61 protein-coding genes, 2 tRNA genes and 1 pseudogene (1 of these 64 running past the window's edge) are annotated in these 54716 nt (G+C 59.7%); 15 read left to right on the plus strand and 49 right to left on the minus strand.

Features of this window, described 5'->3' with window-relative positions:
* The coding region (gene dinB / locus D8U60_RS27080) for a DNA polymerase IV (protein WP_130901371.1) at positions 1 to 1012 on the minus strand (1012 nt) is incomplete at its 3' end.
* A 279-nt stretch (positions 1013 to 1291) separates the two neighbouring features.
* Between dinB and D8U60_RS27085 the strand changes: the two genes are divergently transcribed.
* From D8U60_RS27085 to D8U60_RS27100, 4 genes are all read left to right on the plus strand, one after another.
* Positions 1292 to 1368 (plus strand) — tRNA-Met (locus D8U60_RS27085).
* Positions 1369 to 1585: 217 nt separating this feature from the next.
* Positions 1586 to 1662, plus strand: a tRNA-Met gene (locus D8U60_RS27090).
* Between the two features lie 279 nt (positions 1663 to 1941).
* Positions 1942 to 4581 carry a bifunctional lysylphosphatidylglycerol flippase/synthetase MprF gene (gene mprF, locus D8U60_RS27095; RefSeq protein ID WP_130901372.1) on the plus strand — a complete coding sequence of 880 codons (2640 nt, stop codon included), beginning with the start codon at positions 1942 to 1944 and terminating at the stop codon, positions 4579 to 4581.
* Positions 4581 to 5876 carry an AcvB/VirJ family lysyl-phosphatidylglycerol hydrolase gene (locus D8U60_RS27100; protein WP_122610668.1) on the plus strand — a complete coding sequence of 432 codons (1296 nt, stop codon included), beginning with the start codon at positions 4581 to 4583 and terminating at the stop codon, positions 5874 to 5876. The genes mprF and D8U60_RS27100 overlap by 1 nt, the downstream gene beginning before the upstream one ends.
* A gap of 877 nt (positions 5877 to 6753) precedes the next feature.
* On the opposite strand, the gene D8U60_RS27115 is transcribed toward D8U60_RS27100, so the two are convergent.
* Both D8U60_RS27115 and D8U60_RS27120 read right to left on the minus strand, forming a co-directional pair.
* The gene (locus D8U60_RS27115) at positions 6754 to 7452 is read right to left on the minus strand and encodes a hypothetical protein (RefSeq protein WP_123442998.1); all 699 of its coding nucleotides are present in this window, start codon (positions 7450 to 7452) and stop codon (positions 6754 to 6756) included.
* Position 7453: 1 nt separating this feature from the next.
* Positions 7454 to 8221: a MarR family transcriptional regulator gene (locus D8U60_RS27120; RefSeq protein WP_076566213.1), complete on the minus strand. Its 768-nt coding sequence runs from the start codon at positions 8219 to 8221 to the stop codon at positions 7454 to 7456.
* 604 nt (positions 8222 to 8825) lie between these two features.
* On the opposite strand from D8U60_RS27120, the gene D8U60_RS27130 reads away from it, so the two are divergent.
* Positions 8826 to 9152 (plus strand): DUF3077 domain-containing protein, encoded by a 327-nt coding sequence (locus D8U60_RS27130; RefSeq protein ID WP_130901374.1) that lies wholly within the window; start codon positions 8826 to 8828, stop codon positions 9150 to 9152.
* Positions 9153 to 9348: 196 nt separating this feature from the next.
* Here D8U60_RS27130 and D8U60_RS27135 read toward each other — a convergent pair whose 3' ends face one another.
* Positions 9349 to 11250: a potassium transporter Kup gene (locus D8U60_RS27135; protein WP_024011888.1), complete on the minus strand. Its 1902-nt coding sequence runs from the start codon at positions 11248 to 11250 to the stop codon at positions 9349 to 9351.
* A 289-nt stretch (positions 11251 to 11539) separates the two neighbouring features.
* Here D8U60_RS27135 and rimO point away from each other — a divergent pair, with 289 nt between their 5' ends.
* The 6 genes from rimO to tsaA all read left to right on the plus strand — a co-directional run bounded on the left by rimO (position 11540) and on the right by tsaA (position 16796).
* Complete coding sequence (gene rimO, locus D8U60_RS27140; RefSeq protein ID WP_024011887.1) at positions 11540 to 12877, plus strand: 30S ribosomal protein S12 methylthiotransferase RimO; 1338 nt, start codon at positions 11540 to 11542, stop codon at positions 12875 to 12877.
* A gap of 218 nt (positions 12878 to 13095) precedes the next feature.
* The gene (locus tag D8U60_RS27150; protein ID WP_073475936.1) at positions 13096 to 13569 is read left to right on the plus strand and encodes a GNAT family N-acetyltransferase; all 474 of its coding nucleotides are present in this window, start codon (positions 13096 to 13098) and stop codon (positions 13567 to 13569) included.
* A gap of 190 nt (positions 13570 to 13759) precedes the next feature.
* A complete protein-coding gene (locus tag D8U60_RS27160; RefSeq protein ID WP_130901375.1) occupies positions 13760 to 14470 on the plus strand; it encodes an rRNA pseudouridine synthase in 711 nt (236 codons plus the stop codon).
* A 70-nt stretch (positions 14471 to 14540) separates the two neighbouring features.
* Positions 14541 to 15008: a DUF1456 family protein gene (locus D8U60_RS27165; RefSeq protein WP_016771408.1), complete on the plus strand. Its 468-nt coding sequence runs from the start codon at positions 14541 to 14543 to the stop codon at positions 15006 to 15008.
* A gap of 136 nt (positions 15009 to 15144) precedes the next feature.
* Positions 15145 to 15915, plus strand: coding sequence for an SDR family oxidoreductase (locus D8U60_RS27170; protein ID WP_130901376.1), 771 nt, complete (start codon positions 15145 to 15147; stop codon positions 15913 to 15915).
* 182 nt (positions 15916 to 16097) lie between these two features.
* Entirely contained in the window at positions 16098 to 16796 is a 699-nt protein-coding gene (tsaA, locus tag D8U60_RS27175; RefSeq protein WP_130901377.1) for a tRNA (N6-threonylcarbamoyladenosine(37)-N6)-methyltransferase TrmO, read from the plus strand.
* Positions 16797 to 16974: 178 nt separating this feature from the next.
* Here tsaA and fpr read toward each other — a convergent pair whose 3' ends face one another.
* The gene (gene fpr / locus D8U60_RS27185) at positions 16975 to 17754 is read right to left on the minus strand and encodes a ferredoxin-NADP reductase (protein ID WP_007908723.1); all 780 of its coding nucleotides are present in this window, start codon (positions 17752 to 17754) and stop codon (positions 16975 to 16977) included.
* Between the two features lie 132 nt (positions 17755 to 17886).
* On the opposite strand from fpr, the gene D8U60_RS27190 reads away from it, so the two are divergent.
* On the plus strand, positions 17887 to 18813 hold the full coding sequence (locus D8U60_RS27190; protein ID WP_024011881.1) for a LysR family transcriptional regulator: 927 nt from the start codon (positions 17887 to 17889) through the stop codon (positions 18811 to 18813).
* Here D8U60_RS27190 and D8U60_RS27195 read toward each other — a convergent pair.
* The 3 genes from D8U60_RS27195 to D8U60_RS27205 all read right to left on the minus strand — a co-directional run bounded on the left by D8U60_RS27195 (position 18810) and on the right by D8U60_RS27205 (position 20867).
* The gene (locus D8U60_RS27195) at positions 18810 to 19172 is read right to left on the minus strand and encodes a diacylglycerol kinase (protein ID WP_016771411.1); all 363 of its coding nucleotides are present in this window, start codon (positions 19170 to 19172) and stop codon (positions 18810 to 18812) included. The genes D8U60_RS27190 and D8U60_RS27195 overlap by 4 nt on opposite strands.
* A 74-nt stretch (positions 19173 to 19246) precedes the next feature.
* The gene (gene erdR / locus D8U60_RS27200; RefSeq protein ID WP_016771412.1) at positions 19247 to 19897 is read right to left on the minus strand and encodes a response regulator transcription factor ErdR; all 651 of its coding nucleotides are present in this window, start codon (positions 19895 to 19897) and stop codon (positions 19247 to 19249) included.
* A gap of 223 nt (positions 19898 to 20120) precedes the next feature.
* Entirely contained in the window at positions 20121 to 20867 is a 747-nt protein-coding gene (locus D8U60_RS27205; RefSeq protein ID WP_071174575.1) for a tRNA-uridine aminocarboxypropyltransferase, read from the minus strand.
* 189 nt (positions 20868 to 21056) lie between these two features.
* On the opposite strand from D8U60_RS27205, the gene D8U60_RS27210 reads away from it, so the two are divergent.
* The gene (locus tag D8U60_RS27210; protein WP_007908738.1) at positions 21057 to 21482 is read left to right on the plus strand and encodes a PA3611 family quorum-sensing-regulated virulence factor; all 426 of its coding nucleotides are present in this window, start codon (positions 21057 to 21059) and stop codon (positions 21480 to 21482) included.
* On the opposite strand, the gene D8U60_RS27215 is transcribed toward D8U60_RS27210, so the two are convergent.
* Positions 21483 to 21680, minus strand: coding sequence for a hypothetical protein (locus tag D8U60_RS27215; RefSeq protein ID WP_016770569.1), 198 nt, complete (start codon positions 21678 to 21680; stop codon positions 21483 to 21485).
* A 341-nt stretch (positions 21681 to 22021) separates the two neighbouring features.
* Between D8U60_RS27215 and D8U60_RS27220 the strand changes: the two genes are divergently transcribed.
* Entirely contained in the window at positions 22022 to 23137 is a 1116-nt protein-coding gene (locus D8U60_RS27220) for a TIGR00730 family Rossman fold protein (protein ID WP_130901378.1), read from the plus strand.
* Between the two features lie 58 nt (positions 23138 to 23195).
* Here the strand turns inward: D8U60_RS27220 and recX are convergent, their stop codons facing one another.
* From recX to D8U60_RS27335, 23 genes are all read right to left on the minus strand, one after another.
* Entirely contained in the window at positions 23196 to 23666 is a 471-nt protein-coding gene (gene recX, locus D8U60_RS27225) for a recombination regulator RecX (RefSeq protein WP_016770567.1), read from the minus strand.
* Positions 23667 to 23674: 8 nt separating this feature from the next.
* Positions 23675 to 24733: a recombinase RecA gene (gene recA, locus D8U60_RS27230; RefSeq protein WP_024011876.1), complete on the minus strand. Its 1059-nt coding sequence runs from the start codon at positions 24731 to 24733 to the stop codon at positions 23675 to 23677.
* A gap of 83 nt (positions 24734 to 24816) precedes the next feature.
* Positions 24817 to 25317 carry a CinA family protein gene (locus tag D8U60_RS27235; RefSeq protein ID WP_038861108.1) on the minus strand — a complete coding sequence of 167 codons (501 nt, stop codon included), beginning with the start codon at positions 25315 to 25317 and terminating at the stop codon, positions 24817 to 24819.
* Between the two features lie 67 nt (positions 25318 to 25384).
* Complete coding sequence (locus D8U60_RS27240; RefSeq protein ID WP_130901379.1) at positions 25385 to 25903, minus strand: lysis system i-spanin subunit Rz; 519 nt, start codon at positions 25901 to 25903, stop codon at positions 25385 to 25387.
* Positions 25882 to 26448, minus strand: coding sequence for a glycoside hydrolase family 19 protein (locus tag D8U60_RS27245; RefSeq protein WP_130901380.1), 567 nt, complete (start codon positions 26446 to 26448; stop codon positions 25882 to 25884). The genes D8U60_RS27240 and D8U60_RS27245 overlap by 22 nt, the downstream gene beginning before the upstream one ends.
* 36 nt (positions 26449 to 26484) lie before the next feature.
* Entirely contained in the window at positions 26485 to 26700 is a 216-nt protein-coding gene (locus tag D8U60_RS27250) for a hypothetical protein (RefSeq protein ID WP_122505730.1), read from the minus strand.
* 9 nt (positions 26701 to 26709) lie between these two features.
* Complete coding sequence (locus D8U60_RS27255; protein ID WP_130901381.1) at positions 26710 to 27912, minus strand: carbohydrate-binding protein CenC; 1203 nt, start codon at positions 27910 to 27912, stop codon at positions 26710 to 26712.
* Positions 27913 to 27964: 52 nt separating this feature from the next.
* A complete protein-coding gene (locus D8U60_RS27260; RefSeq protein ID WP_130901382.1) occupies positions 27965 to 28396 on the minus strand; it encodes a phage tail assembly chaperone in 432 nt (143 codons plus the stop codon).
* Between the two features lie 2 nt (positions 28397 to 28398).
* Complete coding sequence (locus tag D8U60_RS27265) at positions 28399 to 29139, minus strand: hypothetical protein (RefSeq protein ID WP_130901383.1); 741 nt, start codon at positions 29137 to 29139, stop codon at positions 28399 to 28401.
* Positions 29140 to 29168: 29 nt separating this feature from the next.
* Positions 29169 to 29720 (minus strand): tail fiber assembly protein, encoded by a 552-nt coding sequence (locus tag D8U60_RS27270; protein ID WP_076566168.1) that lies wholly within the window; start codon positions 29718 to 29720, stop codon positions 29169 to 29171.
* A gap of 7 nt (positions 29721 to 29727) precedes the next feature.
* Positions 29728 to 30825 (minus strand): phage tail protein, encoded by a 1098-nt coding sequence (locus D8U60_RS27275; protein WP_130901384.1) that lies wholly within the window; start codon positions 30823 to 30825, stop codon positions 29728 to 29730.
* A gap of 13 nt (positions 30826 to 30838) precedes the next feature.
* A complete protein-coding gene (locus D8U60_RS27280; protein WP_042607028.1) occupies positions 30839 to 31438 on the minus strand; it encodes a putative phage tail protein in 600 nt (199 codons plus the stop codon).
* Complete coding sequence (locus D8U60_RS27285; RefSeq protein WP_130901385.1) at positions 31426 to 32472, minus strand: baseplate J/gp47 family protein; 1047 nt, start codon at positions 32470 to 32472, stop codon at positions 31426 to 31428. Before D8U60_RS27285 ends, D8U60_RS27280 begins: the two co-directional genes overlap by 13 nt.
* Positions 32462 to 32860 (minus strand): phage GP46 family protein, encoded by a 399-nt coding sequence (locus tag D8U60_RS27290; protein WP_071174563.1) that lies wholly within the window; start codon positions 32858 to 32860, stop codon positions 32462 to 32464. The genes D8U60_RS27285 and D8U60_RS27290 overlap by 11 nt, the downstream gene beginning before the upstream one ends.
* Positions 32860 to 33369 carry a phage baseplate assembly protein gene (locus D8U60_RS27295; protein WP_110645920.1) on the minus strand — a complete coding sequence of 170 codons (510 nt, stop codon included), beginning with the start codon at positions 33367 to 33369 and terminating at the stop codon, positions 32860 to 32862. The genes D8U60_RS27290 and D8U60_RS27295 overlap by 1 nt, the downstream gene beginning before the upstream one ends.
* Positions 33370 to 33483: 114 nt before the next feature.
* Positions 33484 to 34530 (minus strand): phage baseplate assembly protein, encoded by a 1047-nt coding sequence (locus tag D8U60_RS27300; RefSeq protein ID WP_130901386.1) that lies wholly within the window; start codon positions 34528 to 34530, stop codon positions 33484 to 33486.
* Between the two features lie 4 nt (positions 34531 to 34534).
* A complete protein-coding gene (locus D8U60_RS27305) occupies positions 34535 to 35770 on the minus strand; it encodes a DNA circularization N-terminal domain-containing protein (RefSeq protein WP_130901387.1) in 1236 nt (411 codons plus the stop codon).
* A complete protein-coding gene (locus D8U60_RS27310; protein WP_130901388.1) occupies positions 35767 to 37533 on the minus strand; it encodes a phage tail protein in 1767 nt (588 codons plus the stop codon). The genes D8U60_RS27305 and D8U60_RS27310 overlap by 4 nt, the downstream gene beginning before the upstream one ends.
* 130 nt (positions 37534 to 37663) lie before the next feature.
* Positions 37664 to 37960: a phage tail assembly protein gene (locus D8U60_RS27315; RefSeq protein WP_024011858.1), complete on the minus strand. Its 297-nt coding sequence runs from the start codon at positions 37958 to 37960 to the stop codon at positions 37664 to 37666.
* Positions 37957 to 38304, minus strand: a complete 348-nt coding sequence (locus tag D8U60_RS27320) for a phage tail tube protein (protein WP_007908779.1) — start codon at positions 38302 to 38304, stop codon at positions 37957 to 37959. The genes D8U60_RS27315 and D8U60_RS27320 overlap by 4 nt, the downstream gene beginning before the upstream one ends.
* A gap of 67 nt (positions 38305 to 38371) precedes the next feature.
* Entirely contained in the window at positions 38372 to 39868 is a 1497-nt protein-coding gene (locus tag D8U60_RS27325) for a phage tail sheath subtilisin-like domain-containing protein (RefSeq protein ID WP_071174557.1), read from the minus strand.
* On the minus strand, positions 39868 to 40050 hold the full coding sequence (locus D8U60_RS27330) for a DUF2635 domain-containing protein (protein ID WP_016771429.1): 183 nt from the start codon (positions 40048 to 40050) through the stop codon (positions 39868 to 39870). The genes D8U60_RS27325 and D8U60_RS27330 overlap by 1 nt, the downstream gene beginning before the upstream one ends.
* Complete coding sequence (locus tag D8U60_RS27335) at positions 40047 to 40631, minus strand: hypothetical protein (protein WP_130901389.1); 585 nt, start codon at positions 40629 to 40631, stop codon at positions 40047 to 40049. The genes D8U60_RS27330 and D8U60_RS27335 overlap by 4 nt, the downstream gene beginning before the upstream one ends.
* A 41-nt stretch (positions 40632 to 40672) precedes the next feature.
* On the opposite strand from D8U60_RS27335, the pseudogene D8U60_RS27965 reads away from it, so the two are divergent.
* Positions 40673 to 40777: pseudogene (locus D8U60_RS27965) on the plus strand (metal ABC transporter ATP-binding protein); the annotation flags it as partial.
* Between the two features lie 27 nt (positions 40778 to 40804).
* Here the strand turns inward: D8U60_RS27965 and D8U60_RS27345 are convergent.
* From D8U60_RS27345 to D8U60_RS27425, 17 genes are all read right to left on the minus strand, one after another.
* Positions 40805 to 41833 carry a phage late control D family protein gene (locus tag D8U60_RS27345; protein ID WP_130901390.1) on the minus strand — a complete coding sequence of 343 codons (1029 nt, stop codon included), beginning with the start codon at positions 41831 to 41833 and terminating at the stop codon, positions 40805 to 40807.
* Positions 41834 to 41842: 9 nt separating this feature from the next.
* On the minus strand, positions 41843 to 42055 hold the full coding sequence (locus D8U60_RS27350; protein ID WP_024011853.1) for a tail protein X: 213 nt from the start codon (positions 42053 to 42055) through the stop codon (positions 41843 to 41845).
* The gene (locus D8U60_RS27355) at positions 42048 to 42431 is read right to left on the minus strand and encodes a phage tail protein (protein ID WP_130901391.1); all 384 of its coding nucleotides are present in this window, start codon (positions 42429 to 42431) and stop codon (positions 42048 to 42050) included. Before D8U60_RS27355 ends, D8U60_RS27350 begins: the two co-directional genes overlap by 8 nt.
* A complete protein-coding gene (locus D8U60_RS27360; protein ID WP_130901392.1) occupies positions 42431 to 44629 on the minus strand; it encodes a phage tail tape measure protein in 2199 nt (732 codons plus the stop codon). The genes D8U60_RS27355 and D8U60_RS27360 overlap by 1 nt, the downstream gene beginning before the upstream one ends.
* Positions 44630 to 44758: 129 nt before the next feature.
* A complete protein-coding gene (locus D8U60_RS27365) occupies positions 44759 to 45340 on the minus strand; it encodes a phage tail assembly protein (RefSeq protein ID WP_130901393.1) in 582 nt (193 codons plus the stop codon).
* A 162-nt stretch (positions 45341 to 45502) separates the two neighbouring features.
* Positions 45503 to 46009, minus strand: a complete 507-nt coding sequence (locus D8U60_RS27370; protein WP_039762530.1) for a phage major tail tube protein — start codon at positions 46007 to 46009, stop codon at positions 45503 to 45505.
* Positions 46009 to 47175 (minus strand): phage tail protein, encoded by a 1167-nt coding sequence (locus D8U60_RS27375; RefSeq protein WP_130901394.1) that lies wholly within the window; start codon positions 47173 to 47175, stop codon positions 46009 to 46011. The genes D8U60_RS27370 and D8U60_RS27375 overlap by 1 nt, the downstream gene beginning before the upstream one ends.
* A gap of 2 nt (positions 47176 to 47177) precedes the next feature.
* Positions 47178 to 47363 (minus strand): hypothetical protein, encoded by a 186-nt coding sequence (locus tag D8U60_RS27380; protein WP_130901395.1) that lies wholly within the window; start codon positions 47361 to 47363, stop codon positions 47178 to 47180.
* A 101-nt stretch (positions 47364 to 47464) separates the two neighbouring features.
* Positions 47465 to 48010 (minus strand): DUF4376 domain-containing protein, encoded by a 546-nt coding sequence (locus D8U60_RS27385; protein WP_130901396.1) that lies wholly within the window; start codon positions 48008 to 48010, stop codon positions 47465 to 47467.
* 9 nt (positions 48011 to 48019) lie between these two features.
* Complete coding sequence (locus D8U60_RS27390; protein ID WP_130901397.1) at positions 48020 to 50443, minus strand: phage tail protein; 2424 nt, start codon at positions 50441 to 50443, stop codon at positions 48020 to 48022.
* On the minus strand, positions 50444 to 51079 hold the full coding sequence (locus D8U60_RS27395) for a phage tail protein I (protein WP_130901398.1): 636 nt from the start codon (positions 51077 to 51079) through the stop codon (positions 50444 to 50446).
* Positions 51076 to 52071 carry a baseplate J/gp47 family protein gene (locus D8U60_RS27400; RefSeq protein ID WP_130901399.1) on the minus strand — a complete coding sequence of 332 codons (996 nt, stop codon included), beginning with the start codon at positions 52069 to 52071 and terminating at the stop codon, positions 51076 to 51078. Before D8U60_RS27400 ends, D8U60_RS27395 begins: the two co-directional genes overlap by 4 nt.
* Positions 52068 to 52400 carry a phage baseplate protein gene (locus D8U60_RS27405; protein ID WP_125925200.1) on the minus strand — a complete coding sequence of 111 codons (333 nt, stop codon included), beginning with the start codon at positions 52398 to 52400 and terminating at the stop codon, positions 52068 to 52070. The genes D8U60_RS27400 and D8U60_RS27405 overlap by 4 nt, the downstream gene beginning before the upstream one ends.
* 14 nt (positions 52401 to 52414) lie before the next feature.
* Entirely contained in the window at positions 52415 to 53023 is a 609-nt protein-coding gene (locus D8U60_RS27410) for a phage baseplate assembly protein V (protein ID WP_130901400.1), read from the minus strand.
* A 3-nt stretch (positions 53024 to 53026) separates the two neighbouring features.
* Entirely contained in the window at positions 53027 to 53548 is a 522-nt protein-coding gene (locus D8U60_RS27415; RefSeq protein WP_130901401.1) for a hypothetical protein, read from the minus strand.
* Positions 53549 to 53619: 71 nt separating this feature from the next.
* A complete protein-coding gene (locus D8U60_RS27420; RefSeq protein WP_024011844.1) occupies positions 53620 to 53958 on the minus strand; it encodes a phage holin family protein in 339 nt (112 codons plus the stop codon).
* 527 nt (positions 53959 to 54485) lie between these two features.
* Positions 54486 to 54716: the 3' end of an XRE family transcriptional regulator gene (locus D8U60_RS27425; protein ID WP_122610694.1), read on the minus strand. Its footprint extends 513 nt past the window's final position; only the last 231 of its 744 coding nucleotides appear in the window; the start codon falls outside the window, past its right edge — the gene reads right to left on this strand; the stop codon is at positions 54486 to 54488.

Genomic DNA, 54716 nt, shown 5'->3' on the forward strand with positions numbered 1-54716 from the left:
GCCTCACCCCCCCCCCCAACAACCGCACCGGTTTGCCGCCGCGATTGAACGCCTGCGTCAGCATCAACTGGTAACTGCCCAGGTCACGCCCTGCCCCGGCCTGTTCCAGCGTGGTCTGGGTGAAATCATGAAATTTGACTTTGACGAACGGCTTGCCCGGTCGATAACTGCTGTCGATCCGCGCCATGCGGGTTTTCAGGGTATCGAGCAACTCGGGCAATTTTTCCAGGCAACTGCGCAAGTCCGGCAGATCAACGTCGTAGGTGTTTTCCACGCTGATCGACTGACGCCGGCTGTCGTTGTGCACCAGCCGGTCATCGATTCCACGGGCGAGATTCCACAAGCGCTCGCCGAAACTGCCGAATTCGCGCACCAGCGCCAGCCTGCCCCACTCGCGCAGATGCTGGCAGTCAACGATGCCAAGCTTGCCGAGCTTGTCGGCGGTGACCTTGCCGACGCCGTGCAGTTTGCTTACCGGCAGACCATTGACGAACTCCTCGACCTGATCCGGGGTGATCACGAACAAACCGTTGGGTTTTTTCCAGTCGCTGGCGATCTTCGCCAGAAACTTGTTCGGCGCAACGCCTGCGGAAACGGTGATGTGCAACTGATTGGAGACCCGGCGACGAATGTCCTGAGCGATGCGCGTGGCGCTGCCGCCGAAGTGCGCGCTGTCCGACACATCGAGGTAGGCCTCGTCCAGCGACAGGGGCTCGATCAGGTCGGTGTAATCGGCGAAGATCGTATGAATTTCTTTCGAAGCTTCGCGATAAGCCTCCATGCGCGGCTTGACGATGGTCAGGTCCGGGCACAATTTCAACGCGTGACCGGAAGCCATGGCCGAGCGCACACCATAGGCGCGCGCTTCATAGTTGCAGGTGGCGATCACCCCGCGCCGATCCGCCGAACCACCCACCGCCAACGGCTTGCCGGCCAGACGCGGATCATCGCGCATCTCGATGGCGGCGTAGAAACAGTCACAGTCGATGTGGATGATTTTTCGCTGGGTCATGTCGGAAAAAGACAACGTGGCAAGCCGGAGCGGCAGTATCTCATTGGCACCTGTATATAGCACCAGTGGTTGAATGTTCTTTTCCGACCGTAGGAGATTTCCGCTGAATTTATTTTTTCAATCACAGATCAAGGTGCAATAGAGCTGAAAGCCTTGCGCTACCTGCCCTGCGCGCCGGCCAACCGCCGCGAAAAGACGCTAAGCGCTTGAACCTCAACAGATTTATCCAGATCGACGGTTGACACACTCGCGAACCTCTGTAGAATGCCGCCACACAGACGCGGGATGGAGCAGTCTGGTAGCTCGTCGGGCTCATAACCCGAAGGTCGTCGGTTCAAATCCGGCTCCCGCAACCAAACATCAAAAAAGGCTACTCGAAAGAGTGGCCTTTTTTGTGCGCGTCTGTTTTGCAAACGGAAGCCCTGCTCAATCGCTAGCGAAACGGCAATTCGTTGCATTTCCGAAACTTACGCACCACCCGCGACCGTTTGCCGCGATTTCGCAGTTATTTGGCCCATTCCGGGATTAGCGGTTGACACCTCGTCGTTCGCCTGTAGAATGCCGCCACACAGACGCGGGATGGAGCAGTCTGGTAGCTCGTCGGGCTCATAACCCGAAGGTCGTCGGTTCAAATCCGGCTCCCGCAACCAAACATCAAAAAAGGCTACTCGAAAGAGTGGCCTTTTTTGTATCTGTTGAAAAAGTCCTTTCGCAACAATGATCTGTCACTGTGCAGTGAACCGCTGGGGATCATCAGAACCACTGACTTGCGACTATGCTTGAGTCGCAGACAGGGCTTCTGCAATCCAGGAACTGCCCTCGCCGATGCCCGACGAGAGGCGTAGTATTTTGTGATTATTTTTTTCTACAGGGATTGGTAACTTGGCTGGATACCTCCATCCTGTCGCGCACAATCCAAGAGGTGATTGATGCGCGCCAACTCGTCTGATCCACAAGACACCGTTACAGCAGAACAACCGATCAAACCCGAGCGTTTGCGCTGGCTGGATCGATTAAGCAAATACCGTCAGCCGATCGGTCTGGCCGTCACGTTGCTGCTGTTTGCCATTGCCCTGATTGCCTGCCGCCATCTGCTCGCCGAGCTTGATCTCGACGCGCTGCATGACTCGATTCTCGACGTGCCGAAACCGGCCCTGCTCGGCGCCATTGGCGCGACCGTGGTCGGTTTCATCATTCTGCTCGGCTATGAATGGTCGGCCAGCCGCTACGCTGGCGTAAAACTGCCGCCGCGCACCCTCGCGCTCGGCGGTTTCACCGCTTTTGCGATCGGCAATGCGATCGGCCTGTCGCTGCTGTCCGGCGGCTCGGTTCGTTATCGTTTATATGCGCGACTGGGCGTCGGTGCGTCGGAAGTCGCGCACATGACGCTATTTGCCAGCCTCTCGCTGGGCTGCGCATTGCCGCCACTGGCAGCGCTGGCCACGCTGAGCAACCTGCCCGCCGCCTCGCAAGCGCTGGGATTGTCCGAAGTCTTGCTCGGCTCGGTCGCCGCTGCCGTACTGATCCTCGGTGCAGTGCTGGCGATAGGCATCTATCGCCGTCGTCTGCCGGAACAACCCTACCCCGACAATCTGCTGGTTCGTGCCGGGCGGCGGACATTGCGCCTGCCGGGTCGACGCCTGACCTTGCTGCAACTGGTAATCACCGCCCTCGATGTCGCGGCTGCCGCCACCGTTCTGTATTTGTTGCTGCCGGAAGCGCCGCCGTTTGCGCCGTTCCTGCTGGTGTATCTGCTGGCACTGGCAGCGGGCGTGCTCAGTCACGTTCCGGGCGGCGTTGGTGTGTTCGAGGCGATTCTGCTCGCCGCGTTTGCCGACAAGCTCGGCGCCGCGCCGCTGGCAGCCGCACTGCTGCTGTATCGCCTGATCTACGTGGTGCTGCCGCTGCTGGTCGCTTGCGTACTGCTGCTGATCAACGAAGGCCAGCGCCTGTTTCAATCCCAGACCATGCGCGCCGCGTCCGGTCTGGCCGCGCCGGTTCTGGCGGTGCTGGTGTTTCTGTCTGGCGTGGTGCTGCTGTTTTCCGGCGCCACACCGGAAATCGACACGCGTCTGGAGCACATCGGCTTTCTGATCCCGCATCGTCTGGTCGATGCCTCGCACTTTGGCGCCAGCCTGATTGGCGTTTTGTGTCTGTTGCTCGCCCAAGGTCTGCGCCGACGCCTGTCGGCGGCGTGGATGCTGACCACCATTCTGCTGCTGGTCGGTGCCCTGCTCTCGCTGCTCAAAGGCTTCGACTGGGAAGAAGCCACGCTGATGACGTTTACGGCCGCGCTGCTCGGCGTGTTCCGCCGCTCCTTCTATCGCCCGAGCCGTTTGACCGAACTGCCGTTTTCGCCGCTGTATCTGGTCGCCAGTCTCTGCGTGCTGGGCGCTTCGGCCTGGTTGCTGCTGTTCGCCTATCAGGACGTACCCTACAGCCATCAGCTGTGGTGGCAGTTCACCCTCGATGCTGACGCGCCGCGTGGTCTGCGCTCGCTGCTCGGCGCGGCGGTGTTGCTGGTGATCATCTCCCTGACCTGGCTGCTGCGCACCGCGCGCCCGGTGATTCATTTGCCGACGCCGGACGAACTGGATCGCGCGGCAAAAATCCTCATGGTCTCGTCACAACCCGACGGCGGCCTCGCGCTGACCGGTGACAAGGCGTTGCTGTTTCATCCCAACGATGAGGCGTTCCTGATGTACGCCCGTCGTGGCCGCAGTCTGGTGGCGCTGTACGACCCGATCGGGCCGAGCCAGCAACGTGCGGAAATGATCTGGCAGTTCCGCGATCTCTGCGACATCCACCACACGCGCCCCGTGTTCTATCAAGTGCGCGCGGAGAACCTGCCGTACTACATGGACATCGGCCTGACTGCGATCAAGCTCGGCGAAGAAGCCCGGGTCGATCTGCTGCGCTTCGATCTGGAAGCCAAGGGCAAGGAGATGAAGGACCTGCGCTACACCTGGAACCGTGGCACCCGCGATGGTCTGTCGCTGGAAATCCATGAGCCGGGGCAGGCGGCGATGGACGAGCTGAAAGTGATTTCCGATGCCTGGCTGGCCGGCAAGAACGTGCGCGAGAAAGGCTTCTCCCTCGGCCGTTTCAGCGACGATTACCTGAAGCATTTCCGCATTGCGGTGATTCGCTTCGAAGGCCGCCCGGTAGCGTTCGCCAATCTGCTCGAGACCTACAGCCACGACCTGGCCAGTCTCGACCTGATGCGCGCGCACCCGGAAGCGCCGAAGCTGACCATGGAATTCATGATGGTCGGCCTGATTCAACACTATAAGAGTCACGGATACGCGCGCTTCAGCCTGGGCATGGTGCCGTTGTCGGGGCTGCAACCCCGGCGCGGCGCACCGCTGACCCAGCGCCTGGGCTCGATGGTTTTCCGCCGTGGTGAGCAGCTGTACAACTTCCAAGGCTTGCGCCGCTTCAAAGACAAGTTCCAGCCCGACTGGGAACCCCGTTATATGGCCGTGCCCGCCGGACTCGATCCGCTCGTGGCACTGGCCGACACTGCTGCCCTGATCGCGGGCGGCTTGACTGGATTGGTGAAACGCTGATGATTCAACGCTCCCTGAAGTACATCCTGGCCGCCCTGCTGGTGCTGGCCGTGATTGCCGGCGGCGGTTACTGGTACCTCAAACGCCCGGCACCGGAACCGACCGTCGAACAACTGAAACCCGCCGATGGCACGGCCATGACCCGCGTGATCCCCGGCAACAAGCCGAAGGCTCAGGTGCTGGTGGCCGTCACCGACGAACAGAAGCTCTCCGAAAAACAACTGACCACCCTCAGCCGCAGCGCCTCGGCGCAGATCGTCCAGGTGATCCTGCCCAAGGACTGCCTGCTGCAAAGCCGCGCCCTGCAATCGGGCCTGCGTGAACTGAATGGCCCGGCCACCCTGGTCAGCGGCATCGGCCCAGGCGCTGTGCTGGCATGGCGCTGGCTGGCGGAACAGAAAGACGACAAGGCCCAGGCCATCTCCGTCGACTTGGCTCTGGAAAAGCCCGGCTGCACCCACCTGCTGCCGAAATCCGCCGCCCACGGCCACTGGCTGGTGGCGTGGAACGATAACCCGGACGACGCCAGCGCAGGTTTCGTACGCGATCAACCAAACGCCGAAACCAGCATCAGCGACTACGACATCAACCTGCCGCAAGTGTTGAACAACGAACTGCGCAAAATCCTCGTCGGCGGCGACAAGGCCAACGGTGGCCTGGCGATTCCGGTCGTGGAAGTGCCGGCCGGTCAGGCCAACGACACCGTGACCCTGTTTCTCTCCGGCGACGGCGGCTGGCGTGACCTCGACCGCGACGTGGCCGGGGAAATGGCCAAGATCGGCTACCCGGTGGTCGGCATCGACACCCTGCGCTACTACTGGCAACACAAGAGCCCGGAGCAAAGCGCGCTCGACCTCACCGAACTGATGCAGCACTACCGGCAGAAATGGGGCACCAAACGCTTCATCCTCACCGGCTATTCGTTCGGCGCTGACGTACTCCCGGCGATCTACAACCGCCTGCCAGAGAACGAACAGCAACGCGTCGACGCCATCATCCTGCTCGCCTTCGCCCGCACCGGCAGCTTCGAAATCGAAGTCGAAGGCTGGCTCGGCAACGCCGGCAAAGAAGCCGCGACCGGCCCGGAAATGGCCAAGCTGCCGGCGGCGAAGGTTGTGTGCATTTATGGTGAAGAAGAGACCGACGAGAGCGGCTGCACCGACAAGACTGCTGTCGGCGAAGCGGTGAAACTGCCCGGCGGGCATCACTTTGATGAAAACTACCCGGCGCTGGCCAAGCGCTTGGTGGATTTGATCCAGAAGCGTCAGAGCAAGGATTCGGTCGCCGAAGAGTGATCTGAAGCGCATCCACAAAAAGCCCCCGCAACTTCGCAGTTACGGGGGCTTTTTACATCCCAACAGCCACCAAAATCCCTGTGGGAGCGAGCCTGCTCGCGAAAGCGGTGGGTCAGTTTACAGATTCGTCGACTGACACTACGCCTTCGCGAGCAGGCTCGCTCCTACAAGGGATGGCGCTGGATTCAGACAGCTCATCAGCCTTGCGGGCCAAGCTGAACATCTATCCACGTGACATCATCGTCGCCAACGCTAAAGTCGCTGTCCGGCGCCGCCAACAAAATGCTTTGCTGGGCTTGCGTCAAGTCCGCCCAGAAGCCATCAGTGACAAATACCAAGCGCTCAACAGCCTCCAGTGCACACCAAACAAAGTCAGGGTTCGGAACCCGATTGATCTTCAAGCATCGTGTTACCGAATTTCGCGCGGGGTCTCGCGCCAACTCACAGTGCGAACGGTCGCGCCGCCAATTGGCCTTGCAGTGAGGTGGCGTAATCCACTCGATGGCTCCCGCCAGTGTTGCAATCCCGCATGAACAGTCACCTTCGTATGCAACGGTGAGTCGGTCATGAGCGACCAAGCCAATCAGGTAACAGATGGCTCCCGTCTGATCAGCAGGCAACGACGCATGAAAATCCGCCAGTATTGAAGCCAATAGACGCTCAACAGTTCCGGGGTCTGCAGGATAGCCCCCCAGCTCCATCCGTGTGGAATGAGCCGCCAACATGCCGCTTACGAAGCTTTCAGCCAGCTGTCCACTGCCGCGCCTGGAAGTGCCATCCGCGACAACAAAAAAACCACCCTCCCCCTCACAGGTCGCTCCGGCATAGTCATTATTTGCCCTGCTGGCTTGCCCAGTGATTGATCGGGAGTGGTATCTCATGCGCTGGCCAGCGCTTTCATACGCCTGTGAATAATCTGCCCTCTGCCTGGATTCGCCTGCACCGAGCCTGAACTTTCGATCACGTAGCCAACCCCATCGAGCGCCATCAGCTTCTGGACTCCCTCTGTAATGAATGCCTTGAGGTCCTTGTCAGCCTGGACCACCTCCTCCAACAGCTCAGGCCGACCATCGATCAAGATGATCATATCCTCGACATCCTTGTGATAAGGATCGCCATTTCCCCGACCGGCGAAAGCTTCCAGTTTCGTCGCGAGAAAATACGCGGGCTGGAATATCTGGATGGCAGTGCCGCTGGGCAGGGTGAATTTATCCGCCCTCGCCAGCCCCTCGACGAACCAGCGGTTGGCATAGCCGAGCACTGCAGGGTCGGAAGGCATGACATCCACGACAACGTCATTGAAGCGAAAACGACAATTCACCTCGTCCTCACCCGTGATCTTGAATCCCTTGGCCGCCAGCCGTTCGGTGAGTTGGTTCCAGGCGCTGATACCGGCCAACTCGATCACTAGATCAACGTCATCAGTGAAACGAATGTCGTCCAGCACGGCTGTATCTGTAACCAGCATGGCGGTTGTGCAACCGCCAACAAAAGCAACTTCGGCGAGAAACGCCTCGCCCAAGCCTCCAGCCACGAACTCAATGAGTTCGTAGTTGTGATCCGCGTTTGACGACATGTTATTTCAGCCCCATCCCTGCCTTCAGAATACTGATTGCCACACCACACTCACGCGGACCACCCAGACGGATTGCATCAGCGAGCGCCAGATAGTGGTAAAGAATCCGGTCTTTTTTCACCGCTTCCGGCACTGTTTTGTAAAGCGGCTCTATCGCTTGGCCTCGCTCGGTTCCCTGAGCATCCGGCCAGACCGGAATCAAACCACCCGCACTCTTGATGCTTTTGGACAGCGCAGGCGCCGCAAAGCCTGTGGGTATGCCACGAACCATCGCGCCAGGCTTGACCGGGAAGAAGTACTTCAGCGCGTACTCGGTAATTTTCAGCAGTTCCCGGCGGTGCACTTTGGCAAGCCCGGTGTCGTAGTCATGGATGAGCAATCCGGATTCCCGGCATCGGGCGAGAGCATTTGAGACTTCGCTTTTGCTCAGTCCGAGAGAGGCAGACAGCGCACGCAGAGAGTACCGATCGCTCCAACTTGTCAGCGGTGGATCAGATGCTGGTTCCGCCCATCCCTCCCAGCCTGGCCCATCAGCGAAAGGCGAATCGAGTTCGCTGCGATGGAAGATTGTGTCTTCCCCATCAGTGGAGTAGGTGACCAATGGCTTCCCCACACTCTCCCCTGCGGTCATTGGGCTGACGACATAAGGCCTGAGCAGCTCTTCGACCCTGTCCGAATTCGATTCGGCCTCCATCTCCCCCAAGAGGTTCTCTTCCTGAGCGTGGAGACTGGCCATCTTGAACAAAAGTAAAATGTCTTGACTCTTCATTTAGCTCAAAACCTCAAGTGTCCACATTCCATAAAACGTGGACACTTGTCTCACTGCCGATGCCGGGTCGTCAAGCCCTTGGGTCGATCACTAATCGCTGCATACCTTGCCCGCATATCGTCATGGCTGATTGCGCGGACCAAATCAAAGATGAGCAATCGTTCACTGGTCTTCTTCTCGATCCGAAGCTCCTCTGGTTCATCCTGTACTTCTTGTTCCGCTGATGCCGTCATACGAACCTGAATGCTGTGCACACGTCGGTTCGTACGTGACGTTTAGTATCGTTTACTTCCAGTCTCGCAATATCAGATGACGCCCACAGACCTTGTAGGCAAACTCCGAAACTCTTGTTGGGGCGCTGTGCCGCTCTATTGCGCTGTTTTTCGACGGGATACTCTCCGGACGTCGCTGACCCATTCAGCGATCGGGTGTGGTAACCCGGAGAAACCATCGCAACAGCGCGCTCCTCAAGTTATGGCGGCTGTGCGTGGGACGCCTTCGGGCGTGCCGGTTTCCTTGGTTCCCGGTTTACCACCCTGCGTACAGTTGCCTCCCTTTCGCGTGGTAACGAAAGTCGCGGCGCTTCGAACTAAGGAGTAACACGATGACCGAACCTGATCTGCACGGACTCGCTAGCGTTAAAACCATCGGCTTCACCCCTTTCCTCTACAACTCGGATCAAGCGTTCTTCAACGTCCGCTCCGGCGTCCCGATCATCAATGCCTTGTCCCAATCCTCCGACCTGCTGTCCCTTGCCAAATCCTTCGCAGAAGACGCTGCTTTCAACAGAGACACCGACCGCCATGCCTGGGCTGCGCATTACCTGACGGTGATGGGCAAAGCCTTGGTTGATGACGTGATCCAAGCGCTGATCCCACGACCTGCGCGGACGAAGACTGAATCTGAAAAAGAATTACCTGATAGCCCCTAACACCGCAGACCCTTGAGGGAGCGAGCCTGCTCGCGAATGCGGTGGTTCAGCCACCACATGCTTCGACTGGCACTAAGCCTTCGCGAGCAGGCTCGCTCCCACAGGGGATATACGATGGATTGAAAGTTTATGTGCAGGCACAAAAAAGCCCCCGCCAGCCACAAGGCTGACGGGGGCTTTTCAATTGCGGCGGGGCTTACATCTCGACCTGCGTCCCCAACTCAATCACTCGGTTCAGCGGTAGATTAAAGAACCTCAAGTTCCCATTGGCATTCTTCAACATGAACGCAAACAGCGCCTCTCGCCATCGCGCCATCCCCTCGAGTTTCGAGGCAATTACCGTCTCGCGACTGAGGAAGTAGGTCGTGCGCATCGGGCTGAAGTCCAGATCATCCAGATGACACAGCTTCAGCGCTTGCGGCACGTCGGGCTCGTCGGTGAAACCGAAATGCAGGATCACCCGGAAGAAACCCTCTCCGTGCGCTTCGACCTCGAAGCGCCGCGATGGCGGCACACGCGGGATGTCTTCGTAGACCACCGTCAGCAACACCACTTGCTCATGCAGCACCTGGTTGTGCAGCAGGTTGTGCAGCAGCGCGTGGGGCACGGCGTCGGAGCGGGCGGTGAGGAACACCGCTGTGCCCTGCACGCGATGCGGCGGTTGCACGCGGATGCTGCTGATGAAGATCGGCAGCGGCAGCGCGCCTTCGTCGAGGCGTTCGACCAGCAGTTGTTTGCCGCGCTTCCAGGTGGTCATCAGCACGAACAGGGCGATACCGGCGATCACCGGGAAGGCGCCGCCCTGAACGATTTTCGGCACGTTGGCGGCGAAGTACAGACCGTCCACCAACAGGAAGCCAAGCAACACCGGCACCGCGAGGATCGGTGGCCACTTCCACAGCAGCAGCATGACCGCCGACACCAGAATGGTGGTCATCAGCATCGTGCCAGTCACTGCCACGCCGTAGGCCGAGGCCAGTGCACCGGAGGATTCGAAGCCCAGCACCAACAGGACCACGCCGACCATCAGCGCCCAGTTCACCGCGCCGATGTAGATCTGGCCCTGCTCGTCGCTGGAGGTGTGCTGGATGTACATGCGCGGGATGTAACCGAGCTGGATCGCCTGACGGGTCAGGGAGAACGCGCCGGAAATCACCGCTTGCGAAGCGATCACCGTGGCCAGGGTGGAAAGGCCGACCAGCGGAATCAGCGCCCAGCTCGGTGCCAGCAGGTAGAACGGGTTACGCGCGGCGTCAGGGTTTTCCAGCAGCAACGCGCCCTGGCCAAAGTAATTCAGCACCAGCGCCGGCAGCACCAGCAGGAACCAGGCGCGAGCGATCGGCTTGCGGCCGAAGTGGCCCATGTCGGCGTACAGCGCTTCGGCGCCGGTCAGCGCCAGCACTACCGCGCCGAGAATTGCGACGCCCATGCCCGGGTGCACGACGAAAAAATTCACCGCCCACATCGGGTTCAGTGCGTGCAGCACTTCCGGGGTGTGGCTGATGCCGTACACACCGAGGGCGCCGAGGACGAGGAACCAGGTGACCATGATCGGCCCGAACAGAATGCCGATCCGCGCGGTACCGTGGCGCTGAATCAGAAACAGCGCGACCAGCACGACCAGCGACAGCGGCACCACCCAGTGATCGATGCCTTCAAACGCCAGGCCGAGGCCTTCGATCGCCGACAGCACCGAAATGGCCGGGGTGATCATGCTGTCGCCGTAGAACAGCGCCGCACCAATCAGCCCGCACACCACCAACAGCGTGCGCAGGCGCTTGCGCCCCGCCGCTGCCCGCCGTGCCAGTGCCGTCAGGGCCATGATGCCGCCCTCGCCCTGGTTGTCGGCGCGCAGGACGAACATCATGTACTTGATCGAGACCACCCAGATCAGCGACCAGAAGATCAACGACAGAATGCCCAGCACGCCGTCGTGATTGACCGGCACACCATAACCGCCGGAAAACACTTCCTTGAGGGTGTACAACGGGCTTGTGCCGATGTCGCCATAAACTACCCCGACTGCCGCGACCAGCATGCTCAGCGGTCTGCTTGCCGAACCCTCGGCGCCCGCCGCATGACTACTTGCCTGACCCATCCAACACTCCTGATCTCGATACCGGCTTCTCTGAGGGAAGCACTATGCTTTGAGTTGCAGCATGCGCTGTTTTACCTGTTGTTACAGACCAATGATTGACTGCACGAAATCGGTAAAGCTCAACGGCGCGAAGCATAGCGCAGCACTCGTCGTATTTCCCCGTATAAAGCTGGTCAAGTGCGTTGCCCGCCGCTAGAATTGCGCACTTTTTGATCAGAGGCGCATCTCAAGCGCCCATCCGTCAGCTGCCGCGCGTGGCCAGCGACGTCACAAAACACCGAGGTTAGACATGTCCACCACTCCTGCGCCGGCCAATCCAAAGGTTGGCTTTGTATCTCTGGGTTGCCCGAAAGCACTGGTCGACTCCGAGCGCATCCTGACCCAGCTGCGCATGGAAGGCTATGACGTGGTGTCCACCTATCAGGACGCCGACGTCGTGGTGGTCAACACCTGCGGCTTCATCGATTCGGCCAAGGCCGAGTCGCTGGAAGTGATCGGTGAAGCGATCAAGGAAAACGGCAAGGTCATCGTCACCGGTTGCATGGGCGTGGAAGAAGGCAATATCCGCGACGTGCACCCGAGCGTGTTGGCCGTGACCGGTCCGCAGCAGTACGAACAAGTGGTCAACGCCGTGCACGAAGTGGTGCCGCCGCGTCAGGATCACAACCCGCTGATCGACCTGGTGCCACCGCAAGGCATCAAGCTGACCCCGCGCCACTACGCGTACCTGAAGATTTCCGAAGGCTGCAACCACAGCTGCTCGTTCTGCATCATCCCGTCGATGCGCGGCAAACTGGTCAGCCGTCCGGTTGGCGATGTGCTCGACGAGGCGCAGCGCCTGGTCAAATCCGGCGTTAAAGAGCTGTTGGTGATCTCGCAAGACACCAGCGCCTACGGCGTCGACGTGAAATACCGCACCGGCTTCTGGAACGGCGCGCCGGTGAAAACCCGCATGACCGAGCTTTGCGAGGCGCTGAGCACCCTGGGCGTCTGGGTCCGCCTGCACTACGTTTATCCGTACCCGCACGTCGACGAGCTGATTCCACTGATGGCCGCCGGCAAGATCCTGCCGTACCTGGACATCCCGTTCCAGCACGCCAGCCCGAAAGTCCTGAAGTCGATGAAACGCCCGGCGTTCGAAGACAAGACCCTGGCACGCATCAAGAACTGGCGCGAAATCTGCCCGGACCTGATCATCCGTTCGACCTTCATCGTCGGCTTCCCGGGCGAAACCGAAGAAGACTTCCAGTACCTGCTCAACTGGCTGACCGAAGCCCAGCTCGACCGCGTCGGCTGCTTCCAGTACTCGCCGGTGGACGGCGCGCCAGCGAATGATCTGGATCTGGAAGTGGTGCCGGACGACGTCAAGCAGGATCGCTGGGAGCGCTTCATGGCGCACCAGCAGGCGATCAGCTCGGCACGCCTGCAAATGCGCATCGGTCGTGAGATTGAAGTGCTGGTGGATGAAGTTGACGAGCAAGGTGCGGTCGGCCGTTGCTTCTTCGACGCCCCGGAAATCGATGGCAACGTGTTTATCGACAATGGCAGCAACCTGAAGCCGGGCGACAAGGTCTGGTGCAAGGTGACTGACGCCGACGAATACGACCTGTGGGCTGAGCAGATCTAAGCACCACAAAATACCTGTGGGAGCGAGCCTGCTCGCGAATGCGCTGGGTCAGTCGCTGCAAATATTGCCTGACACAATGCTTTCGCGAGCAGGCTCGCTCCCACAAGTGAATAGCGCTGTATCCAGAAGCCCCGCTCTTTTACGAGATGCGGGGCTTTTTTGCGGCTATCGTTTAGCGGGGGACGGACTCCCTTGAACCGCACAAGAGGCACACGCACATGCGTCAGCATTCGGTCATTCACACACCGAAAATCAGCGATTACGAAGAACTGACCCGGGTCTGGGAGGCCTCGGTCCGTGCGACTCACCAGTTCCTGCCGGACAGCTACATCGAGCTGCTGCGCAATCTGGTGCTCACCCGCTATCTTGATGCGGTCATGCTGATCTGCACCAAGGATCGCCAGCAGCGCATCACCGGTTTTGCCGGTGTGGCGGCGGGCAAGATTGAAATGTTGTTCATCGATCCTGATCATCGTGGTCAAGGCTTGGGCAAGCAGTTGCTCCGATATGCGATCGAACGGCTCAACGCCGATGAACTCGACGTCAATGAGCAGAACCCGCAAGCCTTGGGCTTTTATGAAAAGCAGGGATTTGAAGTGATCGGCCGCTCCGAGGTCGATGGCATGGGCCAGCCGTATCCGCTGCTGCATATGCGCTTGCGGCAGTCCCAACAGCGCTCAAGTAACGGCTGACACACCATGGAACCCTGTGGGAGCGAGCCTGCTCGCGAATGCGGTGTATCAGTCACTGCACACATAGACTGGCAGGACGCCTTCGCGAGCAGGCTCGCTTCCACATTGAATATAGCGCCTGCAAATGGAACCGGGCTTAACCGCTTCCACACAGGTACAATGCCCACCCCTTTTTTGTTACGGCCCCGTCATGACTGACCCGATTCGCCTCTCCAAACGCCTCATCGAACTGGTCGGTTGCTCACGCCGGGAGGCCGAGCTGTTCATCGAGGGCGGCTGGGTCACCGTGGACGGCGAAGTCATCGATGAGCCGCAATTCAAGGTCGGCGAGCAAAAGGTCGAGCTCGACAAGGACGCCAGGGCCACCGCGCCGGAGCCGGTGACCATCCTGCTTAACGCGCCCGCCGGCATGGATGTCGACAGCGCCATGCAAACGCTCAGCGCCGAAACCCTCAGCGAAGAGCATCGCTACGGCAAGCGTCCGTTGCGCGGGCATTTCCTGCGCCTGACCGCCAGCGCCGACCTGCAGCCCAAGGCCAGCGGCCTGCTGGTGTTCACCCAGGACTGGAAAATCCTGCGCAAGCTCACCGCTGACGCGGCGAAGATCGAGCAGGAATACATCGTCGAAGTCGAAGGTGAGATGGCTGCCCACGGCCTCAACCGTTTACAGCATGGCCTGACCCACAAGGGCAAGGAGCTGCCGCCAGTCAAGGCCAGCTGGCAGAACGAAAACCGTCTGCGCTTCGCCATGAAAAACCCGCAGCCGGGAATCATCGCGCAGTTCTGCGAAGCGGTCGGCCTGAAGGTCATCGGCATCCGCCGCATCCGCATCGGCGGCGTGTCGATCGGCAAGGTCCCGCTCGGCCAATGGCGCTACCTGTCCGGCAAAGAGAAGTTTTAAGACTTCCTCTGCCGCCCCACATTCCGGCAGCGCCCGCGAGCGCTGCCCACAACGCATCAGGAATACCGACATGGTTCATAACGACGTACTGCGCAGCGTGCGCTACATGCTCGACATCAGCGACAAGAAAGTTGTCGAGATCATCAAACTGGGCGGCATGGACGTCACGCTCGCCGATGTCATCACCTGGCTCGACAAGAAAGAAGAAGATGAAGAAGGCTTCGTGCGCTGCCCGGACGAAGTCATCGCGCACTTCCTCGACGGCCTGGTGATCTTCAAGCGCGGCAAGGACGAAAGCCGTCCGCCGCAGCCGATCGAAGTGCCGGTGACCAACAACATCATCCTGAAAAAACTGCGCGTGGCCTTCGAACTGAAAGAAGACGACATGCACGCGATCCTCAAAGCCGCCGAGTTTCCGGTATCCAAGCCTGAACTGAGCGCGCTGTTCCGCAAGGTCGGCCACACCAACTACCGTCCTTGTGGCGACCAGTTGCTGCGTAATTTCCTCAAAGGGCTCACGCTGCGCGTGAGAGCCTGAAAACAGCTGCAAGCTGCAAGCTGCAAGCTACAAGCGGCAAGGCGGGGCACGGTGTTTGACTTGCCGCTTGTAGCTTGCAGCTTGCAGCTGGCCGCATGGCCTAGAGTGTACTGATCCCTAATCTTCAGGACTCGCCATGCATCCCTACTTCTCCCTGCAAGGCCGCACCGCTCTGGTGACTGGCGGTACTCGTGGTATCGGCAAAATGATCGCCAAGGCATTCGTCGAGGCCGGCGCCCATGTCTACGTGTGCTCGCGCGACGTCGAAGCCTGCCAGCAAACCGCTGAAGAACTTGGCGCCATGGGCATCTGCCACGGCGTGGCGGCGAATCTGGCCACTGAAGAAGGCGTGCGGGAACTGGCCGCGCGTCTGGGTGAGCAGATCACTCATCTGGACATTCTGGTGAACAACGCCGGCACCACGTGGGGCGCGCCGCTGGAGAGTTATCCGGTCAAGGGCTGGGAGAAAGTCATGCAGCTCAACGTGACCTCGGTGTTCAGTTGCATTCAGCAGTTCCTGCCGTTGCTGCGCAAGGCTGGTTCGGCGGCAAATCCGGCGCGGATCATCAATATCGGTTCGGTGGCGGGAATTTCTTCGTTTGGCGAGCAGGCTTACGCCTATGGGCCGAGCAAGGCCGCCCTGCATCAGTTGTCGCGCATTCTGGCGCGAGAACTGGTGAGCCAGCACATCAACGTCAACGTGATTGCGCCGGGTCGCTTTCCGAGCAAGATGACCCAGCATATTGGTAATGATGAACAGGCGTTGGCTGAGGATACGGCGCTGATTCCGATGAAGCGCTGGGGGCGTGAGGAAGAGATGGCGGCGCTGGCGATCAGCCTGGCGAGTACGGCGGGGGCTTATATGACCGGGAATATCATTCCGCTGGATGGTGGCTTCAGCCTCTGACATCGGCGGTGTGACTATCGCTGGCAAGCCAGCTCCCACAGGGTTCTTTGGTGTTTGAACAATCCAGGTTCACTCAAAAACCTGTGGGAGCTGGCTTGCCAGCGATGGCGTCCGCCCTGTCACCACCAGACTTGAAGCGAGCCGGGTTATCATGCCCGCCCTACCCGCTTCGATCCCAGACCATGACTTACAGCGTCTCCCCCATCGGCTTCGTGCGCTCCTGCTTCAAGGAGAAGTTCGCCATCCCCCGCCAGCCGCAACTGGCACCGGCCGCCCGTGGCGTGCTGGAACTGGTCGCGCCGTTCGATCAGGGTGACGCCGTGCAGGGCCTGGAACAGGTCAGTCATGTCTGGCTACTGTTTCTGTTCCATCAGGCACTGGAGGAAAAGCCACGCCTGAAAGTCCGTCCGCCGCGCTTGGGTGGCAACAAGTCGATGGGCGTATTCGCCACCCGCGCCACGCACCGCCCCAATGGCATCGGGCAGTCGGTGGTGAAGCTCGACAGGGTCGAAGGCAATCGGCTGTTTATCTCCGGGATCGATCTGCTCGACGGCACACCGGTGCTGGATATCAAACCGTACGTGCCGTACGCCGACATCATTCCCGGGGCAACCAATGACATCGCCAGCGCCGCGCCGCAGTTGATCGACGTGCAGTGGACGGATTCGGCTTTGAAACAGGCGCACGCCCACGCTCAGCGCCTCGATGAGCCGTTGGTTGAGCTGATCGAGCAGTGCCTGGCGCAGGATCCGCGCCCGGCGTATCAGACGCCGGCGCCGGAACGTGAATATGGTGCGCAGTTCTGGGACCTGGACGTGCGCTGGCATTACCCGACGCCCGAACAGATCCGCGTGCTGGAAGTCATCCCGGCCACAGCCTGAAACCGCGCCCAGTGTAGGAGCTGCCGAAGGCTGCGATCTTTTGATCTTGATTTTAAAAAGCAAGATCAAAAGATCGCAGCCTTCGGCAGCTCCTTGGATCGTGGCAGGCATGAAGGAAATGCTTCAGGCATAAAAAAGCCCCCATTGCCTGCAAGGCAATGGGGGCTCTCTGTGGCGCTTACTTCTCGACGAACGCACGCTCGATCAGGTAATCACCCGGCTCGCGCATCCGCGCCGAGATCTTCAGGCCGAAGCTGTCGAGCACTTCGCTGGTCTCGTCGAGCATGCTCGGGCTGCCGCAGATCATCGCGCGGTCGTCCTGCGGGTTGATCGGTGGCAGGCCGATGTCGCTGAACAGCTTGCCGCTGCGCATCAGGTCAGTCAGGCGGCCCTGATTCTCGAACGGCTCGCGGGTCACGGTCGGGTAGTAGATCAGCTTGTCACGCAGCGCCTCGCCAAAGAACTCGTTCTGCGGCAGGTGCTCGGTGATGAACTCGCGGTAGGCGACTTCGTTAACGTAACGTACGCCGTGAACCAGGATCACTTTCTCAAAGCGCTCGTAGGTTTCCGGGTCCTGAATGACGCTCATGAACGGCGCCAGACCGGTGCCGGTGCTCAGCAGGTACAGGTGCTTGCCCGGGTTCAGGTCATCAAGAACCAGCGTGCCGGTAGGCTTCTTCGAGATGATGATCTCATCGCCTTCCTTCAAGTGCTGCAGCTGGGAGGTCAGCGGACCGTCCTGCACTTTGATGCTGAAGAACTCGAGATGCTCTTCCCAGTTCGGGCTGGCGATCGAGTAAGCGCGCATAAGCGGGCGGCCGTTGGGCTGTTGCAGGCCGATCATCACGAACTGACCGTTCTCGAAGCGCAGGCCCGGATCGCGGGTGCACTTGAAGCTGAACAGAGTGTCGTTCCAGTGATGAACACTGAGGACACGCTCGTGGTTCATGTTGCTCATGTACGTTTGACTCCTGGAGATTGGTCTGCGCAGCTCAATAAGGCTCAACGTGCGCAATTGCATCGCATTCTAATAGCGACGACAATATCTGTTAACTGGATTATTAAGATAAGGGTTATCGGTTATATCGATATGCGATTTACTCTCCGTCAACTGCAAGTCTTCGTCGCCGTCGCCCAGCAGGAAAGCGTATCCCGTGCTGCGGGTCTGCTCAACCTCTCGCAATCGGCGGCCAGCACTTCGATCACCGAACTGGAGCGCCAGTCCAGCTGCCAACTGTTCGACCGCGCCGGCAAACGTCTGAGCCTCAACGCCCTCGGCAAACAACTGTTGCCGCAAGCGGTCGCCCTGCTCGACCAGGCCAAGGAAATCGAAGACCTGCTCAATGGCAAATCCGGTTTCGGCTCTTTATCAGTGGGGGCGACGCTGACCATTGGCAACTATCTGGCCACCCTGCTGATCGGCAGCTTCATGCAGCGCCACCCCGAAAGTCAGGTCAAGCTGCACGTGCAGAACACTGCCAATATCGTGCAACAAGTTGCCCACTACGAAATTGATCTGGGTCTGATTGAAGGCGATTGCAGCCACCCTGACATCGAAGTGCAGAGTTGGGTCGAGGATGAGCTGGTGGTGTTCTGCGCGCCGCAGCATCCGTTGGCCAAACGCGGCAGTGCGACAATGGAAGAGCTGACCCATGAGGCATGGATTCTGCGCGAGCAGGGTTCCGGCACGCGGCTGACCTTCGACCAAGCTATGCGTCACCATCGCAGCGCGCTGAACATTCGTCTCGAGCTGGAACACACCGAAGCGATCAAGCGCGCAGTGGAATCAGGGCTGGGGATTGGCTGCATTTCGCGGCTGGCGCTGCGCGATGCCTTCCGGCGCGGCAGTCTGGTGCCGGTGGAGACGCCGGATCTGGACCTGGCCCGGCAGTTCTATTTCATCTGGCACAAACAGAAGTACCAGACCTCGGCAATGCGCGAGTTTCTCGAGCTGTGCCGCGCTTTTACCGCCGGGGTGCAGCGCAGCGACGAGATCGTCTTGCCGACCATCGCTTAAAGCAGAATCACCGCCCACACCAGTCCGATCATGCTCAGCGCCACGAACTGCGCGGCGCTGCCCATGTCCTTGGCGTTCTTCGACAGCGGATGCAATTCCAGCGAGATGCGGTCAATGGCCGCTTCCACCGCCGAATTGAGCAGCTCGACAATCAGCGCCAGCAAGCAAACCGCGATCAACACCGCCTGCTCGACCCGGCTGACATTGAGGAAGAATGTCAGCGGAATCAGCACCACGTTGAGCAGCACCAGTTGGCGGAATGCCGCTTCGCCAGTGAAGGCGGCGCGCAGGCCATCGAGCGAATAGCCGGACGCGTTGAGGATGCGTTTCAGGCCGGTCTGGCCCTTGAAAGGTGACATAAGAAAGAAACCAGCCAAAGAGGTGTGGGGAAGCTAGATCAACGAAAGTCAAAAAAGCGTGAAACCGCCAGCCATCACTGGCTGGGAATTGACTCAAGTTGTTGCAGCAGTAAAGCCGCTTGCGTGCGAGTGCGCACGTTCAATTTGCGAAAGATCGCCGTGACGTGGGCCTTGATGGTCGCTTCCGACACGCTCAGCTCATAAGCGATCTGCTTGTTCAGCAGACCTTCGCAGACCATGGTCAGCACGCGGAACTGTTGCGGCGTCAGGCTGGCAAGGCCATCGCTGGCAGCTTTCGCTTCATCCGACACGCTCACTGCTTCGAACGCTTGCGGCGGCCAGAACACGTCGCCATCGAGCACCTTGCGCACCGCTTCCTGAATTACGCTCAGATCACTGGACTTGGGAATGAAGCCACTGGCGCCGAACTCGCGGGACTTGACCATCACCGAAGCTTCTTCCTGAGCCGAGACCATCACCACCGGAATCTGCGGATACTGCCCGCGCAGCAGCACCAGCCCGGAAAAACCATAGGCGCCGGGCATGTTCAGATCCAGCAGGACCAGATCCCAGTCAGCCTTCTCGGTCAGGCGGGCTTCCAGTTCGGCGATGCTCGCTACTTCCACCAGCCGCACGTCCGGGCCAAGGCCCAGCGTCACCGCTTGGTGCAGGGCGCTGCGAAACAGGGGGTGATCATCGGCAATCAGGATGTCGTATGTGGCCATTTTTCAAATGATCCTGTTTTTGATGGCAGACGCGGTAGATTCCGGTCTGGCCAAAGCAACTCGAGACAGCGCTTTCAAGCGATATCCGCAGGGGCACGTTCAACGCCAATCAACAGCAAACACGGCGTCTCAAACCTTGGCCGCACCCTAATCGGCGCCAAGCATGCCCAGCGCAGCCGGGGTGGTCAAGCAAGATGGCCAGCGCTGTCGACAGTATGGGCCACTATCGGGCCAACTCCGGCTGCGGCTTTCGTATATAGGGCAGCAGCTCGGCGTGAGCGGGCGTTGATTCATTCATGTCCAGTTGCTGCTTGGCACCGAGGTAATGCTGGCTGAACACATCGAAATAGGCGTCCAGCGCCGAGGCGGCATCGCTGTCACCGGCCAATTCCAGGCACAACGCCGCGACTTCGGCGGTGCACAGGTGCTCGCTGCGGGTCGAACGGCGCAGGCGATAGCGCGAGAGCTTGTCGGGCAGCAGGCTGAGGATCGGCAAGCGGTCGAAATATGGACTCTTGCGAAAGATCTTGCGCGCCTCGGTCCAGGTCGCATCCAGCAGTATGAACAGCGGGCGCTTGCTGCTATCGACTGTCACCGTGTTGGTCACCCGCGACGGTTCGACATACTCACCCGGAAACACCAGATACGGCTGCCACTGCGGATCGTTGAGCAGTTCAAGCATCTGCGGGTCGGGCTCGGTGCGTGACCAGATGAACGCATGGTTGTCGCGCACCACATCGGCAATCAGCCAACCGGTGTTGCTTGGCTTGAACACTTCCTTGCCGGTCATGATCAGGCACACGCCGGAACGGGTGTCGACGCTTGGCCGCCACGCGCACAGGCAATGACTGATGATGACCCGGCAATCGCGGCAACGCTCGGAGCGAAAGCCGCGCGCCTGAATCGGCTTGATGCCTTCGTCCTCACGCTGATCGCGCAGGCGGGCCACGGCGTTGGGGGCATGGATCATCGCAGGCAACACCGGCAGACAGGAAAACTCGACACGAACGACACTCGGCAGGGCAATAAAGGCCGGCAGTTTACCAGAGCGACGGCCACAAGCCTGTACCGTCCAGACCGGCTCACCTATAATTCGCCGCCACTGAACGCACCGCCCCGTGACGGGTCGAACCACCAGTCACCGAATCAGGAGAGTTTCATGCTGCGCCTTATCGTTCCCACCGCTGCCATTCTGCTGGCGTCGTCCTTTACCGCTCAGGCTGCGTCCCTGAGTGAGCAGAATCTGAACCGAGAGCTGCGCAACGTCGCCGCCCAAAGCAGCGTCGGCACGCCACGGGCGATCAATGAAGACATTCTTGATCAAGGCTACACCGTCGAAGGCACACAGCTGATCAACCATCTGAGCGTGCAGAAGAGCCACGCCGACAAGATGCGCGCCGATCCCAAGGCTGTGTATTTCCAGTTGGGCGCGTCGGTGTGCAACAACCCGTCGTACCGCAAGCTGATGGCCAAGGGCGCGATCATGCGTTACGACTTCACCGAAGTGAAAACCAACAAAGCGATCGGCTCGGCCAGCTACCAAGAATCCGATTGCCCGAAAGCCGCGCCAGCGAAAAAGAAGTAATCAGCGCGAAGCCTTGGCGCGCCGCTGTTCATCCTCGGCGCGCAGTTCCGCCACCAGCGCCTGCAGATAGCGCGAGCGACGCTCGCCGCCGGCCAATCGTCGGCAGCACTCTTCTTCGAGACTCAATTGATGCGTCTCGGCCGACTCCTGCAACATTCGATACAGCTGCGTATCGATCTCCAGAACCACTCTGACCATGCATCCCGCCTCCTTGCCACCCACGAATCCTTGAATTGCTTTGCCTTGCGCAAACGCAAGGTTGTCTTGCGACGTCTGTATTTGAGTAAATCAGAGTGATGGCCCTTTGCGATACGTTCAGACGAGCGGCGGGGCTTTGGCGCAAATCAGTAAGCGGTTGCCAGGCAAAACGTTACAGCGCACTGTTCAAGTCAGCGCGAATGCGTGCGAGGGTCTAGATTGAGAGTATTCCCGATCATTCGTTAACGGCAGAAATGGAACTGCCGGCCCTGTGTGTTTTTGCAGTGCGACCCGGACGCTGGTTGTCAGGGCTAACCGCTCTGTACAGAAGGAGACGTTGAATGCCTTATCAACCGAATGACCTCTTGAGCCGTCATTTTCAAGAAAGCGGCGACCTCATCAGCCAGGTCGAAGCGCAACTCAACCGTGTTTCCACCGACAGCCCGAACATCCCCATCTACCGCGACATGATCCTGACCGTGCTGCGCATGGCTCAGGAAGACCACAACCGCTGGAACGCCAAGATCACCCTGCAAGCCCTGCGTGAACTGGAGCAGGCGTTCCGCGTGCTCGAACAATTCAAGGGCCGGCGCAAAGTCACCGTTTTCGGTTCGGCACGCACGCCGGTGGAACATCCGCTATACGCGATGGCCCGCGAACTCGGCGCAGCGCTGACGCGTGCGGACATGATGGTCATCACCGGCGCCGGCGGCGGCATCATGGCCGCCGCCCACGAAGGAGCCGGTCGAGATCACAGCTTGGGTTTCAACATCACCCTGCCCTTCGAACAACATGCCAACCCCACCGTCGACGGCACCGACAATCTGTTGCCATTCCACTTTTTCTTCACCCGCAAACTGTTCTTCGTCAAAGAGGCAGACGCGCTGGTACTGTGCCCGGGCGGGTTTGGCACCCTTGATGAAGCGCTGGAAGTGCTGACACTGATTCAGACCGGCAAAAGCCCATTGGTGCCGGTGGTGTTGCTGGATGTTCCGGGCGGTACCTTCTGGCAAGGTGCGCTGGACTTCATCCGCAATCAGCTTGAAGAAAACCGCTATATCCTACCGACCGATATGAAGTTGATGCGCCTGGTTTACAGCGTTGAAGAAGCGGTGGACGAGATCAATCAGTTCTACAGCAACTTCCACTCCAGCCGCTGGCTCAAGCGGCAATTTGTGATTCGCATGAACCACAAGCTCAGCGATCAGGCATTGACGCAGATGCAGGAAGAGTTCGCCGACCTGTGCCTGAGCGACGAGTTTCATCAACACGCCTACAGCGGTGAAGAACACGACGATGCACAGTTCAGCCATCTGGCACGGCTGGCGTTTGCCTTCAATGGCCGTACCCATGGTCGCTTGAGGGAGTTGGTGGACTTTATCAACCTGCCGGAAAACCGGGCCGATTCAAAATCGCCCACAGCACAACACTCACGCGAACCTTTCAACGTGATTTGAAAGCAAAAAAAGGCCCGCTATTTTCTAAAAAATAGCGGGCCTTTTTTGTTGAATCGGTCTAATCGTCCATCCCTCGACCGCTGAACAAGCGGTTGATCATCTCCATCGAGAACCCCCGATACGCCAGAAACCGGCCTTGCTTGGCCCGCTCTTTCGCATCAATCGGTAAATGCCCGGAGAACTTGCGTTGCCACGTATCCTGAAGCTGCGCCTGCCAGTTGATACCGCTTTCGCGCAGGGCGATTTCGATATCGGTACGTTGCAAACCCCGCTGGCTGAGCTCCTCGCGAATTCGCAGGGGGCCATAGCCGGAACGGGCACGGTAGGAAACAAAACTTTCAAGGTAACGGGCTTCGGAAAGCAGCCCCTCTTCCGTCAAACGGTCGAGGGCTGTTTCGATCAGCTCCGCCTCGGCGCCGCGCTGACGCAGCTTACGCGTCAATTCGACTCGACCATGCTCGCGACGTGCGAGCAGGTCCAGGGCGGTTCGCCGCACCGCGACGAGGGTATCCAGTACGGCGGTGGTCATCGCTGGTATCAGAGGTCAGCGTCGGCCAGGTCGTCTTCGGTCTCTTTGACCGCCGAGGCCTTGGAGTCCGCGATCACCGCTGGCGACAGCAGCTTGTCACGCAGCTGCTTCTCGAGCTTCGCGGCGATTTCCGGGTTGTCCGCCAGGAACTTGGCCGAGTTGGCCTTGCCCTGACCGATCTTGGTGCCTTCGTAGGCGTACCAGGCGCCGGACTTCTCGACGAAACCGTGCAGCACACCCAGGTCGATCATCTCGCCGTTGAGGTAGATGCCTTTGCCGTAAAGAATCTGGAACTCGGCCTGACGGAACGGCGAAGCCACCTTGTTCTTCACAACCTTGACGCGGGTTTCGCTGCCGACCACTTCGTCGCCTTCCTTCACCGCGCCGGTACGGCGGATGTCGAGACGAACCGAGGCGTAGAACTTCAGCGCGTTACCACCAGTGGTGGTTTCCGGGCTGCCGAACATCACGCCGATCTTCATACGGATCTGGTTGATGAAGATGACCAGGCAGTTGGCGTTCTTGATGTTACCGGTGATTTTACGCAGCGCCTGAGACATCAGACGTGCTTGCAGGCCGACGTGCATGTCGCCCATTTCACCTTCGATTTCAGCCTTCGGTACCAGTGCCGCCACGGAGTCGACGATGATCACGTCAACGGCGTTGGAGCGCACCAGCATGTCGGTGATTTCCAGGGCCTGTTCGCCGGTGTCCGGCTGGGAAACCAGCAGATCATCGACGTTGACGCCCAGCTTGCCGGCGTACTCTGGATCGAGCGCGTGTTCGGCGTCGACGAATGCGCAGGTCGCGCCGGCTTTCTGCGCCTGGGCGATCACGGACAAGGTCAGTGTGGTTTTACCGGAGGATTCAGGACCGTAGATTTCAACAATACGGCCTTTTGGCAGACCGCCGATGCCGAGTGCGATATCCAGACCCAGAGAGCCAGTAGAGATGGCCGGGATCGCCTGACGGTCCTGATCGCCCATACGCATTACGGCACCCTTGCCGAATTGACGTTCGATCTGACCCAGGGCCGCAGCCAAGGCTTTCTTCTTGTTGTCGTCCATTAAAGTCCTCACGTAATCAATAAGGCCTGACGGCCAACACCTGTATAAGTAGCCAGTATTATTCCACAGCGTTCGAAGATCGCCTACCCCTGATTTTCGATTTCTCGTGCCGCTAGTCGCACAAGCCCCTCTAGCGCGGCCTTCACCGTTTGTCGGCGGACTTCATCACGGTTGCCGGGGAAGTGCTGAACCTCACTGTAAACCTCATCGCCAACACCCCAGGCCAGCCATACCGTGCCGACTGGCTTGTTCGGCGTGCCGCCGTCGGGGCCGGCAACACCGCTGACCGCCACGGCAAAATGCGCCAGGCTGTGCTGCTGCGCACCGCGCACCATGGCCTCGACCACTTCGCGACTGACCGCCCCTACCGTCTCGAACAAATCGCCCGGCACATCCAGCTGCCGGGTCTTCTGCCGATTGGAATACGTCACGTACCCCGCTTCAAACCAGGCCGAACTGCCCGGAATCCGCGTAATCGCTTCGGCGATACCGCCACCGGTACAGGACTCGGCGGTGGTGACATGGGCATTGAGCACTTGCAGACGTCGGCCCAGTTCTGCGGCCAGTTGGGTGGTCTCTTTCACGGCGAGCTCCGGATCGTGTGGAATGTCTTCACCGTACACGAGCCGGACGCGCTTTCAATACACAGAATCATTCAAGATGTTCGGGCGCCAGTGCTCTGACATAGGCCTGACAGGCCTGCAAGGCAATCAATCCACGGTCGCCGGCGTCGGTGATGGCGATAATTCGTTGAGCATGCGCCGGGTCAAGTCGGGCGCGTACGGTTGCAGAATCCACGCCGCTGGTGCCGGCGGTGGCTGGCACCGCACAGCCGTGGGCAACGTCGCCGGCGTCGAGAAGGACCGACAACCGCACATCGGCAGTAGCAAGGCGATCGCGCAGGCGATCCTGATCTCGTTGGGCATCGCTCAGCGCTCGGTAATGGGTTTGTTCACTGGCCGCGAGCCGTTGCTCCAGCGCCAGGCGTTTATCCTGCTCGGCCTGTTGCGCGGTGGCGGCGGTCAGAGTGAGTTGATTTTGCGTTTCGGCGTTTAACCGCGCTTGGTCGGCCAATTGCCGCCCGTAACGCCAGCCCTGAAACTGCCACGCCGCGGCGAAAGCCCCCGCCACCAGCAACAACAGGCCAATCACCCGCCAGGAGCCGGACATAGCACCGCCCTCGCCCGTGCCCAAATTTCCAGGCGATCCTGCAAGCCGTTCAACCCGCCGTTGATCCGCCGGGTGATGGTGTTGAACTGGTCCGCGTCGGCCAGTTCGTTCAAGCCCTTCTGCGCCCAGAACCACGCCGCCGATTCTGCCGCCCATTGCGGTTGCTCGAGCAATTCGGGCAATGCCAACAGACGCTCATCGCCAAACAAGCCGAGACTGCACTGACGATAATTTGCCCGGCCGGTGATCTGAATCAGTCCACGCCCGCGATACTTTTGCCCGTCGCCGTCGGCTTCCGGAGTATTGCCCAGACGCAGCGCCAGCGTGCCGGTGTCGTATTTGCTCAGGTACTGGTTGTTGCCCAGTTCGCGCACGTAGCGCAATTGGCCCGATTCGTGGCCGACCTGTGCCAGAAACGCAGCGATGCGCTTGGGCGTATCGATGCGCTGTTTGGCCATCGCGGTGTTGAGCGGCGAAACAAAAACGCCCGCTTGGGAGCGGGCGTTGGGCATGATGTCAGTAAGGTGTTTTTCAGTTAACTGCATGATGCTTGATCCTCCCTGGATGTTGTCCCGATTGAATCACGGCTGGCGGCTGATGGTTGCCAGCCATTTATTTGCCAGAGTTTTCAGGGGACTGTTCAGAGCAGTTTCAAATGAATCGTTTGCCGGCATTACCTCGCCGCCAGATAAAAGCCAGTCTTGATAATCAAGCCAGTCGCGATTGGTTGGATCTTGCGGGATATAAGCTGCATCGCTCAGCCTTAGTACGCCGCATGTAGTCAATTGATAACTCATTGTTTACTCCTAGAGCTCGGCATCCGCTGTCCATTCAATCTGCAGTATCTGTCCCGGAATACTGTCGACCGGTGTCATTGTGCCAAACGCAAAACTTCGCTCGGTCACACTTTGCACGAATGATCCGTTACATGCCTTCACAAGTGAAAAATTCCAGATTTCACCGCTGGCCTCGCCAGGACAATACATCTTGATCGTAGGCTGAACGCGCTTCTGAACCAGCATGGTTACCGCCATCCCGGATTGAGGTGACTTCGACGCGGCGGCTTGGGTGAACGTGGCGATACAGGTACTTGGGCCGTTGTTTGCCCGGATAGGCAAGCGGTTTGCGAAAGACTTTTCAAAATAGCGCTGACACAGCATCAGTTCTTCCGCAGCTGGTCGATTTTCGAACGGGGTGGAAACTGGCCCTTCTTCCAATTGAATTCTCGCCAGGTCAACCGTTTGCACTAAGTTCAGCGGAAGATCAAAAGCCAGCCTCAGACAATCATTGGCACCGAGCATTTTCCCGGCAATCACTGGTACCTGAAAGGTGGCCGTGTACCTGGCCCAAGCCGTGGTCAATTGAAAGACCTCGACCGCTTTCATCACTGGCTCCGAGCCACCCGTTCCGAAGTACTGGGTGATGAATACCTTCAGCGGCCGCGCAGCATCGGAGCGCGCCCAAAAGGTCACGGTGGCGGTTTTACCGGCCAGGGTTCTGACCGACTCGATATATTGGGAAATTTTGTGCTCAGTGGAACCGACACCGGCTGTTGTCTGCTGCCAACGCAAAAAACAAGCGGGCTCGCCCGACACTTCGGATTGGCCTGGCGCGAAATCCTGGCGAGAGATATTCACCGCAGCATTGCCGTTCCAGTCGCAACGGAAACGATCAGCGACGTAGCCGCCGACATTCGGTGCCTGATTGGTCGTACCGCGTTGCCAGATATCGAATCCGCCGTTGATCAGCAGATTCCTGCGGTAAACCTGCACCGGAAACTGTTGCATTGGATCTGGTTTGGACAATTGCCGGATCGCTTGAGCTAACTGATCAGTTTGCTGTTCGTCCGGGCTCAGCCCCGCTGCGGTAATCGCGCTGAGTATTTCCTGCGTGACACTGTTGCCCCAACTCGCTGGAATCAGCGAGCCGGGTGTACCGGCGATCGCGTCCTCGTCAACGAACTTGCCGTTGACCAGGCCAGCGCCGGGAATGCTTTTCGGGTAATCCACGTGAGTATTCCTTTAAGGTTCTTTATGCGCTGCGCTTACTGAGCCAGACAACTTAGCTATGAGCTCGCATAGCTTTTTCAAGCCAATCGGGTTCCAGCGGACGCGAGCGACTCTGTGGAAAATCCGGATCATCAGGCCAGTCGCGCAGCGCCTGTCGATAAACCAAAAGTTGTCTGTATTCCTCGGTACGCAGTGTCGTGCCCCCGCCCGTTTCCAATTCTTCAATATCGCGAATCACCAACCATTGAGTCAGCTGCAACTGGTTATCCCGCCACACACGCTCAAGAGAGGCAGCAGTCTGTTCGGCCATCAGGACTCTTTCCGGGAGTCCATCTTTATCAAGAGAAAGAACTGTTCCTTTGGGGGCGTTTGATACCAACGCGCAATACTCGCCTTCGCTTAATTCATACGCGTCCGCCGGTATATTCAGGCCATGCAGTTGCGAATGATAAAAGCCGCTGGTTTGCGGAGAAAAATAATACATATTTAATACCCCACGCCGATGATACGCGCGGAAATCGAAACATTAGGGTAATCAGGGCATCGCACATTGATGCCTACTTGTCGACTTACCGAGGACACCGAATTCCAAGTCAGAAATGTTGCCGTCGAAGTTCCCTCATGGGTGGCAACTGCGAGAAATAATGCATTGGGAAATGCTAACGGCCACAAGTTCAGCTCACCGTTGTTATTGTTAGCGGCCTGACTGGCACTACCGTTGATCCATTGGATGATCAGACCGCCCATCCAGGACGGAAACACTAAGTACCCAGAAGGGCCGAGTCTCACCATGAACCCGAGTCGGAGTTTCTTGGGAGTGACCATGACCGAATCACTGACGCCAGAATTGACCTCTGCTTGAGAAGCGACTTTTGCTGTACCGGTTATCGTCTCGGTTGCTTGCAGGACTTTCTTGCCAATGGCCTGAAAGACTCGCAATGGAGTCATCACTTTGGTCGAATTTGTACCCGTTTCCGCGTCTTCCTGAGTCGCCAGGCTTTCGCTTTGTTTCCTAGAAATCAGGGTATTTACAGCAGTCTTGAGCTGAGTGTTATCACTTTCGTCGGCGGTCGCCCCGGTGCTTGTTATGACTTCCAGGATTTCTTGCGTAACGCCATTGCCCCAACTAGCCGGGATTAATGAACCCGGAACTCCGGTGAGTGGGTTTTCATCCGCAAACTTTCCATTTACCAAGCCCGCACCGGGCACACTTTTTGGATAATCCATTGCACATCTCTTTGTGAAAAATCATACGGTCAGGCGGGCGAAACCGGCCAATTGATCGCGTCAGGAAAACTGGGCTGTCTGTCGATGCGGTTCAGCTCCACGCTGTAAAGTTTCCATTCGAGCAGTTGCAACTGTTCTTCATGACTCGCATCTCCAATGTCTTCGGCGTATTGCAAGGGGGCTATGCGCAGTACGGCTTCGCCAAGCAGGGCATCGCGTTGCGCAAAAACAACACGCTTCAAATCCGCAAGTCGCGCGACTTCGTCGAGCCGCCAGGCACTATCGGTCCAGGCGTGAAAACCACCTGGCCAAGGCGATTGAGTGAGGCCTACAGGCAGTTCGCCCAGCGCAGTCCAACTTTCCCTTAAACCAGTATCGGTGTGATAAACATCGCCGCGACAATCAACTTGCTGTTGCAACGAACCATTGTCATAAGCCCAGGCATATCCCTGTGAAGCGGGTGCCAGTTCAACGCTCAGCGTCACAGCATTACTCGGTAATTGGACACCGATACCCGGCACCAACGGAAACTCGACAGGTCCAGACAACGCGCCGCTGTCGTCGATCAGATAATTGAACATGTGCACCTCAGATGAGCTTGATACGCGCGGGAAAGGCAATATTTCGAGGACGGGTTTCGCCGGCAAAATTGCCGATATTGCCGATGTAGGTATCGGAATCGAACGCAGGATTGGGATAGGTCGTTGCCACGGTTGAGGTCGTCGGAGAAAAATTTACATCAGTGGCTACATTCCATACCGGATCGGGAATTGCAGGTGCAGGGCGGAAAGAAGAACCGGTTCCGGTAGGAAGAAAATGGTTATGGGTTTGCAAGGCATGACCCTGGAGGCTGCCGATTGCCCGCCCGCTGTCCACGTTCCTGCTTTCACTCAGCACTCGCAAAAACTCACCGCGAATTTCTGGAATACGAAAGTTCGAAGCGCCATCGCCAGTGGTCCAGCCTCCCTCTCTGCCAGCGCGTGAAGCCTCGGTTGTTAACGCGCCGGACGCTTGGGCGAAATCCCACAGCCATGGCCACTCGGTACGCTTGAACAGTTCCCCGTTGGGAATACCGTAGCCACCCGGGTTGAGCAGCATGGTCGTTTCGAAAAACGGCCGACCCAAGGCACTGGTATCAAGTCGCCCCAGCGGCCACCAATTCCCTGCCCCATCACTGCGCAAATGCCACCAATCGCCACTCCCCATCAATACGAAAAACGCATAACCATTCGGCGAGAGGTGGGTATGAAAACGGATCCGGTCAGTACCGGCCGCCTGGATCACCATGCGACTGCCACTGTTGTCCACCCGACGAACGATCACATCGCGCACACCTAGCGCGGCATTGGCGGGCGGCAGCGTCAACGTGACGGCACCGGGACTGCCGTCGATCAGCACGAGCCCGAGTTCTTGTTCGCTGAGCGTTTTCGTGGCCGCCAGCCGGGTAATCACCGAACGCATCGGACTGGCGCCGCCGACAATCGCCTGAATCGCCTTGAACAACTGACCGTTGTCCGCTTCGGAAGCCTCCAGCCCCCCGCCGGTAATCACACTCAGGATTTCCTGAGTCACGCTGTTACCCCACACGGCCGGAATCAACGAGCCCGGCGTCCCCGCAACCGGGTTTTCATCAACAAACCGCCCATCGACCAGGCCGACGCTCGGCACACTCTTCGGATAATCCATCCCTCATCCCTCCCTAGTCATAATTGATATGCACCTTGGTATGCGCCGGCGCGCTGCGGTGGATCAGGCATTCCAGCGCCGAGCCCGGGTTTACGCCGAAGCGCTCCCCCCAATAGCTAGCGCCATAACGCCGGCCAAGCAGCAATCGGCCGCCGGTGTTGAGCGTCCACATGAATTGCGCTTCCCAGGTGCCCCAGTGCGCCGAACCAAACCGGGCACGGCCCATGCGTGGGGCTTCGTGTTCGGTGATGCTGGCGTTGGGGTAACCCTGGCTTTTGGCGATGTCGAGGTAATAGCCGACAGCCTGGCTGCCGACCGCGAGCAGGCGGCGGCGTACGGCGAGGCGGCGGTCGTCGAACAGTGGCGTGGTGCCCAGGCACGGGTCGGGCAATTGCATGACGCGTTCCCAGTCGGGCACCAGTTCGCTGACGCCGGCCGGGTCCATTTCGTTGAGCAGGTCGGCGGCGCGCGCATCCAGACGAGCCAGTTCGACGGCGACGCCTTGCAACACTTCTTCGAGTTCCGGCACGCGTTCCGGATCCCATGCCGGGCCACTGGGCAGCAAGGCGCGCAACTGCGCCTGGTATTGCGCGGCGGTTCTTATGCCCCCCATACGCAGCCTCCGAAGGTCAGCAGTTCACTTTGCCCGGCCGGCACGTCAGCGGCCGGAGCAGTGAGCGTGTGATCGTATTCGCCGCCGGCGCTGCTGATCGCTTCGCGGATATGGCTGATCAGCAGCGGCACACCGAGATCGGCCTCGCGGTTGTGCAGATCGCGCAACTGCGCTTCAACGGCGGCGCGCACGGCGGTGGTGTCCGGATTGACGCTCTTGAAGCGATACACCACCGGCACTTGCACCGGTCGCTGCACGTGCACTTCCGCGGTCACCGGACGCAGCGGTTCGATGTACTCCTGAACCTCCGCCAACTGTTCATCGTTCGGCACCGGTTGCGGGTCTTCATCACGCATGATGAACACCGTCACCGTGCCCGGCCCGAGCAGGCCGCCCCGGCACCACGCCCGCGTCACACCCGGCACTTCCAGCGCCCAGGTTTCGTAGTCGCTGGCCGCGCCACCGTGGGGAATCACGCGGTAGGAACGGATGACCCGCGAGCGCAGCGATTCGAGGCTTTCCCGCGCCACACCGCCGCTGAGGCCCGGCGCCAGCACCACGAAGCTGTTGCCGACAATCCCGGCAATCGGCTGCACCGGGGTCAGCGTCAGACCGGCGTCAGCGTTGCCGAGGCTGCCGGCCTCCAACGCGGCAATTGTGGTGCTGTTGCTGCCATTGACCGTGGTGCGCGCGGCGGTGACTTTGTAGGTGCGGCCATCGTTCGCTTGCAGCAGAGTGTCGACGTCAAGCACGGCGCCGGGAGTGGCGGTAAAACTGACGCTGCCGGTAGCCACTTGCGCAGCTTTGCGCGGCTGATTCAGGCGCAACGCGGCGATGCGTTCCAGGGTTGACTCGTCAGCCTTGTCCGGCAGGATCTGCTCGGCAATCCAGTCGAGATAACCGTACAGACCATAAGCGGCGCCGCCGAGGGTGCGGGCGAGCACTTGCGCATCGGACTGGCGCAGCGAATCGCCGGCCAGGTCGCTTTGGGTGCGCTTGATCAGCACCGGCAGCGAAGGGGTTTCAAACGGCATAGATCACCTGCCAACTGTTATCGGGGTTGATGTCCAGACGTTCACCGTCGGCCAGGGTCAGGACCGTGCGCAGGTTCAGGCGCTGGGCGTCGAGGCGTTCGCTGAGGATGTCGATGGCGCTGCAGTGGCCGTCGTCGAGCAGCCATTGCAGGGCTTCGCGGGCATAGAACTCGGCGTCCATCTGCGTTTGCCGGGTCAGCTTGACCCGGCGCAGCAGCCACAGCCGCGAGCCGATGCGATCGTCGGCAACCGTGGGAAAACTGTCGCCCCACCAGCCGAAGCGTTCTTCGTCATCGAGGGCGTCGTCATCGGCGGCGCGACGCCAGGTGAACAGGCTGATCAGGACGGCACGGGTCAGTGCGGCGTGGAGGTTCTGGCTGATGAACATCATTGGCCTCCTGCCGGCGCGCCGGTCTGACCGTTACCGGCCTGCACGCCAACATGCACGTGTTTGATCTGGCTGATGCCGCCGGCCAGTTGATCGCCAGTGGAAACGATCTTGCCGGTCTGGTTGATCACCGGCGTGTCGAAGTTCACCGCGCTGCTGGCGCGGATGTTCAGCGTGGCGGTTTCGATGTCGATGATCCGCCCGCGCTTGAAATGAATTTTGTCGCCCTCGTCGGTGTAGATCGCCACTTCACCGGCAGCGAGTGCTTGCAGGCGATAGCGTCGGTCGGCGATGACCAGGGCGATGGCGTGGGACCGGTCGCCGCCGATGAAAGTGACGACCCCTTCGGCGCCAGCCAGCGGATGGCTGGTGAAACCATAGGGTTCGAAGTGTTCGAGGTCGTCGTTGATTTCACCGGCGGTGAGGCGCATTTGCAGCGATTGCAGTTTCGAAGCCGAATTGGCGAGCACGACAGTGCCGCGCGCCAGCAGGCGTGTCAGTAGGCTCATTCTTGGTTCTCGTAAGAAACGGGCCGAGGTCAAAAGATCGCAGCCTTCGGCAGCTCCTACACAAGATCGGCGTACGCCTGTAGGAGCTGCCGAAGGCTGCGATCTTTTCCGGGCCTATGAGGTTGTTTTTGGAGGTGTGGGATTGGCATCAAAAGTATGCGGCGGCGCCACTTGCAGCGTGGTCACCGAACCCTGCGCCGACAGCGAATAAGTGACCTTGGAGATCAGCATGTCGCCATCGAAATCGAGCACCGGATCCTTGACCTTGACCAGCGTGTTATGGCGCCACAAATCGCCATTGCTCTGCCGCCAGCCCTGCACCTGATAGGTGGTGGTCTGTGCGCGGCCCATGCGGGTCGCGCTTTCCCATTGGGCACGCTGCTGCGCCAACTCAAAGGTCAGTTGCGTGCCTTCATTGATCACCGTGGTGCGCCGCCGCTTGAAACTCAGATCGGCCGCGGTCGACTCGACTTCGCTGACCGCCGCGCCGCTTTTTGCGTCCGAGCCTTTTTGCTGGCCGATCACCCGGTACTCGGAAAAGACCTGGCTGAAATCCATTGGCGCACTGGCCGACAGGATGTTCTTGCCCAGCTCCAGCGCATCGCTGGCGCGGCCGCCGCTGCCGGGTTTGGCCAACACCAACTGGCCCAGCTCGTTGTCGGTGGAAAACACCCGCAGCAGCGAGAGCAATCGGTCGATCGACTGGAATGCCGTTTCACCCGGCACGATGGTGTGTTTGGTCAGGCGTGTGGTTTCGCTGATCTCGTTGACCACTGACAGCCCATATTCGCTCGCCAGATCGCGGACGATAGTCAGCAAGGGTTGTTGCTGCCATTGGCTGGGCAGGTTGCGAGCGGCGCAATCGACCAGATCCTGAGTCTTGGAACTGCCTTCGATGGTCAGGCTGATCTGCCGCCCGTCATAGCGGATCGGTGCTTTGAACACGTAACCGGTGAGCACCAGGTCCTTGCCGATTTTTACCTCGCAGGGGTCGCCGGGTTTAATCGGTTTGCTCACCGCCTGCCCCGGCCATTGCCAGGTAATGTCGAGCTTGAAGGTGCGGAACTGACGCTCGAGATCGGCGGTGATTTCGACGCTTTTCCAGCCGCCGTATTCCATATTGTTGACCGTCAGCGTGACGTGATTGTCCATCTCGTTCATGGCGTCACTCCCGCGAGACTTTCACATCGTTGGGCGAGAAACCGGGATGGGTAATCGCGTTACGCTGAGTCACTTCTTCGACCCGCGTGGCGTCGCCAAACTGTTTGTAGGCCACGACCACTGCCGGAAAGCTTTCCTGAAACGATTTGCTGACTTGACGCACGCCGGAGGACGCCACCGCTTTGAGATGAGCCACGAGCGCTTCCTTTACATCGTTGATGGCCTGGAAGTGCGCAGGTCCGGCTTTCGCCAGCATCGGGTCGATCGCTGCAGTCACCGCTGTGCGCAGCGCTTGCATGTCATCGCTGACGGGAACTTCCTGACGACTCACCGGCGACGTTGACTGTTGAGCCACCGACGGTGTCGACGCCAGCTTCACCGGCGTGGTCGCCACCGGCATCGACGCCACCCACTGCGCCACTTTGACCAGCATCGTGTCCTGCACCAGATCGGCCATCGCCTGCGCGGCGGCATTGGTGTCCTTGCCCGTGGTGATCTTCGGCGCATCGGCCTTGCGAATCGCTTCGAGTTGCTGCGACACGTCGGCGATCACGCCCCGGTAGCCTTCCTTGGCGAACGCCTTCAGCTCCTTGATATCACCGAGCAAACCCTTGAATTCCGCCGCTACTTCCTTGGGCAGCTCCTTCACGGCTTTGACCAGTTCAGTGATCTGCCGGTACTGCTCGATCAAAGGTTTCAGTTGCTCCTTGATCACGTCATAGACGCCGGTGAGGCTGTTGCGCAGGTTGGTGATGCCGATCCGCGCTGCCTTGATCAACGTCATCGCCTGTTCGAAACGCGCCACCGCCGAACCCAACAGACCGTCGGCTTTGACCAGCAGCACTTTCTGCGTGCTGACCGTGGCGGTCGGAAACGGCAAAGGCTGATCGGGATAGAACTTCAATGCGAACGTCACCAACCCACCGTCCTGGCGGGTGTGGGTCATGTCGCATTCGCCGACTTTGACTTGCAGGCGTCCGAGCCACGGATGCACCAGCTCACCACGGCCCTGCTCCAGCGCCTTGAGCAACTTGTCGCGCTGCTCCAGACAATCAGGGCCGATGATGAACGCGGTCAGATCGTGGGTCTTGGCCTGCTGGCCGAGGTCCTCGAAAAACGGCAGGTCGCGTTGCGGGTATTCATGCAACTGCCCTTTGCGCCCGACCGGGGTTTTCGCCTGGTCGATCCAGAAACCGACACCGCGAAAGGATGCCGGCAATAAACGATCACGCCAGTTCATTGGGAACCTCCCATCGACAGTGAGCGATAGCCGATGCGTGAAGACACGGCCAGGCCAGGTTGATTGGTTTGCGGTTGTTCGGTGCGCAGGCCTGCCGGCGCATTCTCGAAGCGCACGGTCAGCCCGCCTTCGAGCTGCGTACGGTTGTTGGCGGCGCTTTGCTGGATCAGCGCGCTGGAGGTTTGTGGCAACGAACCGCTTTGCAGTGTGCCGTTGCCAGCAGGCGCCGGACTGGCAGCGAAGAACGCCGGCGCCAGTTCGCCTTTGCCTTCGGCATTGGTTTGGCGTTGTGCTTCAGTGAGAGTTTCAACCTTGCCGGTGACTTTGGCGATCAGTCCGGCGAAGCCACCGTCGAACAACTCCTTGATCGGCGCAATGACGGTTTGCAGCTTTTGCCACAACTCGCCGAACCACTCAGTGATCGGCCCCCAACTCTCGATGATCTGATCCAGCGGTTTCCATTCGAACAGGCTGTGCAGAAAGTCCACGACCGGCGCGGACAGCGCCAACACAACGCCCCAGAGCGCCGAAAAGACCTCACCGATCGGCTGCCAATACTGGGCAATCTGCTCCAGCGGTGACCACTCGAACAGGCTGGTGAAAAAGCCTCTGACTCGCTGCACAGACGTTTGCAGCGCCATCCAGATCGGTTCGAAGAACCCGACAACTCCACCCCAGGCGCTGGTGAGCATTTCCATCGGGAAAAAATCGAACAGCGTGCGCAGGATATCCCGGGTGCTTTGTACGGCCGATTGCAGCGTGGTGAACATCGGTTCGAAGAACGTCAAGACACCACCCCACGCATCGGTAATCATCTGCATCGGCGAGAAATCGAACAGGTTTCTGAGAAACGCCATCACCGGCACACTCAAGGCCTTGAGCAATTCCCAGATCGCCGAGAACAAACCGGTCAGCGGCCCCCAGTTTTCGATGATCATCCCCGCAGGCGACCACGCGAAAACCGACTTGAAGAAGTCGATCACTGGCGCCGTCACGACCGTGACCTTGTCCCAGATAGCCGAGAAAAATCCCGTGACCGGTTCCCACAGCGCAGCCAGTGCCGCCAGCGGCCGCCAGTCAAGTACCGAGCGCAACGTCGCCATCGCACTCGCTCCGGCGTTTTTCACGCCCTCCCACATCCCGGTGAAGAACGCGCTGATCGGCGTCCAGTTGGCCACGATCAAACCGGCCGCCACGGCAATGCCCATGGCGATCAGCATGATCGGGTTGGTCTTGAGCACGATGCTCATGACGTCCATCACCTGGGTCATACCGGTGACCGCGGTTTGCATGGCGGAGAAGGCAATCGCCCCCGCCGCCAGGCCCTCGACCAGTTTCGGATTGTCGGCGAGCAGGCTGCCGACCTGCGTCAGCGTCGGCTCCAGTCCGACCACCAAGGCCCCCACCGCCGGCACCAGCGCAGCGTCCACCGCCGCCGAAACCTTCTGCATCGACGCACTTAACACGTTCATGTTCTGCGTGGCAGCAGTCGGCGCGGCGGGCAGATCGACGGTTTTCGCCGTGTCGCTGACTTCGCTCAATTTGCCCTGAAACGCTGCGGCCGATTTGATGCCGTCTACAAACGGCGTGATCACGCTGCCGCCGTTGAACAGACCACTGATGTCCAGTTTGCCGAGGCCGGTCTGCTCGAGATTGTTTTTAAAACTCTCAACCTTCATGCGCAGGGCGCCCAGTTTGGGCGAGAGTTCATCGATGCCGGTGATCAGCACCGGTTTCGGGGTTTTCTTCTCTTCGTCTGCCATCACTGCACCTGCTGCATCGCATTGATCCGTTGCGCGTGCTCCAGCGATTCGCGAAGCACATCCAGTGGCCTGGCCATCATCTGTTCGGGGTCAACCTTCCAGAACCAGGCCAGGTCATAGGCGACGGCGATCAGGTCGGTGATGGCGCCGACGCCGCACTCATGAAAAAACTCGCAACGGCCCAGCTCAGCGCGTTGAGGTCAGCCAGATCGAGCTGGTTGACCGACGACGGCGGGATGCCGGCGCACACGGCGATGTATTTGGCCGCCACGTCCATGTCGAGGCTGACTTCTTCGCTCTTGTCGATCTTGTACGGCAGCGCCTTGATCGCTCGCACTTCCTGCACCGTCGGACGGCGCAGAACGAGTTCGGTCAGAGGCTCGCCGTGGGCTTCGATTGCTACTTGAAGCTTCACGGCGGCGCTCATTGCCAGGTCCCCTTGATGCCTTCGAATTTCAGTTCGATGGTGGCGTCGTCGCCCTTGGAGACTGGCTCCTCGACCAGATAGGCGCCGGCCAGCACGTAGACTTTGCCGTTGCTGAACTCGCAGGTGACGGTGATATCGGTGCCTTCGATCAGCTTCTTCAGAGGGAAGTCGGCGGTGTGCAGCGCGGTCACTTTGAACGACGGTGCGATGTCGGTTTCCTTGTAGAAACCGGGCACGACGGTTTCACGTTTGACGGCCATCAGCGGGGCTTCGCAGCCGCCATTGATGGTCAGTTGTGCGCCGTCGACCTTGACGTAGCAGGTGCCTGCAATCAGTTGACCCATGGTGTTTCTCCCTTCAAATAAAAAGCCCACGCGAGGTGGGCTGAATGCTTAACGCCGACTGCGCGGATCAGGCCGCGTCGTCGTACTGCAGACGGAACTGGTTGAGCAGTGCGAACACGCGCAGACCGTTGATGTAATCCGGCGGGAACAGGACGTTCACGCGGCTCGGGTCCTGCACGTCGCGCTCGACGATCAGGTGTTCGGCGAACAGTTCGGCGTTCTCCACATGGCCTTCGAGTTCGAGCTTGGCGTACTGCGCGATCAGCTCACCGCGAATGGTCGCCGGCGTGACGATAGGCTGGCCGGCGCCGAAACGGGTGCCGTCGGAGGCCAGTTTGTGGCGGCCGTATTTGCTGGTGATCACGCTTTGCAGACGACGCACGATGAACGCCGACTGGTGCATGGTTTCGCTATCCAGATAGGAGTTGTCGGCCTGACCGTAGGCGTTCTTCTGGTAGGTGGTGATCGAGCGCTGGATGCGCACGTAACCGCCCTCGTAGTAGGCGGTGGCGATGCCGTAGTTGAGCAGCGACTGACGCTCGGTCAGGGTGAAGCGCTCGCTTGCCGGCGCCGGATCAACGCCCGGCAGACTGCCGCTTTGCGTCGGACGACTGGCGTCGGCGGAGATGAACACCGCCGTGCGCGCAGCCAGTGCCGCGGCCTGTACCCAAAATGGTTGCGGCACGCCCGGTTCCAGCGCCTGGATGGTCATGTGCTGATCGTTGCGCGCCTGGCCGGCAGCGACCAGAGTGCCAACGGTGCCGCGCTTGGCGCTGTAGACGTGACCGAACAGTTGCTTGGCCCACGACCAGCGCCCGGTGCTGTCATCCATGACCGCTTGCCAGGTGTTGAGAGTGGCCAGATCGGACCACGGCAGCGCGATGAATTCGAACGGCTCATCGCCCAGTGCCGCGACGGCGGCGATCTGATCCGGCACGCCGGCGCCGCCGGTCATGGCGGTGATTGCGCTGGTCAGACCGGCCGGAGTTTCTTCGCCGTTGCTCTTGCCCAGGCGATTGAATTGCAGGCTGATGTCGTTGCCGCTGTCGCCGGTCCATTTGGCGGTCAGGGTGACCACGCCTTCTGCAGCGGCTGCGCTGACCGGCAGGTCGGCAGTGGCGTTGATTTTCTGCGCCAGTGCGGTTGCCGCTTGCGCGGCGGTGGCGCCGTTGACCACGGTTGCCTGCACACGCACGCCGCCGACATACAGGTTGAGCATGCCCGCCTGAGTTGCGGTGCCGGTCAGGGTCAGCACGCCTTTGGCGATGGCGCCTTCGGTGTTGTGCAGCGGCAGGCACCAGATCTCACCGATCGGGTCAGCCTTGCGGAAGGTCTCGTACATCGAAGCGAGCATCGAGCCCTGGCCGCCGATGCTTTTCGCCAGCGCCACGCTGGAAACCAGCACCAGTTTGCCGACCTCAGTCGGGGCAATATTGTCGTTTACCTGCGCGACGATCAAACGGCGCATGGCCGAGGTCGCGCTGTTGGCGGCCGAGTTGTCCATTTCGGCATAGAACAGCGGCACACGAATGTCCGCCGGGATGTTGCTGAATCCGATCGCCATCATTTGGCTCCCTGTGGTTTAGCCGCTTTTGCGGTTTTGAGTGTGATATCGCCGTCGGCCAGACGCCGGCGCCACCAGGCGCTGTCCAGCACGTCACGGCCGGCAGCCGGCAACAGGTCGCCCGCCTCCGGGTCAGGTACGACACGGCCAGCGGCCGGCACTACGGTGATGCGGTTGCTCATGGGGTTACGTCTCCAGAGAAAGTCATTTCCACCCGGCCATCCGGACCCGGGCGGTGCAGATTGGGGTCGGCCGGATCGATCGCATCGACCCGCACCGTCATCCCGGTAAAGGACGACAAAGCGTCCAGTTCGCGCTCGTGCCAACTCTCCGCAGGCTGACTTGGCAGATTGCGGCCGAGCTGGAACTCGGCATAAAAACGCAGCCGATAGAAGGCACGGCTGCTGTTGATCGAGACCATCTCGCCGCCGTCGTAAACGATGGCGCTGTAGTCGGAATCGGGCTTGAACCCCACCAGCGCGCGCCACAGTTCAGCGCGCAGGTCGTGCAACCCATCCAGCGCTTTTGTCGCGTCGGTAGCGTCAAGGGCCAGGACGATTTCGAAGCGGTCGCGGATTGGTTGGGTGGTGAGGTTTTGGGTGGTGCTGGCGCTGGCCAGATCGGCGATTGGCAGCACGTGGGCCGAAGGTGTTGGCAGATCCGGGTTGCCTTGCAGCAACGCCAGATCGAGGCCCACCGAAATATGATTGGCAAGCCCAGGGCATTGCCCACGCAGTTGCGTGAGGATCGGGGTGATCTTCATGGGGGTGTTCCAGAGTTGAGTCAAATGCGGTCTGCAGATCACTGCAAACACCTGTGGGAGCGAGCTTGCTCGCGAAAGCGGTGTATCAGTCGAATCGTGTTTTGAATGACAGAATGCATTCGCGAGCAAGCTCGCTCCCACAGGGATCTTCACCGCTGTGAAATTGAGGTGAATCAGTCTTTGGAATCGGCCTTCGGATCCAGGCACGACGCATCAATCAGGCAGCGATAGCTGTTCTCGCGACTGCCGCTGGCGGTGACCTTGTCGATCGACCAGCGTCCGCGCATGAAGTCCGGCCAGCTCTCATCAAGCAACAGCAGACCTTCGGCCGCCAGGCGTGGATCGCCCGGGCAGGTGATTTTCACTTTGTACCTCTGGCGCAACATCTTGCGTACTTCGCCCTCGGCTACTGCGATGGCATCCGCTTCGCTGGGCTGCTTCTGGCGCAGCGTCTTGAACGGCGCTACGCCCGTCTCGACCCAACGCAACACCCCGGCCGCCGCATCCCAGAAACAGGTCTTGCAGCCCTTGGCCTGCTCGCGGGCCGATTCTTCCAGCGTGGCGCTGATGAATGCGTGATCGCCGGGGCGATTGTTGTGGGTAACCGACAGGGTCACGTCCGGCAGAATCTGCCCCGACAACGACTTGGTCTGCCCGGGCCGCGCCAGCACATACACTTCGCCGTAAGGCTTGGCGACGACGTTGTATTTTTTCGCCAGACGCGTGACAAACCCCATGTCGGTCTCGCTGGACTGGTCGATGTGCTCGATGCGGATCAACGAAATCTCAGGCGCGACCCGTGGCGAAAAACCGTGCGACTCCACCAGCTTGCGAAATAATCCACCCAGCGTCGTTGGCCCATGACTGACGGTGCGGCGCTGCTTGAAGCCGGTTTCATCATCCTTGCTGAACGGCGCCGCGGTGGCCACTACGGTCAGGCGAAACGGAAAAAGTGTCGGCGTCAGACGCGTCACTTTGAACTGGCCTTTATCGACCATTGCGGTTTCTCGATAACCGACTTGCAGGCCAATTTTTCCACCCAGACTCGGCAGCCCTTCAAGGCCATCGAGATCGATGGTCAGCGTCAGCTGATCGGACTCGAAACCGGCGGCATCGATGTGCTCCCAACTGATCAGGCGTTGATTGAGCAGGGCCGCGTTGGCCCCGTAGATATTCACTGCCGGCGTGAATCCCAGTGCCATGCAACCTCCTTAATCCCAGGCCGTCGCCGCCTTGATCACGGCGGGTTTCACATCCAGTTCCGGTAGCACGATCCAGACGCCGGCGGGCAGAATCGGCCCGTGTTCGGCCAGGGTCGGGTTGAGCTTCCACAGCGCTTCTTCGGCAGCGTCATCACTGCGCCCGATTTCGCGGTAGAGCAGCAGATTCACCGAATCACCGGCCACGCTTCGTGCTTTACGCATTGTTGAACTCCGCTAATTCGATGACCCAATCGACTACCATCGCCGTACCGTCATCGATGATCTGGGTCTGGGTTTCCTGAACGCTACTGATCCGCCACAGGCCCCAGTTTCGACCAATCCCGTCGATCAACGGCAGCGGGGTGCGCAGCGCCTGCAAAGCACGCAATTCATCGAGCCGATCCATGGCTACGGCGTACATCGACTTGCCGGTAATGGTCAGGGTTTCCGATTTCTGTCCGGTCTGGCTGGACTTGGGTTTGCTGGTGAGGATCTGTATCTCGGTCCAGCCGCCGTCAGCCTTGCGCAGCAACTGGTGGTACGCAAAGTTGCGCGACAGGCCGAAGATGAAATTGCCCAGTGCCATTTGTTGTTTCATCAGGCGACTCCATCGGTCAGGGCTGCGTCGCGGCGGGTGGCGAGGGGGTTGTTGGTGAGCAGCGGGGTCATTTGCATGAACTGGTTTTGCAGATGCTGCGCGACCAACATACCGATCTTGTCCGAGCTGCCGGGGTCGCTGCAGTAGACCTGCACAGTCGGTGCATACGTCAGCGGATGCGCTGCAGGCTGAGCAGTCGTCAGTTCTTTACTGACCTGCTCGGGCGCAGCGAGCTTGTCCGGTGTTGGCGCAACCAGTTTCTCTCCCAGCCAACTGCCTCCTTCCGAGCCGAGCCAACCGCCGATGAGCCCACCAATGAGGCCGCCCACCACCATGCCCGGCGCCAACCCGATGCTGCCTATCGATGCACCCATGGCGGAACCGGCGGCCGCACCGGCCCAACCACCGCCAGCGGCACCCAGGCCTGTCGCCATTTTGCGCTTGTCACCGCTGGCTACGCCTTCGACGACATCGGCGGCGCCGATCGCCGCCTTCACCGGCCAAGGCATGAATCGTGACACGGGGCGTATTTCAGCGGCCGCAACGCCCAAGCGCGGAGCACTGGGCCATGCTGCCTGTTCGAATATCTTCAACCCGTTGCTGGCGCTGGAAGCCCGATTGGCAATGCCGGGCCCCGCCCCTTGAGTAAGCGAGTTCACAGCGGCACCCGCTGATCCAGCCGGCTTCCAGCGATCAGGAATACGGCTGGCGGTTTTATCGACAATGCCTTTGCCTAAACGCTCTTTGAATTGATCGGCAACCGATTCGAGGACAAAGTCGAACACTGGTTTGGCCCACTCAGCCGCCGTCAAAACGGCACCGGTGGTTTTCGGATAGGTTTCGGCCAGCTCACTCAACTTATCGGTCGAATGCGTATCGCCCGGTTTCTCGATGTCGGGCGCCAGTGCGTTGCCTTTGGCGACCGACAAGCGCTCTTCTCGCGCATTCCTGATGTTCAACTGTCCTTGTTGAGTATTGGCGAGCGCCAGCGCGGACGCTTTCAACGAGGAGTTATCGCCTGGGGCCGAGGTCGCATATTGGCGTTTATCGGCTACCTGGAAAAACGCTTCGTTGACCTGTGCCAGGTTCTGCGAAAGCGCGAGCGCGGCATTGCCACTGTCGGCGAACAGCGTGCGGGCCAATGCCGTACGTTGTTCGACGGGTTTGGCTTTCAGCGCAGCCAGCACCGTCAGCACAGCGCCTTGTTGCGTGCCTTGGTTGTCGGTATCGCGCAAGGCTTGCGCAACAGCTTTGGGATCAAGCTTCAATTGTCGCCAAGCGGCCGCTTCAGCCGCGGAGGCTTGGTCGCCTTTAGCCAACGCATCGGAAATGTTTTTCAGCGCAACGCCGGCATCATCCTTTTTCGTGCCAGTGTTCAGCAGTGCTGCCGATAGCGCCGCTGCCTTTTCCGGTTGCAGGCCGGCGGCTACTGCTGACTCACCCGACTGTTGCAGGACTGCACCAATGTCGGCTGACTGGACATCCCCGGGCAGCTTGCCGAGGTGGTTGACCGCGTCTGCCAGATCAACGGCTTGATCGCGCGTAAGCTTCATCGAGGTCCGCCAGACCTTGGCCATTTCGGCAACTTCCATTGCCGGGAGCTTGAACGCCGCCGCCGTGATCGCCACGTCGTTGGCAAAGGTCAACAACTCGAGCTTTTTGTCTGAAGCATTGGCGTACTGGCTGCCAATTCCCGCTTTGGCTGCCACGCTTGCGACATTGACCAGATCCACCCCGGTGGTGCCACCCGCCGCTACTAGCGGAGCGCTGGCCATGACCAGGCTGGACTGGGCGACATCCTTACCATCCTTGCGCGAGATTCCGGCGACGCTGCTCAGCGCGGCCGCCGCCGTATCCATCGACAGCGCAGACTTGCGGGTTGCTGAAAGCTCAGCATTCGCTGAGGGTTTTTCCTCGGTTTTGCGCGCGCCGGATGAGTCTCCCTTCGCTCCAGCACTGGGCGCCAGTGACAAAGAACGTAGCGCCGCGAGCGTCACGTTCAACGCGTCTATCGCCGTAGTGAGCAGACTGATCTTGCCGCTGGCCTTCAGTAACGCTTGATGCAGACCGCCCGTCTGGTCTGTGGCGATTAGTGGTTCGGGCGCTGTTCCCAGCGTCGCTGCGCTCAGGCTGATATTGGCCAGCGCGAGGCCCTTGCTGTCGTCCGCATTCGTCAGCGCAAATTGATTCACTGCCATTGCCGCTCTACTCCTGTTTCACGCCAAGGCGAGTGATCGCTATGTCGTAGCGGCGCAACGCCTTTTCGGCGTCCCATTCCAGAATCTCCGCTTCACTTACCGGGTAAATGAGCGGGACGATATCGAGGATTACTTCGATGTCGCGTTCCGAAAGTAGGCCGCCGGCTGGTTTAAAAAATCGTCGATGCGCACCTGCAATTGCGTCCAGTCGGGGACGGTCAGCTGGGCCAGATCGGGGATCATCAGGCCCGTGCAGTGGGCAGTGATGAATTCGGCGCGTTCCTTGGCCGTTTTCAGTTTCTTCATCACTTTGGTGGCGCGCAGCACGGGCATTTCCAGGCTCAGCGAAGTCACGGTGCGGCCGGTTACGGCTAGCGGCTGCAGCAATTGCAGCTGGTCGGGATCGTCGGATTTCTCCGCGTCCTCGATCTGGTCGAGAAAGTACGCACTCGGCCGGGTCGACATCTCATGGACGTACTGGGCGATGCTCACGTAGTCCGGGCGCTTGAGCTGATCGAGTTCCTTGACCGACAGGCCGGTGGCGAGCAGCGCCAGCTCGAAGAACTGATCGTCTTCGTCATCGCCGGCGCGTTCCAGCGCTTCTTTCTGTGCGGCGTAGAGCAGCGGTTTGAGCTGTAGGGTTGCGATTTGCGAACCGTCGTCGCCAGTGATCGGCGACAGCAGCTCGTGCTGGGGAGGAGTCCAGGACATGGATGAATTCCTTGGTGATTCTTTGGGAATTTTGGAATCCCTTGTGGGAGCGGGCTTGCCCGCGATGAGGTCGGCACTTCCAACATTGAGTTGATTGACCCATCGCTATCGCGGGCAAGCCCGCTTCCACAGGTTTTGTGTGTGTGTGGTGTGCTGCCGGGGTTACGGCATCAACACCGCGCGCCGTGCATCACCAAGGATGTCGACGCCGTTGAGCACGAACTTTTGCGTGCGCACGTCGATGTCGATCACCGGCACGCCGTTTTCAAGGCGGTTGTAGGTGCGGCAGGACAGTTCCAGATTGGTCTTGGGCTTCTCGCCCATTTTCACTGCGGTTTCCTCAAGGGATTTCAACTGGCCGCCGACGGTGTGGTAGGTGAACCAGGTGTTGCCATCCTGATCCTGACCGGCTTCACGCACGTTCAGCAGAATGTCGTCGCCGAGCTTCACACCCAGCGCCAGCAGCACTTCGGCGCCGAGGCCTTGCAGGGTCAGCTTGGCGCCGAGCGCTTTGCCGCCCTTGGCCATTTCTTCGACGATGAAGCGCCCGCCGCGCATCTCTTCCATGTCGAATTCGATTTTCGGCGGGGTGAATTCCTCAACGGTCGCCGACAACGGCAGGCCTTGCAGGGTGGCCGCGATGGCCTGTCTTACGCGGTTGGTAAACATTAGAGAACGTCCTCCAGGAACTGCTCGATGATTTCATCGCGGGCGTTGAGTTGATAAACCATGTGTTCGTTCGGCGCGTAGCGGCCGTAGTCGATGACCACGTACCAGGTGCCGTTCTTATACTTCTCGACGCTGTTGAGTTCCGGGTGCAGATACACGCTGCCGCCGGGAATGGTTTCGTCGGCGACCAGGGTCTGCAGCCAGTCGTTGATGCGCTTGACCTCCTGATCCATGAAGGATTTGGTGAGGTTCTTGGCCATGGCTTTCTGGCCGGCCTTGACCAGCTTGCGGCTGATCGCATCTTCGAGGCCGACGTAGCTGATGAACTTGCCGGTGATCGAGCGGTTACCCAGCAGCGAGAAGCCGCCAAGCACGGTGCGAGCGTAGTAGCTGACGCCGTAACGGTTGAGCAGATCGCCTTCGGTGGACGTGTCGAGGATGTTGTACTCGACGACCCGCGAAACATCTTCGGCGAAGGTCACCTGGTTGCCCGGGCTCTCCCACTGCTTGACCTTGGCCAGCGCGGCAATCGCCAGACTGGACGGCGACAGGAAGACGTTTTTCTTCGCCGCTTTCGAATACACGGCGGGCATGTTGTGCACCACCAGGCAACGGTCGAAACCGAGTTCGGCGCCGCCGAGTTCCTGGCTGTACAGCACCTGATCGGCCACCGACACATCCTTGCCGTCCAGCACCACGCGGGCCTTGATGCGCTTGCCGAACGCGGCGAACTCGCCGGCTACCGCTTTGCTGCCGGTGAAGCCCGGCGCGCCGATGATGGTCAGGTCTTCCGGGACACTGCCCAGCGCCGCCAGACCCAGCTTGCGGCCAGTGGCCGGCTCGACACCGCCGATCACATTGTTGATCGTGTCGGCCGGAGTTGCGCCTGCTTCGACGATGACCACGTACACCGGCACCTTGACCACTTTGAGGATCTGGTAGACCGCGTGATACAGCGTGCCCTCTTCCGCCCCAGTCGGATCGAGCAGCGCATGGGTGGTGAAGCTGTTGATGCGAAACGGCGCGTTTCGCGGAATCAGCGGATCGGCTTTCGGCGCAGTGCCGACCAGCCCGATGACGTTGTCACCCAGGCCACCCATGGCCTCGGGGGATTCAGTGGCATTGACGGTAATGCCGTTGTGCTCGAAGTTCAGAACCTCAGCCATGTTCAGTCAGCCTTCTTGGCAGCGGCCTTTTTGGCCTGGGTGATAGGGGTTGTCGGCTCAAGTCGCCCGGCAAAGTGCAAGGCACTGGCCTCGACATCGAGCAGATCGAGTTCTTGACCAACGCTCGACCAGTGCCCACCGCCGGTGGGGAATGGAACGAGCACGGTGTAGGTTTGGCGGGTTGCCATTTTTCGTTTCTCCATAAACGGGAAAGCCCCTCGTGGGGAGGGGCTTTGGCGGGTGTTGAGTGTTTTGACGGGGATAAAAAAACGCCCCAGGATCGGAGCGGTTAGTAAGTAAGAGAACTTGATGTCTGCGACTTAAAATACGGCCAACCTTTCTTGAGCATATCTTCCAAGTAAGTACCAGCTTCAATGAATTTAAGCAGCTCGAGTTCTCGGTCGAAACAAGCTTGGACGTGAGCCCTGACGGCTTTGGCGATTGCCAGAATCTTTAGGGCATCAATTTCCACGAATCCATCGAGCGATTTGAAGTTGCAACGATAATCAGGATCAAGGATCGCCGAGAGAGCCGCGCCATAGATCAGAGCCGCGCTTTCGCGGGAGGTCGAGACGCAAAGCCCCTCCACTGACACGACGGAGTTTTCTCGCTCGTAGCGCTCGGCGGCGACCGACTTCGCATAGTCCGCAGCCGCTTCCGGGAACGCCTCTTTCACTATTTGTTCGCCCACTCTACGCCAGATACCATCGGTTTCTTGCGTCAACCTGATAAACAAATCCTGGTCAATTTTTACTGCTGACGTGGGGATCTTATGAACTCCCTCGATCAGACAGGTCTGTAACTTCGCTTTTTCGTCAAACAGTGCGTATTTCATGATCTCTCCTTAACTACCCACCGCGATCCAATGGAATACAGTGACCCCGGGAAATGTATGTTTTCCATAAAATGCATTCAGATTTGAAACACCCACGTCCACATACCCGTTCACCGCAGAACCCGGCGTGTAGTTCAAAGTAGCGTTCAGGCTGTACATGGCATTTGGGAAAGCGATAGGGAAGGCCGTTGCGATATCCGTACCGCCATTTCCTGAAACTCTTCCCCACTGGATGATCAGACCTCCCAGCCATGAGGGGAAGATGATGTAGCCATTAATGGCTTTGAGGATTTGAAAGCCCCAGCGAAGTTTTTTGGGCGTGACGGTTGTTGTGTCGTTAGCTCCGGTATCCGTCAGTTCTTGAGTGGCAATTTGAGCGGTGCCACGCTTGGTTTCAGTCGCTTGTTGAGCCAAAGCGGCTAAACCGGCGATATCAATACTTCCCTGATTGATCGGCGCGTTCCAGGCTTTGATGCACCACATGACGGCAAGGTTGCGGGGACGGGTTTCCGTTCCACCTGCGTTCACTGTCGTGACAACAGTCACTGTCTGCATGGTAGTTCCGGCATCTACAGCGGAAAGAAAAGCACCTGTAGATATCGCTGCAACAGCACCATTGACCTTACCACCCTGCCATTCGCCTGCCGGATCCAATGTAGCGCCGGTTTCGTCAAAATAACGGTGATTGTGCGCCTTAAAGGATTCTGCCTGGATACTTCCCAAAGCTCGACCAGCATCCACTCCGCGGCCATGATCCCAGCCACGCAGAAACTCGCCACGCGACTCCGGCAAACGGAAGTTCCCCGCCCCCTCGTTACCCTTGTTGTAGGTGGTACCGAGAAGAGCCGCTAGATCAGGATAAGCCGCAATACTTTGCACACTGCCATCCAGCTCCAGATAACCGGGAGCGACGATGCCGGTCGGGAACGCCAGAACAGCCCCCACCGGAACGGCGGATTTCAGCCGTTCGACCTCCTTCGCCAGCGCGGAGACATCAATCGTTCCCTGATTGACCGGAGCGTTCCAGGCTTTGATGCACCACATGACGGCGATGTTGCGGGGGCGTGCCTCTGCGCCACCAGAACTATTGAAGCCTGCCGCGAAATTGGTCATTACGGCCGTATTGCCGTTGTCTACCACTACGGCACTTGGATTGCTGCCGGAAGCATTAGCGAACGCCTGCATGCGGGTGACCGTATGAGCGTGCGATTTGTTGTCGTCGGCCTGCCAGCTGCCAAGGCCACGTCCGGCATCTACCCCCCGCCCATGATCCCAACCCCGCAAAAACTCCCCACGAGCTTCAGGCAGTCGGAAATTACCAACCCCCTCATCGCCCCTGTTGAACTTGTCCCCCAGATAAGCGCTCAAGTCCGGGTAAGTCGCGCTGCTCTTGACGCTGTTATCCAGTTCCAGAAATCCGGGTGGTGGCGCATCAACCGGAAACGCGACAATCGAACCCACCGGTAACGCCGACGCCTTGGCGATCAGCGCTTCAACTTCAGCTTTAGTGTACGAATCCTTGATACCAAATCCGGCCAGCGTCTCCGGGTTTGCACCCGCAGTCGCGCGACCATATTCATCAACCGTCAAACTCTTGTAAGTCCCCGCAACAATCCCGGTGCGCCCTGCGAGCATCTTGAATGTCAGCGCGGTCGTGCCAAGCGTGATCGGTGCATTGGTGGTCAGGTGCCACAGCGAGTCTCCATTCGCTACGCCCTCCTCCACCATTACCGTCAGGCCCGGGGTGACCTTAGCGCTGGTGTTGGCATCGGTCGCCCGCACCCAGTCACCGTTGGCGACAATCCACAGGCCGTTGTCCTTGGCCAAGGTCTGGCTCGGCAGCAACACGCGGTCGCCAGCAATCACCGCCACACCATCAATCTGCTGCGCGCCGTTCAACACGACATTGCCAGTCGCCGCGACCCGCACCGATTGTTTGCCATCGAGCTTGCCGAGTTCTTCGGCCAGATAACTCATGACCCAGGCACGCGTAGCCTTGACCACCGTGTCATCAATCAACAACGTCACCAGAGACGCATTGCTCGTTTCGAAAATCGAGCGAATGTAAAACTCTTTGCCCGATCCCGACGTCGCCAGCACCGGTTTAAACGACTCCGGGTATTTGACGATGGCGTAGAGAATGCCGGTGTCGGTCCACAGCCCTGCTTCGCGCACATACCAGCCGCCAACATCCGGCGGAATAGTCACTTCGGCGAGCAGCCAGCTCGGGTTTTTCTCGTCCTGGAACAGCGCATTGAGCGGCCCGCGCCAGACTTCGCGTTTCAGCGCAGTGGCGGTCGCGGCCGGGTTGTAGACCGTGCCGCCGCCGTCGCCGACGGATATCTGCGTCAACTTGATCGGCGTGCCCGCGGCTTTACACGCCGTTTCGTAGGCAATCCCTGCGTTGGTGAGCAGGGTGTAATAGTCAGCCATTCAGGCCCCCTGAGGATAAATAGTGGATGTTTCGACGGTGTACAAAGCGGCGGCCATGAACGCCTCGCCAGAGGTTTCCAGGCCTTCGATGAACACCGGATAAACCGTGGTCAGCTCGCCGCAGAACGTCGCAGCGCCGATAACGTGACTGCCGAACGCGCTGAGCCCCACCGAGACGGTCAGCACATCCCGTTCGCTTTTGGCATCGGCCAGGCGTCGGTCGAGACGGGCGTCGATGGCTTCGCTGTAGGGTTGTTCAGTGAAGGCGCGCACTGAAAAGCTGTAGGGCGCGCCGGGCGGTGTCTGTTCGTACCAAGCGTGGATTTCCGGGCGCAGTTGCAACCCCTTGGCGGCGTTTTCCAGCGCTTTTCGAGTGCCGGCCTGGCGTGTAGTGGGCCAGGCCAGTTCGACGGTCAGGCGCTTCTCCGCTTCCGGCGCATCGCTGCTCCATTCGGCGACGCCGCGATCCGCTGCCAGATACGGCAGGAAAGCGACCGGGGTTTCTGCGGGGTTCATCAGCTCGGGGAACGGCGGCGTGATGCGATCGAGCAAGGCGCCGAAGCCCAGATCCAGTCCGCGCTCAAGTGCCGAGCTGTTGGCTGGCAGTAAGGTCGGGCGCTGAGTTTTTTCACTCATAGCGTCAGCACCTCGACTTCGACCGCGGTGCAATAAGGCGCCTGAAAAGCGGTGGTGACGATCGGCGCCAGCGGTTCGAGAATCTGCAGTTGTACGGCGCCGGCGCTGTGCAACGTGTAGTCGATCCAGCTCGGATCAACCCGACCTTCGAGGCGATGGCAACTGTCGGCATACGCCTGCAATTGTGCTTGCGCTGCGACCTTGGTCAGGCCCGAATCGGGACCGGAATTGATCTTTGCGACGACGCGGATTTTGTAGCGCTGGATCTCGGCCGCTTTGACGGTGACAAGGTCGGTTTCCGGGCGCACGTCGGGACGAGCAAAGTGCTGACGGACGCCGTCGAGCAATGCTTCGGAAGGCGTACCATCGCCGTCTCGAGAAAGCACGGTGACTTGCACTTCGCCCGGCGCAGTGCGCCGCCCGTTGCCATCCTTGACCTGCGCGGCGTGGCCGTCCGGATTGAAGGTGTAGGTCACATTCACTACACCGGCGTCGGTGGATTCGACCTGAACTGTTGGCCGCTCGCCGAGGGTGAACACCTCGCGGCGATACTGCATCCGCGAACCCGCCGCCGGTGCATGGGGCGCGAGGTAATAACGCAGCCGAGCGTCGTCATCACTTTCATAAATCGCCGGCACCGGCGGGAATGCCGCCGGGTCGCCGGGATCGAGCAATTGCCGCTCCAAACCCATGTCCGCCAGCCGCGCATCGAGATTGCTGCCGGTCGCCCACCACGCCAGCATCTGCTTGATGCGTGCATTGTATTTACGCTCATGGGTTTGCAGACGCACGCAGAAAGCTTCCAGCGCCAGGGTCAGCAATTCGCTTTCGTTTTCCAGACTCGCCTTGAGTTTCACGGCGCTGGCCGGCGAGCGAGCCCCCACGTATTCGATGACGAAACTCTTGAACTCGGCGAGCAAGTCTTCGAACGCTTCAACCGTGATCAGCGCGGGTTCGGCCAACTGATTCTGGCCAGGGATCAGCATGCTCATGTCAGCACCTCGAAGGTTTGTTGGCGGTTTTTCCAGGTGCCGGCGAAGCGCAGCAGCAGGCCATCGCCGTGACGACTGGCGACAATTACTTGCGGCTGAAAATCGTCGATGCCGTTTTGCGAGTTGTAGAACGCTTGCGCGGCGTGGCTCTGTGCCAGAAGCAGAATGTCGTCACCGAGGTTCTGCCCGAGGAGAGTGGGAATCAGCGAACCGTACAAAGGTCGTTTCTGCCGGGTGCCCAGCGGTGTGGTCAGGGCTCGGGTCGCGCGCTGCACGAATTGCAGCCAGTCGTCGACCGTGGCCCCGCTTTCTCTATCGATTCCGATCATGGGAGGCTCTTGAATCAGGGGCTGATGACGCGGCCCTGGTGATCGACCAAGGGGCCGCTGAAGTGCACGCCCGACACGTCGATGCTCAGGCCGACGGCGCCCAGTTGCAGGGTGATCAGTTGTGGCGTCATGGCCAGACGTGCAGGGCCGATGCTCAGTTCGAGCGACTCGCGAGACCCGTTGAATTGCGCGGGTCCGTTGAGCCAGTGCAAGGCGTGGCTGGCGTCGTCGTAACCGCTTTCGCTGCCGTCCTGATGTACCCGACGGGTCAGCGTCGGCACAGTCGAGGCCGGGGGGAAACGGTCACTGTTCAAGCCGAACAACGCCACAGTCTGCGCACCGCTTTCACCGCTGCCATAGTTGAACAGCAGGCACTGCTCGCCCACCGTTGGGATGCGCGATTCGCTTTGCGCCCCGGCGCTAGGATTGAAGAACTTGATCGCTGGGGTGAGCAATCCACCATGGCTGACCTGGCAGGTATTGCTCGCCGCATCAACTGACTGACAGATGCCAATGCGACAGAAACTCTCGGCGCGGCGGTGCAAGTCTTCGATTTCCGCTTCCATTTCCGCCAGACGCTCAATGATCGGGCCAAGCTGCATACGCAGTAATGAATCGAACATCGGTCAGCCCTCCAGCGCGGTGTACTGGTCTGGATCGTCGATGTTGCTGACTTCCCAGGTGCGAGCGAATTTCGGCATGCCCAGTGGATCGTCGAGCAAGGTCGAGCCGAGGTAGAGCGTCTGCTCGAAGGTCAGGGTCCAGGCTTTGTATTGTTGATCAGCACTGATAAGCAACGATGGCAAGCCATCGATATTCAGGGGCAGATCGCATTGATCGCCGGGCAATCCCCAGCGGTTGTCGGTGATCAGGTTTTTCAGCACGGCGATCAGATCGCACGCTGCAAAAGCGGTCGCAGAAAGCGCCGGGATGACTTGCAGTGACAATGTCATGACATGAGCGATACGCCCATCAGCGGCGCGCACGCCGGACGCATTTCGGGCAAGGTCGATCAGTACCCAGGCTTGAGCGCCCGCCGCTGTGAAATCATCATGGTTGCCGACATTGAGGTTGAGACCGGCGGTGTTGCGCAGTGTCGTCGCGATGGCTGTGAACAGTTGCGACGGCTGCTGGATCGGTGTGGGCATACATGACCTCCTTTTCAATCGTCCACGTGCAGCCCTGCCGCCGACATGGCGGCACGGAAAAATATTCAGGGTTAAGGCTGGTCGCGCGGGGGCACTTCACAGACGCCGATGCGCTTGGCCGCCCAGCGTTCGTAAAGGCCGATGGCGACGTCGGCGCCGGCCATGGCGGTCAGGCAGCCAAACGCACCAGCGGCCCAGATCGACATGCCAGCGGCATACAGCAGCATGATTGCCGACACGCCGCAGATCATGCAGGCGCCGGAACGCAGGGCCAGACGCCGCACCAGCGACCAGCCGCGGGCGCCCTCCTTGTCGGCGCGCCACATTTCGCCGGACACCCCGCCGACGACAGCGAGGAGGATGACCAGCCAGATCGGCATGTCCGCCAACGCTTGTTGCTCGTTTGTCATGTCACGCCTCCGTGGGTGATTGATGAGTGATGGGTTGGTTTCAAACGGTTTCTCTTGAGGCAGGCATTCCAAAAAGCCCGGCGCTTGTACACCGGGCTTTTCAGTAATGCGCTCCTTCGCCTTCCTTCCAATCCTGTGTTCGAGAAGGAAGCTGACTTTTCGGCGCTACTGGCGCGGTACGAGTCCATTCAGATTGTTTTTCCGACCGCGGTCCCTGCCCGCCGGATAACTGCTTCTGGTGCTTTACGCTGCACACCCGGGTCAGTTGCCAACCCTCTGAACCGTTGAGGCCGGTTCATCGCTGCCTGTTCTTGTGGAACTAAAGAGCTTGTCTTGCCAGCCGCTTTGTCGAGCGGCTTGGTGGCAAGAATATGCATGGATGCATATACAGTCAATGCGCATATGCATTTATTTATGCATTAAATTTGCGCTTATGCATGAAACCCATGCGGGCCAAGGGGTGGGGAGATTTGTGCAGGCGAAAAAAAACCTGCCGAAGGGGCAGGTTTCAGTTGGATGAACGAGTGTTAGCGGGCGTACATGCCCCACCAGAAGACGTGACCGAGGATGACGATCTGCTCTTCCTGGATTTCCTGAAAGCTGTAGTCCTCGTCCGGATGCTCGTCGCGATTGAAGCTGCGCAGACGGATGCCGGTGGGCAGGCGATAGAGTTGTTTCACGCGCAATTGGCCGTTGTGATTGATCGCATACAGATCGCCATCGATGATGTCGCCGATGCCGCATTTGCCGGCGTTGAC

This window comes from Pseudomonas sp. Sample_11, from assembly GCF_004307505.1.
Lineage (GTDB): Bacteria > Pseudomonadota > Gammaproteobacteria > Pseudomonadales > Pseudomonadaceae > Aquipseudomonas > Aquipseudomonas atacamensis.

What these genes read in the sequence shown, in the direction of transcription:
- mprF (WP_130901372.1), top strand. Translation starts at nt 1,942, where the DNA reads ATGCGCGCCAACTCGTCTGATCCACAAGACACCGTTACAGCAGAACAA.
- D8U60_RS27100 (WP_122610668.1), top strand. Translation starts at nt 4,581, where the DNA reads ATGATTCAACGCTCCCTGAAGTACATCCTGGCCGCCCTGCTGGTGCTG.
- D8U60_RS27115 (WP_123442998.1), bottom strand. Translation starts at nt 7,452, where the DNA reads ATGTCGTCAAACGCGGATCACAACTACGAACTCATTGAGTTCGTGGCT.
- D8U60_RS27120 (WP_076566213.1), bottom strand. Translation starts at nt 8,221, where the DNA reads ATGAAGAGTCAAGACATTTTACTTTTGTTCAAGATGGCCAGTCTCCAC.
- D8U60_RS27130 (WP_130901374.1), top strand. Translation starts at nt 8,826, where the DNA reads ATGACCGAACCTGATCTGCACGGACTCGCTAGCGTTAAAACCATCGGC.
- D8U60_RS27135 (WP_024011888.1), bottom strand. Translation starts at nt 11,250, where the DNA reads ATGGGTCAGGCAAGTAGTCATGCGGCGGGCGCCGAGGGTTCGGCAAGC.
- rimO (WP_024011887.1), top strand. Translation starts at nt 11,540, where the DNA reads ATGTCCACCACTCCTGCGCCGGCCAATCCAAAGGTTGGCTTTGTATCT.
- D8U60_RS27150 (WP_073475936.1), top strand. Translation starts at nt 13,096, where the DNA reads ATGCGTCAGCATTCGGTCATTCACACACCGAAAATCAGCGATTACGAA.
- D8U60_RS27160 (WP_130901375.1), top strand. Translation starts at nt 13,760, where the DNA reads ATGACTGACCCGATTCGCCTCTCCAAACGCCTCATCGAACTGGTCGGT.
- D8U60_RS27165 (WP_016771408.1), top strand. Translation starts at nt 14,541, where the DNA reads ATGGTTCATAACGACGTACTGCGCAGCGTGCGCTACATGCTCGACATC.
- D8U60_RS27170 (WP_130901376.1), top strand. Translation starts at nt 15,145, where the DNA reads ATGCATCCCTACTTCTCCCTGCAAGGCCGCACCGCTCTGGTGACTGGC.
- tsaA (WP_130901377.1), top strand. Translation starts at nt 16,098, where the DNA reads ATGACTTACAGCGTCTCCCCCATCGGCTTCGTGCGCTCCTGCTTCAAG.
- fpr (WP_007908723.1), bottom strand. Translation starts at nt 17,754, where the DNA reads ATGAGCAACATGAACCACGAGCGTGTCCTCAGTGTTCATCACTGGAAC.
- D8U60_RS27190 (WP_024011881.1), top strand. Translation starts at nt 17,887, where the DNA reads ATGCGATTTACTCTCCGTCAACTGCAAGTCTTCGTCGCCGTCGCCCAG.
- D8U60_RS27195 (WP_016771411.1), bottom strand. Translation starts at nt 19,172, where the DNA reads ATGTCACCTTTCAAGGGCCAGACCGGCCTGAAACGCATCCTCAACGCG.
- erdR (WP_016771412.1), bottom strand. Translation starts at nt 19,897, where the DNA reads ATGGCCACATACGACATCCTGATTGCCGATGATCACCCCCTGTTTCGC.
- D8U60_RS27205 (WP_071174575.1), bottom strand. Translation starts at nt 20,867, where the DNA reads ATGATCCATGCCCCCAACGCCGTGGCCCGCCTGCGCGATCAGCGTGAG.
- D8U60_RS27210 (WP_007908738.1), top strand. Translation starts at nt 21,057, where the DNA reads ATGCTGCGCCTTATCGTTCCCACCGCTGCCATTCTGCTGGCGTCGTCC.
- D8U60_RS27215 (WP_016770569.1), bottom strand. Translation starts at nt 21,680, where the DNA reads ATGGTCAGAGTGGTTCTGGAGATCGATACGCAGCTGTATCGAATGTTG.
- D8U60_RS27220 (WP_130901378.1), top strand. Translation starts at nt 22,022, where the DNA reads ATGCCTTATCAACCGAATGACCTCTTGAGCCGTCATTTTCAAGAAAGC.
- recX (WP_016770567.1), bottom strand. Translation starts at nt 23,666, where the DNA reads ATGACCACCGCCGTACTGGATACCCTCGTCGCGGTGCGGCGAACCGCC.
- recA (WP_024011876.1), bottom strand. Translation starts at nt 24,733, where the DNA reads ATGGACGACAACAAGAAGAAAGCCTTGGCTGCGGCCCTGGGTCAGATC.
- D8U60_RS27240 (WP_130901379.1), bottom strand. Translation starts at nt 25,903, where the DNA reads ATGTCCGGCTCCTGGCGGGTGATTGGCCTGTTGTTGCTGGTGGCGGGG.
- D8U60_RS27245 (WP_130901380.1), bottom strand. Translation starts at nt 26,448, where the DNA reads ATGCAGTTAACTGAAAAACACCTTACTGACATCATGCCCAACGCCCGC.
- D8U60_RS27250 (WP_122505730.1), bottom strand. Translation starts at nt 26,700, where the DNA reads ATGAGTTATCAATTGACTACATGCGGCGTACTAAGGCTGAGCGATGCA.
- D8U60_RS27260 (WP_130901382.1), bottom strand. Translation starts at nt 28,396, where the DNA reads ATGTATTATTTTTCTCCGCAAACCAGCGGCTTTTATCATTCGCAACTG.
- D8U60_RS27265 (WP_130901383.1), bottom strand. Translation starts at nt 29,139, where the DNA reads ATGGATTATCCAAAAAGTGTGCCCGGTGCGGGCTTGGTAAATGGAAAG.
- D8U60_RS27270 (WP_076566168.1), bottom strand. Translation starts at nt 29,720, where the DNA reads ATGTTCAATTATCTGATCGACGACAGCGGCGCGTTGTCTGGACCTGTC.
- D8U60_RS27275 (WP_130901384.1), bottom strand. Translation starts at nt 30,825, where the DNA reads ATGGATTATCCGAAGAGTGTGCCGAGCGTCGGCCTGGTCGATGGGCGG.
- D8U60_RS27280 (WP_042607028.1), bottom strand. Translation starts at nt 31,438, where the DNA reads ATGGGGGGCATAAGAACCGCCGCGCAATACCAGGCGCAGTTGCGCGCC.
- D8U60_RS27285 (WP_130901385.1), bottom strand. Translation starts at nt 32,472, where the DNA reads ATGCCGTTTGAAACCCCTTCGCTGCCGGTGCTGATCAAGCGCACCCAA.
- D8U60_RS27290 (WP_071174563.1), bottom strand. Translation starts at nt 32,860, where the DNA reads ATGTTCATCAGCCAGAACCTCCACGCCGCACTGACCCGTGCCGTCCTG.
- D8U60_RS27295 (WP_110645920.1), bottom strand. Translation starts at nt 33,369, where the DNA reads ATGAGCCTACTGACACGCCTGCTGGCGCGCGGCACTGTCGTGCTCGCC.
- D8U60_RS27300 (WP_130901386.1), bottom strand. Translation starts at nt 34,530, where the DNA reads ATGAACGAGATGGACAATCACGTCACGCTGACGGTCAACAATATGGAA.
- D8U60_RS27305 (WP_130901387.1), bottom strand. Translation starts at nt 35,770, where the DNA reads ATGAACTGGCGTGATCGTTTATTGCCGGCATCCTTTCGCGGTGTCGGT.
- D8U60_RS27310 (WP_130901388.1), bottom strand. Translation starts at nt 37,533, where the DNA reads ATGGCAGACGAAGAGAAGAAAACCCCGAAACCGGTGCTGATCACCGGC.
- D8U60_RS27315 (WP_024011858.1), bottom strand. Translation starts at nt 37,960, where the DNA reads ATGAGCGCCGCCGTGAAGCTTCAAGTAGCAATCGAAGCCCACGGCGAG.
- D8U60_RS27320 (WP_007908779.1), bottom strand. Translation starts at nt 38,304, where the DNA reads ATGGGTCAACTGATTGCAGGCACCTGCTACGTCAAGGTCGACGGCGCA.
- D8U60_RS27325 (WP_071174557.1), bottom strand. Translation starts at nt 39,868, where the DNA reads ATGGCGATCGGATTCAGCAACATCCCGGCGGACATTCGTGTGCCGCTG.
- D8U60_RS27330 (WP_016771429.1), bottom strand. Translation starts at nt 40,050, where the DNA reads ATGAGCAACCGCATCACCGTAGTGCCGGCCGCTGGCCGTGTCGTACCT.
- D8U60_RS27335 (WP_130901389.1), bottom strand. Translation starts at nt 40,631, where the DNA reads ATGAAGATCACCCCGATCCTCACGCAACTGCGTGGGCAATGCCCTGGG.
- D8U60_RS27345 (WP_130901390.1), bottom strand. Translation starts at nt 41,833, where the DNA reads ATGGCACTGGGATTCACGCCGGCAGTGAATATCTACGGGGCCAACGCG.
- D8U60_RS27350 (WP_024011853.1), bottom strand. Translation starts at nt 42,055, where the DNA reads ATGCGTAAAGCACGAAGCGTGGCCGGTGATTCGGTGAATCTGCTGCTC.
- D8U60_RS27355 (WP_130901391.1), bottom strand. Translation starts at nt 42,431, where the DNA reads ATGAAACAACAAATGGCACTGGGCAATTTCATCTTCGGCCTGTCGCGC.
- D8U60_RS27360 (WP_130901392.1), bottom strand. Translation starts at nt 44,629, where the DNA reads ATGGCAGTGAATCAATTTGCGCTGACGAATGCGGACGACAGCAAGGGC.
- D8U60_RS27365 (WP_130901393.1), bottom strand. Translation starts at nt 45,340, where the DNA reads ATGTCCTGGACTCCTCCCCAGCACGAGCTGCTGTCGCCGATCACTGGC.
- D8U60_RS27370 (WP_039762530.1), bottom strand. Translation starts at nt 46,009, where the DNA reads ATGTTTACCAACCGCGTAAGACAGGCCATCGCGGCCACCCTGCAAGGC.
- D8U60_RS27375 (WP_130901394.1), bottom strand. Translation starts at nt 47,175, where the DNA reads ATGGCTGAGGTTCTGAACTTCGAGCACAACGGCATTACCGTCAATGCC.
- D8U60_RS27380 (WP_130901395.1), bottom strand. Translation starts at nt 47,363, where the DNA reads ATGGCAACCCGCCAAACCTACACCGTGCTCGTTCCATTCCCCACCGGC.
- D8U60_RS27385 (WP_130901396.1), bottom strand. Translation starts at nt 48,010, where the DNA reads ATGAAATACGCACTGTTTGACGAAAAAGCGAAGTTACAGACCTGTCTG.
- D8U60_RS27390 (WP_130901397.1), bottom strand. Translation starts at nt 50,443, where the DNA reads ATGGCTGACTATTACACCCTGCTCACCAACGCAGGGATTGCCTACGAA.
- D8U60_RS27395 (WP_130901398.1), bottom strand. Translation starts at nt 51,079, where the DNA reads ATGAGTGAAAAAACTCAGCGCCCGACCTTACTGCCAGCCAACAGCTCG.
- D8U60_RS27400 (WP_130901399.1), bottom strand. Translation starts at nt 52,071, where the DNA reads ATGAGCATGCTGATCCCTGGCCAGAATCAGTTGGCCGAACCCGCGCTG.
- D8U60_RS27405 (WP_125925200.1), bottom strand. Translation starts at nt 52,400, where the DNA reads ATGATCGGAATCGATAGAGAAAGCGGGGCCACGGTCGACGACTGGCTG.
- D8U60_RS27410 (WP_130901400.1), bottom strand. Translation starts at nt 53,023, where the DNA reads ATGTTCGATTCATTACTGCGTATGCAGCTTGGCCCGATCATTGAGCGT.
- D8U60_RS27415 (WP_130901401.1), bottom strand. Translation starts at nt 53,548, where the DNA reads ATGCCCACACCGATCCAGCAGCCGTCGCAACTGTTCACAGCCATCGCG.
- D8U60_RS27420 (WP_024011844.1), bottom strand. Translation starts at nt 53,958, where the DNA reads ATGACAAACGAGCAACAAGCGTTGGCGGACATGCCGATCTGGCTGGTC.